Here is a 56,790-nt window from a genome sequence, read left to right as displayed (position 1 = left end):
AGTGCCCCGGCGACATCAGCGCGGTGCGGGCCAGCGCCGGTATGTCCAGCGGCTCGGCATACTCACGGTCCATCCGGTCGCGCGCCCGCCGCAGCCGGACCAGGTCCTCCAGATCCACGCCGTCAGCATCGCACGGGCCACTGACAACGGAAGCCTCCGAGGGTGGATCCGGGTGGCCCGGCCGGCCGGGGCGGGCCCGACGCCGGGGCGGGCCCGATCGTGCCGCCTCGCCGGCCGGGGCGGGCCCGACGCCGGGGCGGGCCCGATCGTGCCGCCTCGCCGGCCGGGGAAATTCACGGGTCCTCGGGCCCGGGCCGGTGCCACGATGTCCGCATGGACCCGCACCCGCCGCCCGCCCTCGCCACGGCCCTCGATCAGGCGCGCCGGCTCGTCCACAGCCGTTACCCGGGTGCCGTCTCCGCCGTGCTCGGTGGTTCCACGGCGCGGGGACGGGCGACCGCGACGAGTGATCTGGACATCGTCCTGCTCCTCCCGGACGGGGAGGTCACCCGCCGGGAGACGCTCCGTCACGAAGGGCGGGTGACGGAGGTGTTCGCGCACACCCGTGCCGACCTGGACGAGATCTTCGCCGCGGACCGGGCGAGCCGCCGCGGGACCATGCTGTTCCTCTACGCCGAGTCGGTTTCCGTCCACGACCCCCACGGGCACGCGGCGACCCTCCGCGCCGAGGCGCGCGCCCAGGTGGCGGCGGGGCCCGACCCCCTGACGCGCAAGGAGCGCGACGACACCCGCTACGGGCTCACCGATCTGCTGGACGACCTGGCCGACGTCCGCGACCGCCACGAGCAACTGGTCATCGCGGACCAGGTGCTGACGACCGCGTCCGCCCTGCTGACGGACCACCACCGCGCCTGGAGGGGCAACGGCAAGTGGCTCCCGCGCCGCCTGATGGCCGCCGACCCCGTCCTCGGTGGCGCTCTCCTGCGGGCGCACCTCACGCTCGCCGAACACGCCGACTGCGCCCCGCTGACCGCGATCGGATACGAGATCCTCGACCTCGTGGGCGGCCCTTTGAGGGAGGGCCACTCGGGCCTGTGGGCCGAGCGCGGTGAGAACGGGGGATGAGCGCCGTTCGTGCTGGACCGACGACACGCGACGGGGCCCGGCCGCTTGTTCCGGCCGGGCCCCGTCGGTCGAGGCCGGACCCGCGAGGGTGCACCGCTCGCCGGTCGGTCGTGGCAAAAGGCCGGGTCAGGCCTTCTTGGTCTCCCAGAAGATCTTGTCGATCTGGGCGATGTAGTCCAGCGCCTTCTGGCCCGTCGCCGGGTCCGTCGAGCCCTTGGCGGCCGAGAGGGCCTTCAGGGTGTCGTTGACCAGCTGGTGCAGCTCCGGGTACTTCTCGAAGTGCGGGGCCTTGAAGTAGTCGCTCCACAGCACCGACACGTGGTGCTTGGCGAGCTCGGCGCGCTGCTCCTTGATGGTGGTGGCGCGCGCCTGGAAGTGCGGGTCGTCGTTGGCGGCCATCTTCTCCTGGATGGCCTTCACCGACTCCGCCTCGATGCGGGCCTGGGCCGGGTCGTAGACACCACAGGGGAGGTCGCAGTGGGCGCTGACCTTGACCTTCGGGGCAAACAGGCGGGAGAGCATGAAGCTGTCCTTCCTCGTGATCGTCATCTCAGGTGGGACATTACTCCGTGGGGGACCGGTTTTGGCGAGTGCCCCCATGGGCTTACGCCAAAAGTCCAGGGTGAGACTGGGACTGGTGGAGGAACGGACCGGGGAGGTGCCGGATGATGCCGGAGCTGTCACAGGAGACCGAGCGCACGAGGGCCCTGCTGCCGCTGGGGGTGGCGGAGGTGACGGGGCCGTCCATGGTGCCCACGCTCCAGCACGGGGACCGGCTGCTCCTGCAGTACGGGGCCCGGGTGCGGCCCGGTGACGTCATCGTCCTGCGCCACCCCTTCCAGCAGGACCTGTTGGTCGTCAAGCGTGCCGTGGAGCTGCGCGAGGGCGGCTGGTGGGTGCTCGGCGACAATCCGTACGCGGGTGGGGACAGCACCGACTATGGCACCGTCCCCGAGGAACTCGTCCTCGGGAAGGTGTGGTTCCGTTACCGTCCGCCCCGGGACGATCAGCGCTCGGCGTTCGCGCGGCTGCGTTGGGCGCTCTCCGCCGCCCGGCCCGTGCTGTCCGACCGGTCCGCCCCCAGGCGCTTGCGGGCCCGGTAGGCGGCCACGTTCGCGCGGGTCGCGCAGCGGTCCGAGCAGTAGCGCCGGGAGCGGTTCGTGGAGGTGTCGAGGTAGGCGTTGCGGCAGGGGGCGGCCTCGCACACGCCCAGGCGGTCCACGCCGTACTCGGTGAGGTGGAAGGCGAGCCCCATCGCGGCGATGGCCGCGTAGCCCGCGGTCGCGTTCGACGGGTGGTCGGCGAGGTGCATGTGCCACAGGGGGCGGCCGTCGTCGTCCCGGTGGTCGTGCCCGGAGATCTGCGGGCTCACCGGGAATTCGAGGAGCAGGGAGTTCAGCAGGTCCACGGCGAGCGTCTCGTCGCCCCGGTCCGCCGCTTCGAAGACCGCGCGCAGCCGGGCCCGGACCGAGCGGAAGCGGGTCACATCGGCGTCGGTGGCACGGCGGGCCGCCGACTGGTTGCCCCCGAAGAGGTCGCGAACGGCCGCCACCGAGGTGAGCGAGTCCTTGCCCCGGGCCGGTTCCTCGCTGTTCACGAGACGTACGGCATAGTCCGAGTAATAGGCCAGTTCCACTTGTAGTCCTTACGGAGGCGCTCTATCGTCGTGGGTGCGTTGCGTAACAGATGAACCTGCGTCCAGGGTATTACGCGGTTCTGCGAAGAAGGGGGCTTCCGATGGACACGACGACCGGATCCACGACGGGCACCGACTGGCGGGCATGGCAGCAGAGCTGGGACCGCCAGCAGGAGTGGTACATGCCCGACCGCGAGGAACGCTTCCGGATCATGCTCGACATGGTCGAGGCGTTCGTGGGCACCGAACCCCGTGTGCTCGACCTCGCGTGCGGCACCGGCAGCATCACCGCCCGGCTCCTCGCCCGCTTCCCGAAGGCCACCAGCACCGGCGTCGACCTCGACCCGGCCCTGCTCACCATCGCCCGCGGCACGTTCCAGGGCGACGACCGCGTCACGTTCGTCGAGGCCGACCTCAAGGACCCCGACTGGCCGGCGCGTCTGCCGTACGACGCGTACGACGCCGTCCTCACCGCCACGGCCCTCCACTGGCTGCGCAACGAGCCCCTGGAGGCCCTCTACGGCCGGATCGCGGAACTCGTCCGCTACGACGGCGTCTTCATGAACGCCGATCACATGATCGACGACACCACACCCCGGATCAACGCCGCCGAAAGCGCCCAGCGGCACGCCCGTATGGATCAGGCCATGCGCGAGGGAGCCCTCGACTGGGCCGAGTGGTGGGCGCTGGCCGCCAAGGACCCCGTCCTCGCCGCGCCCACCGCCCGCCGCTTCGAGATCTACGGCGCCCACGCAGACGGCGACATGCCCTCCGCCGCCTGGCACGCGCGCGTACTGCGCGAGAAGGGCTTCGCCGAGGCTCGCCCGGTGTGGTGCTCACCGTCGGACACGCTGCTGCTGGCCCTCAAGTAGGGCCCGGGAGAGAAGAGTCGAGGGCGGTACGGGGAGCCCGTACCGCCCTGTGTGCGTTGACCCGTCAGAGGACCTTCGACAGGAAGGACTTCGTCCGCTCGTGCTGGGGGTTCGTCAGGACCTCACGCGGGTGGCCGGACTCGACCACCACACCGTCGTCCATGAAGACCAGGCTGTCGCCGACCTCACGGGCGAACCCCATCTCGTGCGTCACCACGACCATCGTCATACCGGACTCGGCCAGATCCCGCATGACGTCCAGGACGTCGCCGACCAGCTCCGGGTCCAGTGCCGAGGTCGGCTCGTCGAACAGCATCAGCTTCGGATCCATCGCGAGCGCGCGGGCGATCGCCACGCGCTGCTGCTGGCCGCCGGAGAGCTGGGAGGGGTAGTGCCCGGCCCGGTCGGCCAGCCCCACCCGGTCCAGCAGCTGCATGGCGCGCTCCTTGGCCTCCGCCTTGTTCACGCCCTTGACCTGGACCGGCGCCTCGATGACGTTCTCCAGGGCGGTCATGTGGGGGAACAGGTTGAAGCGCTGGAAGACCATGCCGATGTCCCGGCGCTTCATCGCCACCTCGCGGTCGCGCAGCTCGTACAGCTTGTCGCCCTGCTGCCGGTAGCCGACCAGCTCGCCGTCCACGTACAGCCGCCCGGCGTTGATCTTCTCCAGGTGGTTGATGCACCGCAGGAAGGTCGACTTGCCGGAACCGGAGGGACCGATGAGGCAGAACACCTCGCCGGCCTTCACCTCGAGGTCGATGCCCCTGAGGACCTCCACCTGGCCGAACGACTTGTGGACGCCCTCGGCCTTGACCATCGGCACGGACGGGTTCCCGTCGGCGGGGACCGCGTCGGTCCCGGTGAGCTTCTCGGTCATGCCATGCCTCCCTTCGGGCGGCCGATGGACAGCATGTTGGCCTTCACCTTCTGCCACGGCGTCGGCGGCAGCTGGCGGCTGGAGCCGCGCGCGTAGTACCGCTCGATGTAGTACTGCCCGACGCTCAGGACCGAGGTCATGATCAGGTACCAGGCGGCGGCGAGGAAGTACATCTCCACCGGGGCGCCGGACGTCTGGCCGATGTCCTGGGCGTAGCGGAACAGTTCGGGGAACTGGACGGCCGCCACCAGCGAGGTCGTCTTCAGCATGTTGATCACTTCGTTGCCCGTCGGCGGCACGATCACACGCATCGCCTGCGGGATGATGATCCGGCGCAGCGTCTTGCCGTGGCTCATGCCCAGCGCGTGCGCCGCCTCGGTCTGCCCCTCGTCGACGGCGAGCAGGCCGGCCCGGCAGATCTCCGCCATGTACGCCGCCTCGTTCAGACCGAGGCCGAGCAGCGCCGTCAGCAGCGGCGTCATGAAGTTCGACCAGTAGTCCTTGTAGAAGGGCATGAGGTTGATGTACTCGAAGACCAGGCCCAGGTTGAACCAGAGGAACAGCTGGACCAGGACCGGGGTGCCGCGGAAGAACCAGATGTAGAACCAGGCGACGGACGAGGTCACCGGGTTCTTCGACAGGCGCATCACCGCGAGGATGATTCCGCCCACGATGCCGATGAGCATGGACAGGACGGTCAGCAAGAGGGTCTTGCCGACGCCCGTCATGATGCGGTGGTCGAAGAAGTAGTCCGGTACCGCGTGCCAGTTGATCCTGCCCTGGCCGAACGCGTAGATGATCGCGACGAGGAGCGCGATCGCGATGAGGGCGGAGAGGTACCGCCCGTAGTGCCGGACCGGGATGGCCTTGATGGCCTCCGCTCCGGCCGGGGGCGTGTCCTGGGGGTCCGCCGTCTTGTCGATGTCAACAGTCACGGGTGATGCCTTTCAGTGGCCGCTGCGGTGCGGTCACTTTCCGCCGTTGATGACGGACTCCTTCACGGCACCGTCCTGGGCGCCCCACTTCTCCAGGATCTTCTCGTACTCGCCGCTCTTGATGACCGCGTTCATCGCGGCCTGCAGTGCGTCGCGCAGCTGCGTGTTCTCCTTGGAGACCGCGATGCCGTACGGGGCCGCCTCGACCTGGTCGCCGACGAGCTGGAAGTCCTTGCCGCCACCCGAGGTCTTCACCGCGTACGCCGCCACCGGGAAGTCGGAGGACGCCGCGTCCGCGCCGCCCGAGCGCAGCCGGGTCTGGGACTGCTGGTCGTCGTCGAAGGCCTCGATGGTGATCTTCTTGCCGCTCGGACACTTCTTGGTCTCGCTCTTGGCGAGGTCTTCCGAGACGGTGCCGCGCTCGACCGCGAGCTTCTTGCCACACAGGTCCGACCACGTCGAGATGCCCCCGGTGTCACCCTTGCGGGTGTAGATGGAGACACCCGCGGTCAGGTAGTCGACGAAGTCGACGCCCTCGCCGACCTTCTTGCCGGTGTCGGGGTCGACACCCTGCTGGCGGCTCTTGTTGTCGGTCATCGCGGACATGGCGATGTCGTAGCGCTTCGAGCGGATGCCCGTGAGCAGGGCGTCGAACGTGCCGTTCTGGAACTCGAACTTCACACCGAGCTGCTTGCCCATCGCGTCCGCGAGATCGGGGTCCAGGCCGACCGTCTTTCCGGAGCCGTCCTTGAACTCCACCGGCGCGTACGCGATGTCCGAGCCGACCTTGATGACACCGGCCTGGCGGATCTGCGCGGGGAGCTTGCCGGCCAGCGGAGCCGAGGCCGAGGCGCTGCTCGAGCCGCTGCCGTTCTGGCTCTTCGTCTGGTCGCCGCAACCGGCCAGCACCAGGGTGCCCGCGACCGCGATGGCGCCGACCGCGGCTGTCCGGGAGCGCGTGGCGGTCGTACGACGGGTGGAGCGTGCGGTCATGGTGGGTTCCTCCGGCGGAGTGGGTTGGTGCCGACGGGGCCGACGAGTACACACACCTTCGGGTGTCGCGACCTCGTGTGATTGAGGCATCTTGCCAGTCGGACAGCGGCAATCAGGTGACCCGCTATGTCAAAATCGGATAACGGGTGACCCCCGAACCGCCTCGGACGGCCGATTCCGGCCGCACCTTGTGCTGGAATCATTCCTTCCGGCCGGAAGATCTTCGGTGCATCTCACCATGCGGTCGGTCTCACGCCCGCGCGCGTGATCGTGTGAGGACCTGCCGTGGACTTGTCCACATTTTTGGCCATGAGTCATCTCACCGGCGTGTGACCTTCGCTTTATGGACTCGTCCCGGACACCATCCGTCCGGTAAGAAGGTGCGTTACACCCCTCATCCGGGGCTCAGGGCGCGTGTGCGGCGCGCCCGTCGCGTATGTGCCCTTACGCACCAGTCACGTGGGTCGTACGCGGTGCCCGCCCACCCCTCAACCAGGAGTGGTCACCCTCAAACCATGCAGATCTAAGGGGTACGAGACAGTGGCAGCGGAGATCGTCAACTCGCGCAGCGCCAGCAATGCGGATCAGGACGGCGGGGCCGAGCCCCACGATGCCTTCGATCCGGTGTTCGCGCTGCACCGCGGCGGCAAGATGGCCGTGCAGGCCACCGTGCCGGTCCGCGACAAGGACGACCTGTCCCTGGCGTACACGCCCGGCGTCGCCCGGGTGTGCACGGCCATCGCGGAGCAGCCGGAGCTGGTCCACGACTACACATGGAAGTCGTCGGTCGTCGCCGTGGTGACCGACGGCACGGCGGTGCTGGGGCTCGGTGACATCGGCCCCGAGGCCTCCCTCCCGGTGATGGAGGGCAAGGCGATCCTGTTCAAGCAGTTCGGCGGTGTGGACGCGGTGCCGATCGCGCTGGACTGCACGGACGTGGACGAGATCGTCGACACCGTGGCCCGGCTCGCGCCCTCCTTCGGGGGCGTCAACCTGGAGGACATCTCGGCGCCGCGGTGCTTCGAGATCGAGCGCCGGCTCCAGGAGCGGCTGGACATCCCGGTCTTCCACGACGACCAGCACGGTACGGCCGTGGTGACCCTGGCCGCCCTGCGCAACGCGGCGCGGCTGACCGGGAAGGGGCTCGGCGATCTGCGGGCCGTCATCTCGGGTGCCGGCGCGGCAGGCTTCGCCATCGCGAAGATGCTGGTCGAGGCCGGGATCGGCGATGTCGCGGTCGCCGACCGCAAGGGGGTCGTCTCGCGGGAGCGGGACGATCTGACGCCGGTGAAGCGGGAGCTCGCCGAGTTCACCAACAAGGCGGGGCTTTCGGGGTCTCTGGAGCACGCCCTGGAGGGCGCGGACGTCTTCATCGGGGTCTCCGGCGGCACCGTGTCGGAGGACGCCGTGGCGTCGATGGCGGAGGGGGCCTTCGTCTTCGCGATGGCCAACCCGAACCCGGAGGTGCACCCGGACGTCGCACACAAGTACGCGTCCGTGGTGGCGACGGGCCGCTCCGACTTCCCGAACCAGATCAACAACGTGCTGGCGTTCCCCGGCATCTTCGCCGGAGCGCTCCAGGTGCGGGCGTCCCGTATCACGGAGGGGATGAAGATCGCGGCGGCGGAGGCGCTGGCGGGGGTCGTCGGGGACGATCTCGCTGCGGACTATGTCATTCCGTCGCCGTTCGATGAGCGGGTGGCGCCGGCGGTGACGGCGGCGGTGGCGGCGGCAGCTCGGGCCGAAGGGGTTGCGCGGCGCTAGTGCCGGGCCGGGCGGGCGGGAACGTGCACCGTCCGCCCGGTCTTGTTGTGTGCCCCAGCGGAACGACTGCCCGCAGCTGCGGGCAAGGTTGCCGCAGCTGCGTACGCCCGCGCCCGACGGGACACGCGTCACAGTCGACCCTGGTTCCGTGACACCCCGGCGGAGCCTAACCTCAAGGTCATGTTCGCTGCCTACGCCGCCCGCATCGACCGTGACAACCCCCTCTCCGGCCTCGAGTTGGGAGAGCGTCCCGCCCCCGAGTCGCGACCTGGCTGGACGACCGTGAACGTCAAGGCCGCCTCCCTCAACCACCATGACCTCTGGTCCCTCAGGGGCGTCGGGCTCTCCGAGGACAAGCTCCCCATGATCCTCGGCTGCGACGCGGCCGGTGTCGACGAGGACGGCAACGAGGTGGTCCTCCACTCCGTCATCGGCCAGACCGGCCACGGCGTCGGCCCCGACGAGCCCCGCTCCATCCTCACCGAGCGCTACCAGGGCACCTTCGCCGAACAGGTCTCCGTCCCGACCTGGAACCTCCTGCCCAAGCCGAAGGAGCTCTCCTTCGAGGAGGCCGCCTGCCTCCCCACCGCGTGGCTGACGGCCTACCGGATGCTGTTCACCAACGCCGGTGTGCGCCCGGGTGACTCCGTTCTCGTCCAGGGCGCGGGCGGAGGCGTCGCGACCGCCGCGATCGTGCTCGGCAAGGCGGCCGGCCTCAGGGTCTTCGCCACCAGCCGGGACGAGGCCAAGCGCAAGCGGGCCGTGGAACTGGGCGCCGTGGAGGCGCTGGAGTCCGGGGCCCGGCTGCCGCAGCGCGTGGACGCCGTCATCGAGACCGTCGGTGCCGCCACCTGGTCCCACTCCGTCAAGTCCCTGCGTCCCGGCGGCACCCTCGTCATCTCGGGTGCCACCAGCGGTGACCGCCCTTCCCACGCCGAACTCACCCGCATCTTCTTCCTCGAACTGAAGGTCGTCGGCTCCACCATGGGTTCCAAGGACGAACTGGAGGACCTGCTCTCCTTCTGCGCCGCCACCGGCGTACGCCCCGTCATCGACGAGGTGCTTCCCCTCGACCGGGCCCGTGAGGGCTTCCAACGCCTCGAATCCGGAGACCAGTTCGGGAAGATCGTGCTGACCTCCGACTGACGGCGCCTTGCTCCACCGCCCCATGGCGGGTCCGGAATTCGCTCCGGGCCCGCCACGGGTATCTTTGCGGCCGAGCTGTCAACTAGAGTTGACAAGCCTCGGCGTGTCAACCTATGTTGACAGCATGACCGAAGCAACGGATCTCGCCGAACGCGCAGGCGACCGTGATCCACGAGTCGGGCTGCGAGCCGTCGCCGCGCTGCGCAGGCTGCTGGAGCAGTTGGAGGCGGTGCAGGTGCGCAGCGCGCGCAACCAGGGCTGGTCGTGGCAGGAGATCGCCGCGGAACTCGGAGTCAGCAGGCAGGCCGTGCACAAGAAGTACGGGAGGCAGTGATGTTCGAGTGGTTCACCCAGGACGCCCGCGCGGTGGTCACCGGCGCCGTCGCGCACTGCGAGCGCTTCGGTGAGCATCGGGTCGACGATGCCCACCTGTTGCTCGCCCTTCTCCAGAGGGAGAGCGGCCGCGCCGCGTTCGCCCTGGCGGCGCTCGGGCTCGCCGGCCGGCGTGACGCGGTCGAACAGGACCTCGCCGAGGCCCGCCGCCGCGGCGGGCTCACCCGCGCCGACGCGGACGCTCTCGCCGGGCTCGGCATCGACCTCACCGAGATCGTCTCCCGGGTCGAGGAGACCCACGGACAGGGCGCGCTGGCCGCGAGCCGTGCAGGGACAGTGCGGCGGTCCGGGCGCCGCCCGTTCACCCGGGGCGCCAAGGACGTACTCACCCGGTCCCTGCGGGCCGCCGTCGCGCATGGCGACCGGCACATCGGCGACGAGCACCTGCTTCTCGCCCTGACCGCCCGCCCCGGCGTCCCGTCCGAGGTGCTCGCCGACCATGGAGCGACCTACGCGGCCGTGGAACACCTGCTGTGGGGCGGCAGTGGCCGGGCGAAGGCCGGGTGAGCCTGCCGCCGCCGACGCTCGGCCGGTCGTGGGGAGTCCTACCCCTTCCGTGACCGCAGCGTCGCCCCGATGTGCGCCGCCGCTGTCGACAGGTGCCGGCGGGCGTCGCGCAACTGCTCCTCCGTCACCCCGTGGTCCCGGGCCGCGTCGCGGATGTCGTCACGGAAGCGGTCCAGAAGCCGGTCAAGGGCGCGGGCCGGGTCGCCCGGGAAGTCCTCGTGCGCCCAGGCCGGCTCGTACGCACCCGGGAAGTCCTCGGGGGTCGTCGAGTACTCGGGCTGCTCCGCCGTCCTGGACGTACTCGCGGCCCCTGGGTGCCCGAAACCGAAGTCCTTGCCGAAGTCCTTGCCGAACTCGCCGAACTCCTTGGCCAGTTCGGCCAGACCCTCCCGTACGCCCGTCGGCCAGTCACCCCGCGCGAAGTGGTCCTGGACCTGCTCCTGCACCCGTCGCGCCATGCGCTGCAGCTCCTCCTGCGCCTGGGCGCGCGCCCGCTCCTGAGCCTCCTTGGCCTGGCGGCGCGCCCGCTGGGCCTCCTCACGGGCCCGCCGGCTCTCGTCCTTGGCGCGCCGGGCCTGCTCCTTCCACTCCTGCTTGACGCGGCGCATCTCCTCCCGGGCGGCGCGCCACGCCTCCTTCTCGGCCTGGTCGCCGTACGCCCCGTAAGCACCCTCGTGTTCCTTGGTGCCCCGGTGCGCCTCGGAGACCGCGGCCCGCATCTCCCGGCGCAGGTCGCCCGCCGCCCCCCGCACATCGGCCTGGATCTCGGCGGCCAGCTCGGCGACCGACTCGCGGATCTCCAGCTCCAGGTCGGCCAGTTCACCGCTGCGGTCGGCCAGTTCGGCACGGCCCGCGTCCGTGATCGCGTACACCTTGCGGCCGCCCTCGGTGGTGTGCGTGACCAGGCCCTCGGCCTCCAGCTTGGCCAGCCGGGGGTAGACGGTGCCGGCGGACGGTGCGTACAGCCCCTGGAAGCGCTCCTCCAGCAGCCGGATCACCTCGTATCCGTGGCGCGGTGCCTCGTCGAGGAGCTTCAGCAGGTACAGCCGCAGGCGTCCATGGGCGAAGACGGGAGGCATGTCAGAGCCCCTTCCTGGGGGACGCGTCGGCGGGTGGCGCGTCCCATGGCTCGTCCTCGGCGGGTGGGCGACGCAGCAGGGCGATGGAGCCGGAGACGGTGGTCGCCTTCAGTCGACCGCTGCCCCCGCCCAGGCGGCCCGTGATCTTCTTGGCGCCCCACTGCCCGGTGACGCGCAGGTCGTCGAAGGCGTTGGACACGGTGCCGCTCGCCGTGTTCGCCTCCACCTCGGCGTCCGCCGGGTGGGGGAGGCGGATGGCGATCTCGCCCGAGACGTTCGTCAGGTGGGCCTGGGTGGGGCCGCTCGTGGGGTCGAGGTCAAGGATGATCGAGCCGCTCACGGAGTCGGCCTTCACGGACGGGCAGGCGCCCTCGATGACGGTCAGGTCGCCCGAGACGGAGTTGAGCCGCAGCTCGCCGGTGACGCCCTGGGCCTCCACGCTGCCCGACACGGTGGTGGCGCGGACCGGGCCGGAGAGGGCGACCAGGGTCGTCGCTCCCGTGACGCTCTTGACGTCGGCGCCGCCGCCGATCCCGGAGACCAGGGCGTCGGCCCCGATCACACCCACCTCCACGCGGGTGGCGGCCGGGACGGCGAGGGAGACCACCGCGCTGCGACGCCAGCCCTTCGGGTCGAGCCACTTGAGGAAGCCCTTCCACGGCAGGTCGTCGTAGGCCACGGTGAGGGTGCCGTCCTTCTGCGTCACCGTCAGGGCGGGGCCCTCGACCTGCGAGACCTCCAGCCGTGCGGAACCCTCGTCGGTGCCCACCACGTTCACCGTCCCGTTGACGGTGCGCACATGGAGTGCCGTCACGGGGGCGTCGAAGGTGAGCTTCCTCGGCTCTGCGACGGACCATTCGGGCATGGTGCTGACCTCCTCGGCCGGTGCGGGCGGGGCCGCACGACGGGGGCGGTCGCCCCGACACTCCCGGCACGCCCCACGCTCGACTGACACGGCATATCGCGTCTTACCGTCATCACGATATATCGCGGTCGCGGGAAGTCAAGACACCCGTTCCGGTGATCAGGCACGCAGAACGGTGGGACGCCCCCCGTCCACCGGGCGCCCCACCTGCCGCTGATGCCTACTCGTCGTCCTCGTCGTCCAGCCGTGCCAGCCACGTCGCCAGCCGCTCCACCGGTACCTCGAAGTCCGGGTTCAGGTCGACGAACGTGCGGAGCTGCTCGGCGAGCCACGCGAAGGTGATCTCCTCCTCGCCGCGCCTCTTCTCCAGTTCCTCGATGCCACGGTCGGTGAAGTACACGGGTGCTCTCCTGAAGGCGCTGGGCCGGACGTACACCTCCAGGTTAAGCCGCATGGGAGGGCGCCCGATCACTTCATGCACTGCTCCGTTTCCGCACCTCGCGCCCGCCGGGAGGGGCACAATGGGGGCTCGGCGGCGGGGTGTACCGACGGGGATGCGGGGACGGGATGGAACGGAAGATCCAGGAGATCGAGCTTCCCGGCGGCGAGAAGGTGCTCGCCCGGGTCAGCGTCCTGGAGTCGCAGGAGATGCCCGGCTCGGACGAGTTCGCGTACGAGGACGTCGGCGCCCTCGACCACATGGCCGCGCGGATCGACCAGCTGAACGAACTCGTCCGCGGCGTCGGCGGTGCGGTCCTGGAGGCGGCACGCTCGGTCCGCCCCAGCGAGGTCAGCGCCACGTTCGGCGTGGAACTCGCGCTGAAGCCCGGGAAGGCCGTCGCGCTCCTCGCGGACGGTGAGGCGAAGGCGTCGCTGTCGATCACCCTCACCTGGCACGGGGACACCGCCGGCCGGCCCGCCGGCACCGCCCTGCCCGCCGCCCGGAACGCCGACGACCCGGGAGAGGCTCCCGACGGGGACCCCGCCACCGTATGACCGCGCGGAAACTCGATCTGCTCACTGCCCGGGCCACCGTGCGGATCGCCCCCGCCGCGGCGCCGGAGACCCTGTGGGGCAGCGGGTTCTTCGTGGCGCCCGGCTGGGTGCTGACCTGCGCCCACGTCCTGCCGCTGGGCCGGGGGCCGGAACACGTGGGAGACCTGTGGGTGCACGGCCACGGACCGGGCGCCCCGGCCCGGCTCGCCTACTGCCTGGGCGGCGGAACCGACCCGGAGCAGGACCTGGCCCTCATACGGTTGCGCGAGGAGATCGACCACGTCTGCGTACGGCTCACCGACCACTACGACCCCCCGCTGGCCGTCACCGCGTTCGGCTGGCGCGCACCGGGCCACGGCACCCCCCAGCGTTGGCAGGGACACAGCGAGTGCAACGGCAGGGACGGCGCCTACGGACTGACCATCGCACCCGCGACGGAGATTCCTCACGGTGCGTCCGGTGGCCCGCTCCTCGACCGTGAGCGTGGCGTCGTCGCGGGGATCGTCAAGGCCCGCCGAAAGGACAAGGACGGAGGGCTCGCCGTCGCCGCGGGCGCCCTGCGCGGACTGCGCGACGCACGGCCCGTCGGCGGGGCGGGCGAACTGGGCGACGACCCGTACGCGGCCCTGATCCGCGCCCACGACCGCTGGCACCACGACACGACGGGCCCGCGCGGTTGGGTCCGCGCCCAGGAGGAGATGCACGCGCAGGCCGACCGGCAGCCGTGGCGACCCGCGGACGGCGCCGCGGCTGCCGCGCTGCTCGCCGACCTGCCGCCGCCCGCATCACCGGCCGCCCTCCAGCGGCTCATCACCCATGTGCTGGGGGAGGAGCCGCTGTGGGAGGACGAACTGGCCCCGCGTGACTGGCGCGACGGCCACGGCTGGCTCCACGACCGTGCCGAGGGCACCGACATCCTCTCGCTCCACTATCTGCGTGCCGTGGCCCATGTCTGCCGGCGGCCCGCCGAGCGGGCGGCCACGGCGCTGGAGGCCTGGGTGGAGAAACGGGCCGGACGGCTGCCGCCGCACATAGGACGGCTGGTCACGGGGATGGACATGTCCGCCTACTCCCCGGACGCGTTCTTCGGCGGCGAGCCGTCCCCCGCCTCGCACCCGTCCTCCGCCGGACATCTGTCCTCCGCCGGGCACGTATCCCCTGCCGGGCACGGGTCCCCTGCCGGGCACGTGTCCTCCGCCGGGCACGGGTCCCCTGCCGGGCACGTGTCCGCGGCCGGGCACGTGTCCGCGGCCGGGCACGGGTCCCCTGCCGGGCACGGGTCCCCTGCCGGGCACGTGTCCCCTGCCGGGCACGTGTCCCCTGCCGGGCACGTGTCCGCGGCCGGACATCCGGGCCCCGGCACGGCAGCGGCCCACGCGTCCGTTCGGCCCGCCGCCGACGAGGAAGGCCCCGTGGTGGCCGTCGAGCTGGAGCCGGACGCCTACGCCCCACGCGACGCGTTCCACTGGCGCATCTGGTCCTGGTACGGCGACGCCGGCACCGTACGGGCACTGGACGAGAGCCCTCCGGACGGGCCCACACCGCTCGCCGGGCTGCCGTACGCGCTGGACGGGCCGCTGCGTCGGGCGTTCGGGCAGTTCGACGCGGGCGAGCGTCGAGCCCGCCTCGAACTGGCGCTGCCTGTCGAGTACTTCGACCTGGACGTCCACCTGTGGCGGCCCCCGGTCGCCAGCGGCCTGCTGCCACACCCCGCGGAACGTCCCTTCGGGGTGCACCGGCAGGTCGTGCTGCGCTGCCTCAAACGACGGGGCGAGCCCGTCGACGTGTGGCGCGAGCGCTGGCGGGGCGTCACGGAGGGCGGCCTGAAGGCCCTGCCGGTGCCCTCGCCCGCGTACGCCAGGGACGTCCTCCACACGGGGCCGCAGGGCGCGGTGCCCGTGCTGTGCCGCCCGCCGGACGAGAGCCGGGACACGCTCACCGAGGCGATCGGCGCCGGATACGGTGTCGTCCTGTGGAGTCTGCGCGCCGAGCACACGCACGGCTGCGGTCCGCGCTGCGAGGAACTGCACGAGGGGGCCGCATGGTTGCTCGGCAGGACCGAGCGCGCCGCCGCGCTGCCCGAGCAGCTTCGCGTACTGCGCGAACGCGTCAGCCAGGCCGATCGGACGGCGGCATGGGCGGAACACCTCGCGCTCCTCTACGACGATCCCGGTCGCCCCATCCCCGACCTCGACGATCTGCCGGTCGAGTCGCCCTCGTGAACGCCGACGCAAGGAGTAAGTCGTGACCACCCCCGACTGGTTCGTCTTCCGGGGCACCGGCGAGCCGCACGACGGCATCGGCCGGCTGCCCGCTCCGCCCCCCTGGCGCGACTTCGACGGTGAGCCCCTCAACGACCCGGCTCCGGCGCTCGGTTCGGAGTCCACCCGTCGCCTCGGCACCCGGAGCCTTTCCGGCCCCCTCTGGCGCCCCGAGGAGCTGGAGCTGATCAACGCCGCGCTCTACCTGCGGCGCCCCCTGCTGGTGACCGGAGACCCGGGAGCGGGCAAGTCAACCCTCGCTCACGCCATCGCTCACGAACTCGGCCTCGGCCGCGTGTTGCACTGGCCCGTCGTGAGCCGTACGACCCTGCGCGACGGCCTCTACACCTACGACGCCATCGCCCGCCTCCAGGACGCGCAGATGGCCCGGGTACAAGGGCGGGACCAGGGCGAGGACATCGGCGAGTACCTGCGGCTCGGACCGCTCGGGACGGCCCTGCTGCCGTACGCGCGCCCGCGCGTGCTGCTCGTCGACGAACTCGACAAGAGCGACATCGACCTCCCCAACGACCTGCTGAACGCGCTGGAGGAAGGCGAGTTCCACATCGCCGAGCTGCAACGGATCGCCCGTCGGCAGCCCGAGGTGCACGTGCTGACCGACGACGGCGGGCGCGCCCCCGTCACCGGGGGCCGGATCCGCTGCCGCGCCTTCCCGGTGGTCGTCATGACCAGCAACGGCGAACGCGACTTCCCCGCACCGCTGCTGCGCCGCTGCCTCCACCTGGACCTTCCCTCTCCCCGCAACGACGAGTGGGGCACGGCCCGGCTCGACGCCATGGTCCAGGCCCACTTCGGCGACACCGACGGCACCGACCGCGACGCCCTGATCCGGGACTTCCTCCGGTCCAGCCCGGGCGCCCTGCGCGCCGCCGACCAGCTGCTGAACGCGATCTACCTCACTCAGGAGGCGGCGCGCGACAGCGAGCCGGACCGCAGGCGGCTGGCGGAGCTGCTGATGCGCCCGCTCGACCAGGGCGACCGCGGGCCACGCTGATGACGAGCCCGCCCGCACAGGACCCGTCCGCCGCCCCGGAGGCCCCGCTGACCGCGCTCGTGGAACGGCTGCGTGCCATGCTCGGGGCCGACCCCACGGCGCGGGAGCTCGCGGAGGCACTGTGGCTGGCCGGGCACCTGGACCCGGCCGCGTTGCGCCCGGACGGGACGGTCGAGCCCGTCCCGGTGCCGCAGGAGCCCGACGAGCCCCTCGACCCGGGACCGGCGTCCACGCCCCCGATCCCCGACAACGGTGACCGCCGGCCCCCCGGCCCCACCCGCCTGTACGCCGACCGGCCCGGCCCGGGCCGCCCCGCACCGCAGGCCGAGGACGGCATCCTCCGCGTCCGGGTGCCGGCCGCCACCGTCCTGCCGCAGCCGCTGCCCCTGCAGCGCGCCCTGCGACCCCTCCAGAACCACCGCCCGCCGGTGCGCACCCGTACTCACCGGCTGGACGAGCAGGCCACCGCCGAACGGGCCGCGGAGACCGGCCTGTTGCTGCCCGTCCTGCGGCCCGTCACGCGCCGGGAGGCACGGCTGCGGCTGCTGATGGACGTCTCCACCTCGACGGCGGTGTGGGACGGCATGCTCGACGAACTCCGGCAGATCTGCGCCGGCCTCGGCGCCTTCCGCGAGGTGTCCGTGCATTACGTCCACGAGGACGCCGACGGCCGGCCCGTCATCGGCAGGACGCGCGCCGCGGACGGGACGCGGCGACCGGTGGAGCAGTTGCGCGACCCCACGGGGCGGCAAGTGACCCTGGTGCTCAGCGACTGCGCGGGCCCGCTGTGGCGTTCCGGTCGCATGCAGCGCCTGCTCCACCACTGGGCGCGGGCCGCGCCCGTCGCGGTGCTTCAGCCCCTGCCCCAGCGTATGTGGCGCCGCACCCACCTGCCCGCCCTGCCCGGTCGGCTACGGCGGCGAGAAGGGCTGGGAGCCCGGCTGGACTTCCGGCCCACCGAGGGCCCGTGGCCACTCGACGCGCTCCCCGTGCCCGTGCTGTCCCCGACCAGGGCCGCGCTCGGCACCTGGGCCCGGCTGCTGTCCGGCGGTACCGGGCTGTCCCTGCTGGCGGCGGCAGCATGGGTACGGGCCGACCATCCGGCGGCTCCACCGCGCGCGCAGCGCTCCACGACGGAGCCGCCCGACCTCGTCCGCACGTTCCGCCGCACCGCCTCCGCCCAGGCCGTGCGGCTGGCCGTGACCTTCTCGGCCATCCCGCTCACCCTGCCCGTGATGCAGCTCGTGCAACGGGCGATGCAGCCGCGGACCGGGCCCACGGTGCTGGCGGAGGTCCTGCTCAGCGGGCTGCTGAAACGTGGGGAGGCCGAGGGCTGGTACGACTTCGCACCCGGCGTCCGCGAGGAACTCCTGCGGCTGCTGCCCCGCGGCGAAGCGCTGCTCGTCCTGAAGCACTGCGGGGAGTACGTGGAACGCCACTTCGGCCGCCGGGCCCGGAACTTTCCGGCGCTGGCACTGGCCCGGCTGACCGAGGGGCCGGTGCCGCGGTCGGGGGCGGCGGAGGAGGTTCCGGGGGCGTTCGCCGAGGTGTCGGAGCTGGTGGTGGGGCGGTATGCGGCGGCTGTCCCGGCCCGGGAGGGGGTCACCGTGGTGCACGCCTCGGTGGACGTGGGGTGGGCCCTGTGGGCGGCGGACGTGCTGCGCGCGTGCGGGCACGAGGTGTCGGTGTGGGCCTGGGACTCCGACTCGCCGGACCCGGAAACGGCTCTCAACTCAGGGATGCGCGAGCGGCTCGGCCGTGGCGACAGGGTCGTCTTCCTCCTCGGCGACTGGTACGGACTGCACCGGGTGTCTCCGACAGACGAGGGTCTCCTGCAACTGGCACTCTCCATCGAGCACCACGTCGAGCAGCTTGCGGCCGTGTGCGTGTCCCCCGGGGAACTGCCGCGCTGGGCGGAACCCTTGTCCCCGGTCACACATCTGTGGAGCGTGAGCGAGCCTGAGGCCCGCCGACGCCTGATGGACCGGCTGTCGCTCGACGCGGACCAGTACGCTCCGCGGACGCCGAACGCCCCCTTCCCCGGCCGCGTGCGGCGCGTGTGGGGCGGGGTCCCCGACCGCGACCCCGCCTTCACCGGCGCCGAGGACGTCTTGTCCGAGCTGGACCAGCAGTTGGCGCACAGCCGGGCGCCCTCGCCGGTGTGCGCCCTGGTCGGACCTTCAGGCGTGGGAAAGACCCGGGTGGCCGTCGAGTACGCCCATCGGCACGCCGCGGACCACGACGTCGTCTGGTGGGTGAGCGCCGAAGCACCCTCGGCTCGACGTGAGCGCCTGGCCCAGCTCGCAGTCGAACTCGGACTGGACGTCGGTACGGGTACGGACGAGCGGATCGCCGCCCTGCGGGACGCGGCGCGCCACCGGTACGCCGACCGCCGCTGGCTGCTCGTCTTCGACGGCTGGAACGATCTCCACGGTGCCGACGACCTCTTGATCAGTGGCTGCCAAGTGCTCGTCACGACACGCGACACCGCGTGGGCCGAGGCGGTGCCCGCGGTGCGGATGGAGGGCGCGGGCGGGGACACGCGGGCCCGGCCCGACGCGGAGGCCGACATCCTCGCCAGGCGCGCACTGGTCCGCGTCGACGCCCCGCACGGCGAGCGGGGCGTCACCTCGGGCAGCGGGTTCTTCCTGGCACCGGGCTGGGTCGTCACCGCGGCCCTCGTCGTCACGGACGTTCACGGCCGCGGTCCCGAGGCGCGTGTTCAGGCCGGTGTCACCACGACCGACGGCCGTCGGCACCAGGTGGCAGAGGTCCACGTGGTCGGTGACGTGGCACTCCTGCGGGTGCCCGAGGCCGTCGACCCGGACTGCCTGTGGCTCAGCGACGAGCCGGACGTCTCCCCGGGCGAGGTGGCCCTGTACGGAGTGGTCGGCTCCGTGGACCGGCCGCGCGTGACCACCCGACGAGCCGCGGCCACGGCAGGGGACAACCGGCACAGGCTGCTGGTGCGTGACGTTTCCATGCCTCCCGGCAGCGCGGGCGGTCCCGTGCTCGACGAGGACGCCGGCGCCGTCATCGGCGTCATCGAAGGCCAGACGGTGGCAATCGGCAGCCGCAGTGTCGGAGCGGTGCGCATCGGGGTGCTGCGCACCCTGTGGGAGGGCCCTGGCCCCCGGGCCGAGCTGTGGCACGAGATCGTCCGCGCCCACGACCGGCACCACGCCGAACGATTCCGCAGCCGCGGCACGGACCTGACGTGGACCGGGGTGCAGTCCCGGCTGGCCGTCCGCTCCGCGGCGCTCCGCGAACTGGAGCCGGCGGAACGGACCGTGCTGTACGAACTGTTGGCCGAGATACCGCCGCCCAAGAGCCCTCGGGTGGTGGCGGAGCTGCTCGGGAAGCAGCAGCTGTATGACGGATATCCACTGTGCAGTTGGCGCGACGGCGTGGGAGGTCTGGACCGGGGGAACTCCGCGGACCTCGCGCTGGTGTACGCGGCTCGGGTGTGGGCGCGGCTCGCGCAACCACCGGCGGGGCGGCGCCTGCGCGCGCTCGCCGACCTGCGCAGCTGGGTGACCGAGACCGCCCGGCTCAGGGACCCGGATCTGCGCCGGGCCGTCGACGACGTGTTCCTGCGTGTGGACGCGGCCTTCGCAACTCCTGAGGCGGCATCGGTCCTGGTCGACATCGAGAGCATCTCGGCGCAGGCGTACGGCTGGCGTGTGCTGCTGGTCATGGACGGAGAGGCGGGTGTCATGGCCGAGGACACGTCTCCCACGCCCCTGCGGGAGCTGGAAGCGCGTGTGCGCGCCGCCCTGGCGGACGTGTTGGTGGAGGCCGACGCCTACGACGTTCCGGCTCCCGTCCATTTCGCCTTGCCGACCGAGCTGTTGTGGGTGCTCCCGGTTGAGCGCTGGCTGGTGCGGGAGAGTTCCACCGTCCTGGCCGCCCAGCGCCCCGTCTTCGTCCGCAGCCGGGACGGCGGGGGCCGTACCCGGCTGCGGGACCGGAGCAACCGTTGGGCGGCCCTGGTCCGCGGCCCGTTGGTGGGCGTCACGGCGGGACTGGACTCGGCACCCTCCACCGCCGTGCCGGTCGCCTGTGTGCACAGCCCCCGGCCACTGGAGGAGGGGTTGGCCCTCGGTTACCCGCTGATGCTCTGGAGCCGGGCCACGCGTCACGACGACTGTGACCGCTTTCGTGAGCGGGTAAACGAGCTCCTCGGGGGAGCCGTGGACGTCCGTGGACTCCTCGCCCGCGTAGGGAGTCTGAGGGCGGGCAACGCAGCCCGTGACCCGGACGCCGCCTGGGCCGGACACCTCGCCGTCTACTACGACCCACCGGACGGTCCGTGACAAAGCCGAAGGGCCCGGTCCGAGTCACACGAACTCGGGCCGGGCCCCTCGTACGTACCACCGTGAGGCCTTACGCCTCGAACACCTCACGCACCAGCTGCTCCTGCTCCGCCTGGTGCCGCTTCGCGGAGCCCACCGCCGGGGACGAGCTGTGCGGGCGGGAGATGCGGCGCAGGCGCTCGCCGGCCGGGATGTCCGCGCCGACCGCCAGGTCCAGGTGGTCGATCAGGTTCAGGGCGATGAACGGCCAGGCGCCCTGGTTCGCCGGCTCCTCCTGGGCCCACAGGTACTTCTCGGCGTTCGGGTACTTCTTGATCTCCTCCTGGAGCTCCGCACCCGGCAGCGGGTACAGCCGCTCGAGGCGGATGATCGCGGTGTCCGTGACGCCCCGCTTCTGCCGCTCGGCGTCGAGGTCGTAGTAGACCTTGCCGGAGCAGAAGACCACCTTGCGGACGGCGGCCGGGTCCACCGAGCTGTCGCCGATGACCGGGCGGAACCGGCCCGTGGTGAACTCCTCCGCCTTCGAGGCGGCGGCCTTCAGGCGCAGCATCGACTTCGGGGTGAAGACCACCAGCGGCTTGTGGTGCGGGTTGTGCACCTGCCACCGCAGGAGGTGGAAGTAGTTCGACGGGAGCGTCGGCATCGCGACCGTCATGTTGTTCTGCGCGCAGAGCTGCAGGAACCGCTCCGGGCGGGCCGAGGAGTGGTCCGGGCCCTGGCCCTCGTAGCCGTGGGGGAGCAGCAGGGTGACGCCGGACGTCTGGCCCCACTTCTGCTCGGCCGACGAGATGAACTCGTCCACCACCGTCTGGGCGCCGTTGACGAAGTCGCCGAACTGGGCCTCCCACATCACGAGCGCGTTCGGGCGGGCCAGCGAGTAGCCGTACTCGAAGCCCATCGCCGCGTACTCGGACAGCAGCGAGTCGTAGACGTTGTAGCGCGCCTGGTCCTCGGAGAGGTACTGCAGCGGCGTGTAGTCCTCGCCGGTCCGGCGGTCGATGATCACCGCGTGGCGCTGGCCGAACGTGCCGCGGCGGGAGTCCTGGCCGGACAGACGGACCGGGACGCCCTCCAGGAGCAGCGAGCCGATCGCGATGGTCTCGCCCATGCCCCAGTCGATCGTGCCGTCCTCGACCATCGCCGCGCGGCGCTGCAGCTGCGGCAGCAGGCGCGGGTGGACGGTGATGTGGTCGGGGATGTTGACCTGGGACTCGGCGATCCGCTTGACGACCTCGGCCGAGACGGCCGTGTCGACCGCGACCGGGAAGCCGTCCTCCGGGGCCTGCGCGGCGGCCGAGACGGGCTGCGAGGTGGCCTCGCGGACCTCGGTGAAGACCTTCTCCAGCTGGCCCTGGTAGTCCTGCAGGGCCTGCTCGGCCTCCTCCAGGGTGATGTCGCCGCGACCGATCAGGGACTCGGTGTACAGCTTGCGCACCGAGCGCTTCTTGTCGATCAGGTCGTACATCAGCGGCTGGGTGAAGGCCGGGTTGTCCGACTCGTTGTGACCGCGGCGGCGATAGCAGATGAGGTCGATCACCACGTCCTTGTTGAACGCCTGGCGGAACTCGAAGGCGAGCCGCGCCACGCGCACGACCGCCTCCGGGTCGTCGCCGTTCACGTGGAAGATGGGGGCCTCGATCATGCGGGCCACGTCCGTCGCGTACATGGAGGAGCGCGAGGACTCGGGGGCCGCGGTGAAGCCGACCTGGTTGTTGATGACGATGTGGACCGTGCCGCCGGTGCGGTAGCCGCGCAGCTGCGACATGTTCAGGGTCTCGGCCACCACGCCCTGGCCCGCGAAGGCCGCGTCGCCGTGGATCGCCACCGGCAGGACCGTGAAGTCCGTACCGCCCTTGTTGATGATGTCCTGCTTGGCCCTCGCCACACCCTCGAGGACGGGGTCGACCGCCTCCAGGTGGGACGGGTTCGCGACCAGGCTGACCTTGATCTGCTCGCCGTCCAGGCCGGTGAAGGTGCCCTCGGCGCCCAGGTGGTACTTCACGTCGCCGGAGCCGTGCATCGACTTCGGGTCGAGGTTGCCCTCGAACTCGCGGAAGATCTGCGCGTACGACTTGCCGACGATGTTCGCCAGCACGTTCAGGCGGCCGCGGTGAGCCATGCCGATGACGACCTCGTCCAGGCGGGACTCGGCCGCCGAGTCGATCACCGCGTCGAGCAGCGGGATCACGGACTCGCCGCCCTCGAGGGAGAAGCGCTTCTGGCCGACGTACTTCGTCTGCAGGAAGGTCTCGAAGGCCTCCGCCGCGTTCAGGCGGCGCAGGATGCGCAGCTGCTCCTCGCGCTCCGGCTTGGAGTGCGCCCGCTCCACGCGGTCCTGGATCCACTTGCGCTGCTTGGGGTCCTGGATGTGCATGTACTCGATGCCGGTGGTGCGGCAGTACGAGTCGCGCAGCACGCCGAGGATGTCGCGCAGCTTCATCATCGACTTGCCGGCGAAGCCGCCGACGGCGAACTCGCGCTCCAGGTCCCACAGGGTGAGGCCGTGCTCGACGATGTCCAGGTCGGGGTGCTTGCGCTGGCGGTACTCCAGCGGGTCGGTGTCGGCCATGACGTGGCCGCGGACCCGGTAGGAGTGGATCAGCTCGAAGACGCGGGCGGCCTTGGTGACGTCGTCGTCGTGGCTGGCGTCGATGTCCTTGAGCCAGCGGACCGGCTCGTAGGGGATGCGCAGGGCCTCGAAGATCTCGTCGTAGAAGCGGTTCTCGCCCAGCAGCAGGTTCGCGACCTGGCGGAGGAACTCGCCGGAGGCGGCGCCCTGGATCACCCGGTGGTCGTAGGTCGACGTCAGCGTCATGACCTTGGAGATGCCGAGCTTGTTCAGGGTGTCCTGGGAGGTGCCCTGGAACTCCGCCGGGTAGTCCATGGAGCCGACGCCCATGATCACCGACTGGCCGGGCATCAGGCGCGGCACCGAGTGGACGGTGCCGAGGCCGCCGGGGTTGGTGAGGGAGACGGTGACGCCGGTGAAGTCGTCCATCGTCAGCTTGCCGTCGCGGGCGCGGCGGACGATGTCCTCGTAGGCCTGCCAGAACTCGAAGAAGTTCAGCGTCTCGGCCTTCTTGATCGCCGCGACGACGAGCTGGCGGTCGCCGTTGGGCTTGACCAGGTCGATGGCGAGGCCGAGGTTGACGTGGTCCGGCTTGACCAGGGTGGGCTTGCCGTCCTTCTCCGCGAACGACCAGTTCATCGACGGCATCGCCTTGATGGCCTGGACCATCGCGTAGCCGATGAGGTGCGTGAAGGAGATCTTCCCGCCGCGGGCGCGCTTGAGGTGGTTGTTGATGACGATGCGGTTGTCGAAGAGCAGCTTCACCGGGACCGCGCGCACGGACGTGGCCGTGGGGATCTCCAGGGAGGCGTTCATGTTCTTCGCGACGGCGGCGGCGGGGCCGCGCAGCGTCACCAGTTCGGGGCCGGCGGGGGCCTCGGACACGGGCTCGTCCTTCTTGGGCTGGGCGGGGGCCGCGGCGGGCTTCGCGGCGGCGGGTGCGGCGGGCTTGGCCGGAGCGGGAGCCGCCGCCGGGGCGGGAGCGGCCGCCGGGGCGGGCTTCGCCGGGGCCGCAGCGGCGGCCGGCTGGGGAGCGGCGACGGCCGGGGCCTGGGGTGCGGCGGGAGCCGCGGGCGCGGCCTGCGCCGCCGGGGACGCCGTGGTGGTCTCCGCGGCCCCCGCGGCCGCGGTACCCGACGGAGCCGAGGAGGCAGCTGCGGCGGCCCCCGGCTTGTAGTCGGCGAAGAAGTCCCACCAGGCGCGGTCTACCGAATTCGGGTCCTGGAGGTACTGCTGATAGATCTCGTCGACGAGCCACTCGTTGGGACCGAACGCAGCTGCGGGGTTCTTCCCGGCTTGGTCGTCGGTCGAGACGCTCGGGTTACTGGGGGACTGTGGCGACACGGCGGCAACCGCCCTCTTCCGCTTCACAAGGTGATTGGACAGCGGGAATAAAGGCTACGCCTCCAAGACCGCGAAGGTCAGGTCGGGCCGGTTCATCGTCGCGTAAGTCACACCGGAAAGCGTGTTTCAGGGGTTGAAATGGCGGGAAACAAGTGTGGTTCCTGTTGCGGACAGGTACGACGACCCGGGCCCGGCGCGGGGAGTGCGTGGGCCTCTGCCTGATCACACGTGTCCGGCTGCGCGGACACGCGTGGATCTTGTTGCTCCGCTTCGAACTTTACGTCAACTCGGCAGAGATGGCTCTCCCGGAAGGATGACCTGGATCCGGCAGCCGCGTGGGGATTCGGCCACTCCGATCCGGCCACCGTGCAGATCCACCGCCCAGCGGGCGATCGCCAGGCCGAGGCCCGTCCCGCCGTCGCTGCCGGGCCCGTGCGGGCGGTTCACGGAGCCGCGGTTGAAGCGTTCGAACACCCGGTGCCACTCCGACTGGGGGATGCCGGGGCCCTCGTCCAGCACCTCCAGCTCCAGGGAGTCCGGAGCGGGGCCGCGCCGGGCCTTCACCGTGACACGGCCGTGCGGCGGGCTGTGCTTGACGGCGTTGTCGATCAGGTTGGCGACCACCTGGTGGATGCGCTCGGGGTCCGCGTGCGCGGTCAGCTCCGGCGGGGAGACGTCGAGGTGCAGATGGACGTCCGTACGGGTGTGGCTGCCGGAGCCCGAGGCGATGCCCGCGCGCGCGGAGGACACCATCTGGGCCTCCTTGAGGACGCCCGAGAGGTACGGCCACACCTCGAAGCGACGTTTCTTCAGCGGAACGACGCCGTTGTCCAGGCGGGAGAGGTCCAGCAGGGTCTCCACCAGGCGGCCGAGGCGCTCGGTCTGTTTCAGGGCCGTGCGCATGGTCTCGGGATCCGCCTCGGTGACCCCGTCGACGATGTTCTCCAGCACCGCGCGCAGCCCCGCGATGGGGGTGCGCAGCTCGTGGGAGACGTTCGCCACCAGCTCCTTGCGCTGGCTGTCCTGGGCCTCCAGCTCGTCGGCCATCAGGTTGATCGTCTGGGCCAGGTCGCCCAGCTCGTCCCGGCGGTTGTCGCGCACACGGCGGCTGTAGTCGCCGTGCGAGATGGACCGGGCCACCGTGTTCATCTCGTCCAGCGGCGCGGTGAGCGAGTGCGCCACGAACTGCGTGATCAACAGGGTGGCGATCATCGAGAACACCGTGATGAAGCGCAGCTCGGTGGCGGTGCGCACCGCGATCATCAGCAGACCCGTGGTGATGAACACCGAGATGACGACCAGCGCGCCCAGTTTGGTCTTGATCGAGAACGGGCGTACGCCGCCCCAGGGCTCCCCAGGGCTCCTCCGCGTGGCCGACCGCCCGTCGCTCATGGCGTCGGGGTCTCCAGGGCGTAGCCCACGCCGTGCACGGTCCGGATGCGCTCCGCGCCGATCTTCCGCCGCAGCGCCTTGATGTGGCTGTCCACGGTGCGGGTGCCGGAGGCGTCCGCCCAGTCCCACACCTCGGCGAGCAACTGCTCACGGGAGAGCACGGCGCGCGGAGTGTTGGCCAGGCACACCAGCAGATCGAACTCGGTGGGCGTCAGATGGACGTCCTCGCTGCGCACCCGCACCCGGCGCTGTGCGTGGTCGATCTCGAGTTCGCCGAGGCGCAGTATGCCGGTGCGCGGGGTAGCGGCGGCCAGTGCGGCCCGCTCCACCCGGCGCAGCAGCACGTGCACGCGCGCCGCCAGCTCACGCATCGAGAACGGCTTGGTCATGTAGTCGTCGGCGCCGACGCCGAGCCCGACCAGCATGTCCGTCTCGTCGTCGCGTGCGGTCAGCATCAGCACCGGCACCGGGCGCTGGGCCTGCACGCGCCGGCAGACCTCCAGGCCGTCGAAGCCCGGCAGCATGATGTCGAGGATCAGCAGGTCGGGCTGCCAGGCCTCCGCCGTGTCGACCGCCGCCGGCCCGTCACCTGCCGTTTGCACGAGGAATCCCTCCGCGCGCAGACGGGTGGCGATGGCCTCGACGATCGTCTGGTCGTCCTCGACCACCAGGACGCGCCGCTGAGCGCCCGGGGTCGCCGTCGTGCCGTTGTGGGAGGTGTGTGTCTGCTCCATCGCCCGCCCCTGGGGTTGCTTTCCGGAATCCGTGGGGTGATCCCATGACTGCGCTTGACGCTTGAATGATCGGCGTCAGTGAAGCAGGGTACGGGGAGTTACCGCCGGTCGGCTATCCAGGTCCGATCGCGAGGTGCACGACGTCGGGAACGCCCCGGGCAACGGGCACCTCTTCGGTACGCACCTGCCGGAACCCGGCATTCCTGAGGGTTCCTTCGAAATCCGGTGACGGTGCGGCCGACCACACCGCGAGCACCCCGCCGGGTCTCAACACCCTTGCGCAGCTTGCGAGTCCGGCCGTCGAGTAGAGGCTGCCGTTGTCGTCCGTGACCGTCCACGCGGGCCCGTTGTCGATGTCCAGGCACAGGGCGTCGTACGTGTCCGATGTCTCATTGACGTGGGTGACGAGGTCGGCCTCCACGACGCGGGTGCGCGGATCGGCGAGCGCGTCGGCGGACAGTGCGCACAGGGGGCCGTCGAGGTGCCAGTCGATGACGGCGCGTTCGCGTTCGACGACGGTGATGCGACCCCAGCGGGGATCGGCCGCCGCGTGCGCGAGCGAGAAGCCCACACCGAGTCCGCCGATCAGCAGGCTCGGGTCCGGGCGGCCGTCCAGGGCATCTGACGCGGCGTCCACCAGCAACCGCTCCGAGCGCCCGTCGGAGGTGTCCATCAGGAAACAGCCGTTGGCGATGATCTGCAGCAACTCACCGTGCCGCCGCAGCACCACCTCGCCGTGCGGGCCCTCACGACGGTCCAGGACCACCGGGGTGTCGTCGGTGTCGTACGGATGAGGCATAGGCCACATTCTGGTGACCGGCGGGGGCGGGGGCGACTCATTTCCCCGGCGGCCGTCCCCAACGGGCGACCGCGGGCGACCTGCGGGCGACCTGCGGGCCGTCCCCGGCGGGCGTCGCCGGCGGCCGGGCGGGCCGCCGCGCCCGCCGCAGCCGTGCGCGGCCGGCCCGGACGCGGAAACCGCCTGAGAAGTTGCTTTGAATCCCGTCTCGGGTGGCGTCGGTCATAGACAGCGACCGGCGCGGCGCGAAGGGTGGAGTGTGACGGAAGGAGCGCCGCACCTTGGAACGTACGGTCCCGGCGGCCGATGCCACGCTCATGCCCCCCGGGAGGGGCGCGTCGCTTCTGGACGGCATGCCGCGCCAGCGCACGGCGCCGCCGCCCGTCACGCACACGGTTCCGCTCCCGGTGCGGTGGACCGCCCCGCGCCTGGTCCTGCTGCTGCCGAGCCCGAAGCGGGCGCCGTTCACCTTCGGGTACGCCGCCGTGCTGCTGGTGACCTCCCTGTTCGCCCAGTACGCCGATCCGACGCTGGTGAACGCGCTGTGCCAGGAATCCAGCACGGACGTCGCGCATCTGATGCGCAGTCCGGTGGTGGTGCTGCTGACCAGCGCGCTGTGGATCGCGGGCGGGATGCTGTCGTACTACACCCTCGTCTTCCTGGTCGTGCTGACGGCGCTGGAGCGGCGGATAGGCGGCGCGCGCACGGCGGTCGTCTTTCTGCTCGGCCATGTGCTCGCGACGCTGGGCACCGAGGTCCCGGTCGGCCTCGCCGTGCTGGCGGGCCATCTGCCGGACAGTTCGCTGCACCGCCTCGACTACGGCATCAGCTTCGGTGTGGCGGGGAGCCTGGGCGCGCTGACGGGGTTGCTGCGGCCCTGGTTGCGCTGGACGGTGCTGATCGCGTTCGCCGCGGTGCTCCTCCAGGACCTGGTCGAGTTCACGGACCCGCTGAGCAACTGGGGTCATCTGCTGGCCCTGACGATCGGCGTCGGGACCTGGCCGCTGGTACGGCGCTGGGCCCGGACCGGAGCCGCGGCCGTGCCTCTGAGCTGACCCTGCGCCGTTGCGCGCCTGGTCACAGCGGTCGCCCCAACTGATCGCCCAGAGCGAACAAGCCTTGGGGAACAATCGAATCCTCTCGTGCATTGAGTCAGCACAACTCAACTTGACTGCCGAAGGGGAGATCATGGCTTCGACGTCCACACCGCTCACCCTGCCTGTGCTGCCGCTCGACGGCGAGGTTGTGCTGCCCGGCATGGTGGTCCCGCTGGACCTGAGCGACTCCGAGGTGCGCGCGGCGGTGGAGGCCGCCCAGGCGGCCGCCCGTTCCGAGCCCGGAAAGCCCAGGGTCCTGCTCGTTCCACGCATCGACGGCACCTACGCCGCCACCGGTGTCCTCGGCACCGTCGAGCAGGTCGGCCGGCTCGCGGACGGCGACCCGGGCGCCCTCATCCGCGGCCGGGGGCGGGTGAAGATCGGTGCGGGCACCACCGGGCCCGGCGCGGCGCTGTGGGTCGAGGGAACACGCATCGACGAGACGGTTCCGGACCCGTTGCCCGGCCACGTCGCCGAGCTCGTCAAGGAGTACAAGGCCCTCGCCGCCAGCTGGCTGAAGAAGCGCGGCGCCTGGCAGGTCGTCGACCGTGTGCAGGCCATCGACGACGTCTCCGCGCTCGCCGACAACTCCGGCTACTCGCCCTTCCTCACCACCGAACAGAAGGTCGAACTCCTGGAGACCACCGATCCGGTGGCCCGGCTGAAGCTCGCCACCCAGCAGCTCCGCGACCACCTCGCCGAGCAGGAGGTCGCCGAGTCCATCGCCAAGGACGTCCAGGAAGGCGTCGACAAGCAGCAGCGCGAGTTCCTGCTGCGCCGCCAGCTGGAAGCCGTCCGCAAGGAGCTGCGCGAGCTCAACGGCGACACCCAGGAGGGCGAGGAGTCCGACGACTACCGCGCCCGCGTGGAGGCCGCCGACCTCCCCGAGAAGGTGCGCGAGGCCGCCCTCAAGGAGGTCGACAAGCTCGAGCGCACCAGCGACCAGTCGCCCGAGGGCTCCTGGATCCGCACCTGGCTGGACACCGTGCTCGAAATGCCGTGGAACGAGCGCACCGAGGACGCGTACGACATCCGCGGCGCCAAGGCCGTCCTCGACGCCGAGCACGCGGGCCTGGAGGACGTGAAGGAGCGGATCACCGAGTACCTGGCGGTGCGCAAGCGGCGCGCCGACCGGGGCCTGGGCGTCGTGGGCGGCCGCCGCGGCGGCGCCGTGCTGGCGCTCGTCGGCCCGCCCGGCGTCGGCAAGACCAGCCTCGGCGAGTCCGTCGCGCACGCCATGGGCCGCAAGTTCGTCCGCGTCGCCCTCGGCGGCGTCCGCGACGAGGCCGAGATCCGCGGCCACCGCCGTACGTACGTCGGCGCCCTGCCCGGCCGGATCGTCCGCGCCATCAAGGAAGCCGGGTCCATGAACCCGGTGGTCCTGCTCGACGAGATCGACAAGGTGGGCTCCGACTTCCGCGGCGACCCGGCCGCGGCCCTGCTGGAGGTCCTGGACCCGGCGCAGAACCACACCTTCCGCGACCACTACCTGGAGGTCGAACTCGACCTGTCCGACGTGGTGTTCCTGGCCACGGCGAACGTCCTGGAGGCCATCCCGGAGGCGCTGGCCGACCGCATGGACATCGTCCGCCTGGACGGCTACACCGAGGACGAGAAGGTCGTCATCGCCCGTGACCACCTGCTCCCGCGCCAGCTGGAGCGGGCCGGCATCGCCCGGGACGAGGTCACGATCGAGGAGGCCGCGCTGCGCAAGCTCGCCGGCGAGTACACCCGCGAGGCGGGCGTGCGGACCCTGGAGCGGTCCATCGCGCGGCTGCTGCGCAAGGTCGCGGCCCAGCACGAACTGGGCGAGCGGGAGCTGCCGTTCACCGTCCGGGCCGAGGACCTGCGCGGGCTGCTCGGACGCCCGCACCACGTGCCCGAGTCCGCCCAGGACCCGGCCGAGCGGCGCACCGCGGTCCCCGGCGTGGCGACCGGCCTCGCGGTCACCGGCGCGGGCGGCGACGTGCTGTACGTCGAGGCCTCGCTGGCCGACCCGGAGACGGGCGCGGCGGGTCTGACCCTGACCGGTCAGCTCGGTGACGTGATGAAGGAGTCCGCGCAGATCGCACTCAGCTTCCTGCGCTCCCACGGCGCCGAGCTGGAGCTGCCCGTCGGCGACCTGAAGGACCGGGGCGTGCACATCCACTTCCCGGCGGGCGCGGTCCCCAAGGACGGCCCGAGCGCGGGCATCACGATGACGACCGCGCTGGCCTCGCTGCTGTCGGGGCGGCTGGTCCGCACGGACGTCGCGATGACCGGTGAGGTCTCACTGACCGGCCGGGTGCTGCCGATCGGCGGGGTGAAGCAGAAGCTGCTCGCCGCGCACCGGGCGGGGGTCACCACAGTGATCATCCCCAAGCGCAACGAGCCCGACCTGGACGACGTCCCGGCGGAGGTGCTGGACAAGCTCGACGTCCACGCCGTCACGGACGTCCGCCAGGTCCTGGAGCTGGCGCTCGCGCCGGCCACGAGCGACGCGCGGCCGGAGGTTCCGGCGGCGGCGTGACGGACGCTGCCGGATGAGGGAAGGCCCGGGTTTCGTGAGGGAGGCCCGGGCCTTCGCCATGGACCGGTGCTGCCGTTGGTCCATGCCTGCGAAATACTGACGCAAGCTGCGACAACGGCGACTTCGGCGGAGACTTCGAGGAACGGGATCCGGATCAGGTGACTGACGTGCACGAGGACGGAAACAGCGAGCGGCGTCCGGTGGAACCCGACGGGCCGGCGGAGGGTGCGGACCACTCCGGCGGCACGAACCAGGAGTTCCTGGCGCTGGAGCGCGAGCTGACCGTGTTCCTGCGGCGCGCCCGCGCCAACGCGGGCCAGATGGCCCGGGAGGTCCACCCGGACCTGGAGTCCGCCGCGTACGGGCTGCTCGCACGGCTGGACGAGTGCGGCCGCCAGCGTGCCACGGAACTCGCCGCCTACATCGGTGTCGGCAAGGCCACGATGTCCCGTCAGCTGCGCGCCCTGGAGGAGCTCGGCCTGGTCGCCCGGGAGCCCGATCCGGCCGACGGCCGGGCCTGGCTCGTGCACCTCACGGAGGAGGGACACCGGCGCGTCGGCCGCGTCCGCGAGGCCCGCCGCGCCCGCTATGTGCGCGAGCTCGCCCACTGGGACCCGCGCGAGGTCGCGGAACTGGCGCGGCTGCTCAACCAGCTCAACCGGGGCATGGAGCGCTGAGCCGCTCCGGGCTCCGACCTGAGGCGAAGCGCGGCAGGAGTTCCTCGTCCGGCCAGGAGTTCCAGGGCGGTCATCCGCACGTCCTGGTCAAGGTCGTCGGCGGCACGGTCGGCGAGGATGTCGTGGGTCCGCGGATCGTCGGGCCGGCGCTCGGTCAGCAGGCGCAGGGCCTCGAACCGCAACTGCGGTGCCCAGGCGTGTGGGGCCAGGACGGACGGTAGTTCGGGCTCGTGGTACAGCGTGCGGGCGACGGCCGACGCCGATGAAATTGTTCCCTGGAACCGTCCCCTGACGTGGAACCGGCGCAGGAAACGGTTACGGCCGCTCCAGTGCGGTGGGAAGGTCGCGAGGGCCGGCAGGGCGGCGCACGCTCGCCGCCCGGTCGGCCGTGTCGAGATCCACCAGGACGGCCACCAGGACAAGCGCGGCGGCGGCCGCCGCGCAGGCGATCGCCGCCCCCGGACCGCCGTTCGCGCAGCCCCGGACATCCCCGCCGTGCTCCCGCCCCCTCGGTCGGCCGACCCTTCCGCTGATGACCGTCATACCCGAATTCGCTGGCGAACGTGACCGGTTGGGTCATCGCACGGCCGTCACAGCTCCACGTACACCACCGTCGCGTCGTCGTGCGTCTTGCTGCGGCCGAGGTACGCCCGTTCCTCGCGGTCGGCGCTCTCCAACGCCCGTACGCGCTCCACGAGCGCCGTCGCGCCCTCCTTTCGGACGACCGTGAACAGATCCGACCAGTCGCCCTGGCGGAACTTCTCCGTCCAGCGCGTCGCCCCGTCCGTCAGGGCCGTGAGGGTGCGCACCCGCTCGCGCGGCAGTTCGCCGGTGACGGCGCGGGCCGCGACCGAGGGGTCCGCGGCCGCCGTGAAGAAGCCGCCCTCCCTGTTGCGGACCGTCGCGTCCACCAGGGCGTCCGTCGCCAGGGCCGCGCGCGGGAGGCGGGCGAGACGGTCGTCCAGGAGGGCGGTCACCGTGCCGCCCGGGGCCTCGACGAGGAGCGCCGAGTCCGAGAGGACCAGGTACTCCACCGCGGCCTCGCTCCAGCGGGCGAGGACCACGGTCGCCTGGGGTGTGCGCGGGTGAGAAAGGTCACAGGTGGAGACATGGGCGTCGGCGGTACGGAGAACTGCCTCCGCGAGGACCTCCGGCAGTGTCAGATCCCGGTAGGAAACGGATAGTTCGGTCAGTAAGCCGCCCAGGCGTGCACAGAACCAGGGGACGGAATGAAGACAGCCGTCGTCGCCGTCGGGCGGGGTCACCCCGTCCAGGACGACCAGCGCCCCGCCCTGCCCCGAAGCCGGAACCGCGAGCGCGGCGAAGTCCTCGTTGGGGCGAGTCGCGTCGCCGGGTTCGGACGTCAGCTCAATACGCATCCAGCCAGTCTGCACGAGGCCTTCACAAGGTCCACGAAAGGCTGGCAACGGTCGCCGAATCGCTGCGAGGGCGCAGGTCAGCCGCCTGGTTTGGTACGGAATAATCGCTTCCGGTGAAGCGTGGCGGCGAATACTGCCAAAGTGTGCCGCCGACGTCCAACCGGCCCACCGCACAAGGCCTCCGCACGCGCCAGAGGAACTTGCCCGCCAACTCCCCGCCGATGTTCACTCCTTCGGGTGGCGGGTCAGGCGAAGCGAGACCTCTGCCCACCGGCACTGGGAGGGTCGGAAGCCGTCGTACCGGGTCGGCATTCCCGTTGACGGGACGTCACCCCGGGCCCATGGGTACACGAGTGAGGAAGTGCGAGCACCGGTGCAGAAGACGCGGCCTCGGAGCACAGGCAAGCAGACGGTCCCCGAACAGCGGGCCTCGTCGGACTCCGCGAGCCAGGGTCGCGCCGCCCATGTGCGCAACCGGCTGATCATCGCGGTCGCCGTGGTGGCCGCCGCCATCGCCGGAGCCGGGGCGCCGAGCGTCGTCGCCGCCTCCGGGCAGCTGCACGACTCCCAGAGTCTGGTGACCCTCGCCGAGCAGACCCAGGACGCGCTCGTCCTCGCCCACTCGCTGGCCGACGAACGCGACGAGGTCACCTCGTACGTGGCCGCCGGACGCCCCGGGTCCAAGGCGCCCGCCGAGCAGCAGAGCGCGCGCGTCGACCGGGAGATCGAGGACCTGCGCGCCAACCCGGACCTCTCGGCCGCAGTGCGCAAGGACCTCGACGACGTGGCCGCCGTGCGGCGATCGGCGCTCACCGGCAAGAGCAGCGCTCTCCAGGCGCACCAGTCGTACTCCGCCGTCATCGCCGAGCTGCACGACCTCGCCGAGCAGCTGGCCGACAAGATGCCGCCGCGCGCGGGCTCCGGCGCCCACTCCCTCGCCGAACTCGACACCGCCGTGCAGCAGGCCGCCGCCGCCCGCGGACTGCTCCTCGCGGCCCTGAACATCCCGCGCACCACCCGCACCGTCATCAGCCCGGTCACCGGCCTGCCGACCACCACCAGCACCTCCTCGGACGCCGACACCAAGCAGCGCGACGCGCTCACCGCCGCCGCCCAGCAGGCCGCCGTCCGCTCCGACGCGGCGATCGCCGGCTTCGGCGACACCGCGCCCGCCGCGGCCAAGTCCTCCTACGACTCCACGGTCACCGGCCCCGAGGTCTCCTCCGCCGAGAAGTACCTCGCCGACCTCACCGACCAGCCCACCCTCTCCGACAGCGATCTCGGCCTGAGCACCAAGAAGGTCGACGCCGCGCTCTCCGCCCGCGTCGACCTGATGCGCGGCGTCGAGTCCTCGCTCTACCAGGCCCGCAGCAAGGACCTCGCCCAGCTGCGCGACGACGACGTCACCGCGCTGGAGATCCGTGTCGCGGTCCTCGGCGTCCTGCTGCTCGTCGCCGTCGGCATCGCCATGGCCATGGCCCGCAGCCTCACCCGCCCGCTCGCCGTGCTCCGCCTCGGCACCGCGCGCGTGGCCGCCGACCCGGCCGCCGAGGAACCGGTGAAGTTCACCGGTCGCAACGACGAGTTCGCCCAGGTCGTCCGCTCCGTCAACGCCCTGCACGCGCATGCCGTCGCGCTCCAGGAGCGCCTGTCCACCCTGGAGGCCGACCGCAAGCACCTCGTCGGCCAGCGGCAGATCATGGCCGACGAACGCGAGAAGCTGCGCGCCGACCTCGCCCGGGCCGCCGGCCACCTGGAGCAGGTCCGGCACAGCATCCACTCCACCTTCGTCAACCTCGCCCTGCGCACCCTCGGCCTGGTCGAGCGCCAGCTGACCGTCATCGAGGGCCTGGAGGAGCGGGAGCAGGACCCGGAGCGGCTGTCCACGCTGTTCAAGCTCGACCACTTCGCCACGGTCATGCGCCGCCACAGCGAGAACCTCCTCGTCCTGGCCGGCGCCGAGCACGTCCAGCAGCACGCCGGACCGGTGCCGCTGGTCGACGTGGTGCGCGCCGCGGTCAGCGAGATCGAGCGCTACGAGCGCGTCCGGATCGCCGCCCTGCCACCGCACGCGCACGTGGTCGGGTTCGCCGCCGACGACCTGTCGCACCTGCTGGCCGAACTCATGGAGAACGCCACCGCGTTCTCCCCGCCGGACGTCCCCGTCGAGGTCTCGGGCTGGCTCCTGGAGAGCGGCGAGGTGATGCTCTCCGTCCAGGACGAGGGCATCGGCATGACCGCCGAGCGGATGAGGACGCTCAACGCCCGGCTCGCCGACTTCGACCCGGAGGGCCCCTACGACCAGGAGGGCGGCGAGGGCATCGGGCTCGGCCTGTACGTGGTGGCCCGCCTCGCCCACCGGCACGGGGTGCGGGTGCAGCTGCGGGAGCAGAAGCAGGGCGGCGTCGCGGCCGTCGTGGTCCTGCCGAAGCCGCTGCTCGCCGGGGCGCCGGCCGCGGCCGCACCCGCCGGGGCGCCGGTGGCCGGGGGCGCGCCCTCCTTCTCGCTGCCCGGCGCGGACGCGGAGGCCAACTCCAACGTCCTCAACGGCCGTCAGCGGCTCACGGTGCAGGAGCCCAGGGGCGACGAGGACCCCCTGATCGCGGCGGCGGAGGAGGCCGTACGGGAGCGGGAGGAGAGCGAGCAGCGGCAGGAGCCCGTCCGCGGCGAGGGATCCGTACGGGAGGACTGGGGCACACCGGTCGCCGAACCCGTACGGGACGACTGGTCCGCGGCGGAGGCCGAACCCGTACGGGACGACTGGGCCGCACCGGACGTCGAACCCGTACGCGAGCCCGCCGCCCCGGCGCCCGCGGACGAGCCCGAGTTCGGCCCCGAGACCACGATGGAACTTTTCCTTCCGTCGCCCCGGACGGAGCCGTCGCCCCCGGCGCAGGAACCGGCCCCGGCCGCCGACGTCCCCGCCCAGGCCGCCGCCGACCCCTACGCCATCGGGCCCGAGACCCACGAACGCGCCGTGGACGAGGGCGAGCCGCGGCCCGCCGCGCAGGCGCCCCGCACCACCGCCCCGGAGCCGCCCGCGCCCGAGGCGCCCGAGGAGCCCGAAGCGCCTCAGGAGCCCGAGCCCCCCCGGCTCACCGCCAAGGGGCTCCCCAAGCGCACCCCCAAGATCTCCGCGCCCGCTCCGGCTCCGCGGCCCCGCGCCGGCGGCGTGGACGCCGAGGCGCTGCGCCGCAGGCTCGGCGGGTTCCACCGGGGAGCCAGGGAGGGCTACCGCCATGTCGAGGCGGAGATCGCCGAACGGACGGGACAGAACAGGACACCCGGGGACCGGTCCACGGCACCACCTCAGCACGCGACACCCGGCACCGCACAGGACGTTGAAGCAACGGGGGGCACAGTCGAGGAGGCAAGCAGTTGACCGCGTCCAGTACCTTCGGACTGAGCAGTGAGGCCCGCAACCTGCACTGGCTGCTGACGAACCTGGTGGAGGAGGTGCCCGGCATCCTGTCGGTCGCGGTGGTCTCCTCCGACGGCCTGCTCCTGCTCTCGTCCGACCCCGGCCGGATCGCGGAAGCCCGCGCCGGCCACGACGGAAGGCCCGGCGGTCCCAAGGGGTCCGCCGCCGACCTCGCCACCATCGTCTCCGGCATCGGCAGCCTCACCATCGGCGCCGCCAAGCTGATGGACGCGGGCAAGGTCAAGCACACGATGGTCGCGATGGACGAGGGCAGCCTGTTCGTCATGTCCATCAGCGACGGCTCGCTGCTCGGCGTGCACGGCTCCGCGGACTGCGACATGAGCGTGGTGGCATACCACATGGCGCTCTTCGTCGGCCGCGCCGGACACGTCCTGACACCCGAGCTCCGCAGTGAGCTGCGCAGGTCCCTGGAGGCCGAGTCGGCAGGGAGCGTCCGATGAGCGGCACACAGAAACTGCCCGTCCGCGGCGGCGACCGCAAACCCGCCCGCGTCCGTCCTTACTCGCTCACCGGTGGGCGCACCCGGTTCGGCCACGTCCTGCTCGTCGAGACCTTCGTCGCCGCCCTGGAGGCCCCCGAGGAGCGACGCGAACTCACGAATGGTTCACTGTCCACCCGCGTGATGCCGGAGATGCGGGCCATCGTCGAACTGTGCCGCCGTATGCGCACGGTGGCGGAGATCGCGGCACTGCTGAAGATGCCGCTCGGGGTGGTCCGCGTGCTCCTGAGCGACCTCGCGGACCAGGGAAAGATCCGTGTGTACGGAACCGGTCACGGCACGGGACAGCCGGACCGCGCTCTGCTGGAAAGGGTGCTGAGTGGACTCCGTCGTCTCTGACGCCGCCCCGGGCGTCGATCGACTCGTCGAACCCGACGAGGAACTGAAGGCCTGGCAGACGGACCGTACGCGCGCCCCGATCGCCACGAAGATCGTGGTGGCGGGCGGCTTCGGCGTCGGCAAGACCACCCTGGTGAGCGCCGTCTCGGAGATCACGCCCCTGCAGACGGAGGCGCTGATGACCGAGGCCAGTGAGGAGACCGACGACCTCACCGGCACCCCGGACAAGCTCACCACCACCGTGGCCATGGACTTCGGCCGCATCACGCTCGACGACGACCTGGTGCTCTACCTCTTCGGCACGCCGGGCCAGCAGCGGTTCTGGTTCATGTGGGACGACCTGGTGCGCGGCGCGATCGGGGCGGTCGTCATGGCCGACACCCGGCGGCTCGCGGACTGCTTCCCCGCGCTCGACTACTTCGAGAGCAGCGGGCTGCCCTATATGGTCGCGGTCAACCACTTCGACGGCAGCGAGCGGTTCGAACCCGAGGATGTACGCGAGGCCCTCACCATTCCGGCACACATACCTGTCATGATCATGGACGCGCGCCGCCGGATCTCGGTGATCGAGACCCTCCTGGCCCTGGTGGGCCACGCGCTGGACGTCACCCCCGAGTAGTCCTGAGTAGGAGCACCACCCGCATGCGGAAGATACTCGTCGTCGGAGCCGGCCAGTCCGGACTCCAGCTCGCCCTCGGCCTCCAGTCGCACGGGTACGAGGTCACCCTGATGTCCAACCGGACCGCGGACGAGATCCGCACCGGCCGGGTCATGTCGACGCAGTGCATGTTCGACACGGCGCTGCAGCACGAGCGGGACCTGAAGCTGAACTTCTGGGAGTCCCAGGCCCCGAAGATCGAGGGCCTCGGCGTGTCCGTCGCCGCTCCCGGCTCGTTCGACCCGGGCCCGTCGCAGCGCGCGATCGACTGGGTGGCGAAGCTCGACGGATACGCGCAGTCGGTCGACCAGCGGCTGAAGATGGCCGGCTGGATGGAGACGTTCGCACAGCGCGGCGGCCAGCTCGTCATCCACGGCGCGGCGGTCTCCGACCTCGATTACTTCTCCCGTACGTACGACCTGGTGCTGGTGTCGGCCGGCAAGGGCGAGCTGGTGTCGATGTTCGCCCGCGACCCGGAGCGGTCCCCGTACAGCGAGCCGCAGCGCGCGCTCGCCGTGTCGTACGTCCACGGCCTCGGCCCCCGCCCCGAGCACCCGGACTTCTACGCGGTCCGCTGCAACCTGGTCCCGGGCGTCGGCGAGCTGTTCGTCATGCCGACGCTCACGACCTCGGGCCGCGCGGACATCCTGTTCTGGGAAGGCATACCCGGCGGCCCGCTCGACGTCTTCAACGGCGTCAAGGACCCCGGTGAGCACCTCTCCCTGACCCTGGAACTCATGGAGAAGTTCACTCCCTGGGAGTACGCGCGGGCCACCAAGGTGGAGCTGACCGACGCGGGCGGCACGCTGGCCGGGCGCTACGCGCCCACGGTCCGCAAGCCGATCGGGCGGCTGCCCGGAGGCGGTCTGGTGCTCGGTGTCGCCGACGTGGTCGTGGCGAACGACCCGATCACCGGGCAGGGCTCCAACTCGGCGTCCAAGTGCGCCGCCGCGTATCTCGCCTCCATCCTCGAACACGAGGACAAGGAGTTCGACGAGGCGTGGATGCAGCAGACGTTCGACCGCTACTGGGAGACGGCGCGCCACGTCACCAAGTGGACCAACGCGATGCTGGGCGTGCCGCCGGAGCATGTGCTGAACCTGATCGGTGCGGCCGGGGCGATGCCGCCGGTGGCGCACCGGATCGCCAACGGGTTCAACGACCCCTCGGACTTCGAGAACTTCTTCTACGAGCCGGAGAAGGCCGAGGCCTACCTGGCGTCGGTGGCCGGCGCCTGACCTGACGCCCCCGGGCGCACGGCTCCTCCTGTCGGGGACGCGGCGGCCGGTGACTGCCGGGCCGCCGCGGCCGTGTCCTGCTCGTACCGGGCCAGGGCGGCCAGCTGTTCGGGGGTGAGGGAGGCGAGCAGCTTCTCGATGTCACCGAGTCGCTGTTCGACGTCGTCCCGCGCCCGCTTCTGCCGGTCCGTGAGGGTGAGCTGGTCGTCCAGCGCCTTGCGGGCCGCGCGGGCCAGGGCGTCGGCGCTCCGCTCGGCGCCGGTGAGCTGGTTCACGGCCGCGGCCCGTTCCCGCGTCAACTGGCCGATCAGATGGCCCATGTCGAGCGCGTGCTGGGGGTCGCGGGCGAACAGCAGGCGCACGTACGGGGAGAGGGACGTGCTGCCCTGGTACTGCTGCCGGGCCAGCCGACCGGCCTCGACGCGGCTGCTCTGCAGCTCGAGCCGGGTCCTGGCGAGCTGCTCGTCGAGCCGGTCCACCTCCGCCTGACGCTGCTTCAGCTGCTCGGTGGTGGCGTGGTAAACCTCGGTGGCCTGCGCCGCGGCACGGTAGAGCTGCTGAAAGACCGTCAACAGCTGGGAGACGGGGCGGGTCTCAGGGGGGACGGTGCTGGGGGCCGGGTTCGGCTGGGTCGTGGCGCTGGGGTCCGGGTCTGGTTGGGCAGTGGTGCTCGGCTCGGGGGCCGGTTGAGTTGTGGTGCTCGGCTCGGGGGCCGGTTGGGCCGTGGTGCTGGGGGGCGGGTCCGGGACGGCGGTCGCGGGTGCGCCGGCGAGCAGGGCCCACGTGGTCACCGCCGCCGTGCACGCCGTACCGGCCAGGCGCAGCCAGCTTTCTGACACGTCGTCACCTCCGAGCCGGGTGGTCCCTCCACCTCGCACCGGCAGGATGAGACGGGCGCGGCCTCTGCGCGCGGCGAGTGGCCGGTTCGGCGCAGCGGGGTCACTCGTGGGCGGTGTCCGTGCCCTCGCCCGGCGTGGCGCCTGGCGTCCGGCGCGGCTTCGACCACGGCAGGCGCAGACGGCCGCCGGTGTCCCCCTCCGGGTCGTACTCGTACTTCCAGCCCGGGTGGAGACCGAACCTGCCGCTCGGGCCCGCCGGGACGCGACGGTAGACGAGGACGGTGGGCGGACCGCCGGCCGCGTCCGGGACGGGCACGCGGTACGTCTTCGGAGGGTGGCCGGTGAGGCCGAGCAGGACGGGCAGGACGCGACCGTCCAGGGGGCCGCCGACGAACGGGGTGTCTTGGCTCTTCACGGCACCAGTGTCACAGCAGGTGACCGGCGTCGCCGAGGACGGGCAGGACGCGGCGCGCCAGGGCGCCCACCGGCCCCTCGGCGCTCTCCAGGGCCAGCGCGGAGCGGACCACGGAGGCGGTCTGCGCATCGCGTCCCGCGGTGGCCACCAGGCAGGCCACGAACTGCTCCACCAGCCAGTCCCGCAACTCCTCGACGGGGGGCTGCTTGTCCTGGTCGAGCCAGATGAGGGACGCCGCCTCGACGGAGGTGATCCACATCCGTACGGTCATCCGCAGCCCGGGGCCGGGTGCCTCGACGCCGAGATGGGTGAGGATGTGCTCGGCCGCGGCCCGGCGTACGCCGTCGACGATGGCGGTGGTCCGGGACGTCTCGGCCACGCTGCCGCCCTGGAGCAGGGCACTGAAACCGGCGTCGTGCCGGGCGACGAAGGCGAGGTAGCGGTCGAGGGCGCGGCCGAGGCGGTGGCTGAGCGGGCCTTCGGGGGGTTCGGCGAAGCACTGCCGGAGGTCGTCGGCGGCGGAGCGCAGGGCGGCCTCGTACAGCTGCTGCTTGCCGCCGGGGAAGTAGCGGTAGACGAGGGGGCGGGAGACGCCGGCCGCCTCCGCCACGTCGTCGAGGGAGACCTCCTCGGGGGCGCGGTGCGCGAAGAGGGTGAGCGCGGCGTCGAGGAGCTGGCGACGCCGTTCTTCGACGCTCAGTCGGCGGTATGCGCGCGTGGGGGCCTCGGAGGTCATGTTCGCAGCGTAACCGTGTTACCAGGAGGGCGAGGCACCCGAAGCCGCAGTGGCCGTGCCGGGGGCTGCGCCTCCGGACGCCCATCGGCCTGAACGGCCTCGTCCTCAAGCGCCGGACGGGCTGGAAATGCCGGCCCGAAGCCGAGACGTACTCATGCCAGCAACCCCGACGACCTCCACAACCGTCGCCCGACCCCCCTCAGCACCCCGATGTCGTCCAGGAAGTCCGTCAGCCTCTTCGCTCCCGTCTGCATGATCTCCCGGCGGTGCCCGCTCGCCCTCACCTGGGCCACCGCCTCCCGCTTGTCCAGGCCCACGTTCGTGTACACCTCCGGGTTCACGAAGGCCACCGAGAACACCCGCGCGAACTCACCGGAGGTGATCCGCGTGAACTCCTGCGACCACCGCGGAGCGGTCACCATCTGACGGCGCAGTTCCTCGCGGGCGTAGCGGACGTGGCGGGCCTCCTCGACCACGTGGATGCGTGTGACCCCACGGATCAGCGGCTGCACCCGCTCGTCGGGGAACGTCAGCCGCTGCATCCAGTCCAGGACCTCCTCGCCGAGCAGCGTGGCGGTGAAGGAGCCCGGTGTGGTGGAGATCGTCTTGAAGACGCGGCCCAGGTTCTGGTGCGCACGGCTCACCGGGTACCAGGGCGTGTCGCCGTGTGCGATCAGCCGGGCGAACATCTTCGAGTGCCGGCACTCGTCCTCGATCTCGGTCAGCGCGTACCGCACGTGCGCGCTGGTCGCGGCCTTGTCGTAGATGTGCCGGACCAGCAGCTGCATCAGGATGATCTCGAACCAGATGCCGAGGGAGGCGAGTGCCGCGGCCTCGTGCTGGGAGAGCAGGATCCGCTGTTCCTCGCTCATCCGCCGCCACAGTGGTGTGTCGTACAGCGACACCAGCTCCGGGGGCCAGAACCACTTTCCTTCCTCGTAGGGCGCGTCCCAGTCCAGTTCCTGGTCCGGGTCGAAGGAGTGTTTGGCGGAGGAGGAGAGGAGCCGCTCCGCCACCTGCTCCCGGTCCTTGAGCAGTCCCAGCGCGTCGCGCAGCACGTCTGCTTCCGTCACGGTCGTCATCGCTGTGCCCACCCACCTCGTCGTACGGGCCGCCTGTTACCCGTGGTCGCAGTCTTATGCGACTGCTTGTCAGCAAGGACGTCAATCCCTTGCGTTCCACTTGTTGACGCGACGTCTACCTCGTGTGAGCGTGTGCTTATGTCGACGTTCGAGCTCTACGCCAAGGACCCGGGGGACCCCCTCTGGCAGGTGCCCGCGAGTGGCGCCGCCCGTTTCAGCTGGGAGTACGACGACGGGCGCGGCCGGCTGCTGGCCCTGTACCAGAAGGGCAAGGACAAGCAGTGGGACGGGCAGAAGCGGATCGACTGGGACCTGGAGGTGGACCCGTACGACCCGCTCGGCACGCCGGACGAGGCGATGACCCTGTACGGGACGCCGTACTGGGCGAAGATGACCGACCGCGACAAGGGTGAGCTGCGCCGGCACTACGCCTCCTGGCAGTTCAGCCAGTTCCTGCACGGCGAGCAGGGCGCGATGATCTGTGCGGCGCGGATCGTGGAGTCCGTCCCCGACCTGGACGCGAAGTTCTACTCGGCGACCCAGACCATGGACGAGGCCCGGCACGCCGAGATCTACGGGCGCTTCCTGCACGAGAAGATCGGAATGCTCTACCCGATCAACGACAACCTCCAGGCGCTGCTCGGGGACACCCTGCGGGACAGCCGGTGGGACATGCCGTACCTCGGCATGCAGGTCCTCATCGAGGGCCTGGCGCTCGCCGCCTTCGGCATGATCCGCGACACCACCGACAAGCCACTGCCCAAGCAGATCCTCGCGTACGTCATGCAGGACGAGGCCCGGCACGTGGCCTTCGGCCGGATGGCGCTGCGCGACTACTACAAGCAGCTCACGGACGCCGAACTGCGTGAGCGCGAGGAGTTCGTCATCGAGGGCTGCTACCTGATGCGGGACCGCCTGCGCGGGGTGGAGGTGTTGGAGAACTTCGGCATCCCCAAGGCCGAGGCGGAGGAGTTCAGCGAGAGGTCCGAATTCCTCCAGCTGTTCCGGCAGCTGCTGTTCAGCCGCATCGTGCCGTGCGTCAAGGACATCGGCCTGTGGGGCAAGCGCCTCCAGCAGGCCTATGTGGACATGGGCGTCTTCGAGATGGGCGACTCGAACCTGGACCTGCTGATGGCGCAGGACGAGGAGATCGCGGAGAAGCTGGACGCGGAGCGCTTCGCGGCGGAGGAGAGGGAAAGGGTGGCCGAGGTGCGGGAGGCGATCGACGAGGGTCAACGCCTCGGTGGTTGATCACTCGATCGACGCTGGTTTTCCGTGCGGACGCCGATGCCGGTCCACGGCAGACCCGGTACCGGCCGGAAGACGTCGTCATCGCTGTCGAGGTCGTCTCGGAGGCTCGACCCCGTCGACCTCGTCAATGAGACGGCCTCTGCCGGGAGTTCAGCACAGCCTCCATCACCGCCCTGGCGACCGGCGCCGCGTCCCCGCCCCCACTGATCTCCCCCTGCCGGCCCGCGGCGTCCTCCACGACCACCGCGACCGCCACCGCAGGCTCCAGCGCGTCCTCCGCCTGCGCCCAGGAGATGAACCAGGCGTACGGCTTCCCGGAGTTGTCGACGCCGTGCTGGGCCGTGCCGGTCTTGCCGCCCACTCGGGCGCCGGGGATCGCCGCGTTACGACCCGTGCCCTCCCGCACCACGTCCGCCATCATCTCCCGCAACTGTTCCGCGGTGGTGGCGCTCATCGCCCGGTGCAGGGTGCGGGGCGTGGCCGTGGAGACCGTCTCGCCGTCCTTCGTCGTCGTGCGTTCCACCAGGTACGGCGCCCTCACATCGCCCCCGTTGGCCACCGCCGCCGCGACCATCGCCATCTGCAGCGGTGTCGCCCGGGTCTCGTACTGCCCGATCGAGGACAGCGCCAGCTGGGAGGGGTCCAGCTTGCCCGCGAACGTGCTCGGCGCCACCGCGAACGGCACCCTCAGCTTGCGCTCGTCGAAGCCGAAGTTCGCCGCCGTGGCCGTCATGTTCCGCAGCCCCACCTCCGCACCCAGCTTGGCGAACACCGTGTTGCACGACCACGTGAAGGCGTACCGCAGCGACGCGTCCGCGCAGCCGTCGGTCTCGTTGGTCAGCTGTGCCGTGGAGCCGGGCAGCCGGTAGGGGTCGGGGGAGTCCGTCGGCGCGTCGAGGTCCGTCACCACTCCCGCCTCGAGGGCCGCAGTGGCCGTGACCACCTTGAACGTCGAACCGGGCGGATACGTCTGCCGGATCGCCCGGTTGAGCATCGGCCGCGCCGCGTCCCCGTTCAGCCGCTTCCAGGCCCGGCTCACGGACGACGACGTCCCGGACAGCTCCCCGGGGTCGTACGACGGCGTCGACACCAGCGCCAGGATCCGTCCCGTCGCCGGTTCGACCGCGGCGACCGCGCCCGTGCGCCCGGCCAGCCCCTGGTACGCGGCCCGCTGCGCCGCCCCGTTGAGGGTGGTGACGACATGTCCCCCGGGGATGCGCTTCCTGAGGACGCCGTTCCACAGGGGGAGCGGATCGAGCAGCGGGTCGGTGCCGGACAGCAGCGCGTCCTCGGTGTGCTCCAGCAGCGTCGTCCCGTACACCTGGGAGGCGAACCCGGTGACCGGCGCGTACAGCGGCCCGTCGGTGTAGGCGCGGGTGTAGCGGAACATGCCGCCCGTGTCCCGGGACCCGGTCACCGGGCGGCCGTCGACCAGGATGTCGCCACGGGGGCCGCCGTACCGGGCGATCGCCTGCCGCCGGTTGGCGGGATTGCCGCCGTAGTGCTCGGACTCGAGGACCTGCACCCGGGTCGCGTTGGCGAGCAGGGCGATCAGCAGCAGCGCGCACAGGGCCGCCGCCCGGCGGATGTACCCGCTCATGACGCGGCCGTCCTGTCGTACTGACTGCGGGCCGAGTCGCTGATCCGGATCAGCAGCGCCACGATGATCCAGTTGGTGACCAGCGACGAACCGCCCTGCGCCAGGAACGGCATCGCCATGCCCGTCAGCGGGATCAGGCCCGTCACCCCGCCCGCGATCACGAACACCTGGAGCGCGACGATCGACGCGAGCCCCACGGCGAGCAGCCGCCCGAACGGGTCGCGCAGCGCCAGCCCCGCCCGGTAGCCGCGCTCCACCAGCAGGGCGTAGAGCAGGAACAGTGCGGACAGGCCGGCGAAGCCCAGCTCCTCGCCCGCCGTCGCCAGGATGAAGTCCGACTTCACCGCGAAGCCGATCAGCACCGAGTGGCCGAGGCCGAGCCCGGTGCCGAGCGCGCCGCCGGCGGCGAACGCGAACAGCGACTGGGCGAGCTGACCCGCACCCTGGCCCGCCTCGATCGAGGCGAAGGGGTGCAGCCAGTCCTGGACCCGGGCGTGCACATGCGGCTCCAGCCGGCCCACGGCGTACGCGCCCACCAGTGCCAGCAGCAGGCCGACCGCGATCCAGCCGGTGCGGCCCGTGGCGACGTACAGCAGCACCACGAACAGCCCGAAGAACAGCAGCGAGGTGCCGAGGTCGCGTTCCAGGACGAGGACGCCGACGCTCAGCAGCCAGATCGCCACCACCGGGCCGAGGACCCGCCCGGTGGGCAGCTGCAGCCGCCACACCCTGCGGCCCGTGAACGCCAGCGCCTGCCGGTTGGCGGACAGGTACCCGGCGAAGAAGACCGCGAGCAGCAGCTTCGCGAACTCACCCGGCTGGATGGAGCACCCGGCGACCCTGAGCCAGATCCGGGCGCCGTTCACCGCCGGGAAGAAGATCGGCAGGGTGAGCAGGGCCAGCGCGCCGCCCCCGCACAGATAGGTGTAGCGCTGGAGCACCCGGTGGTGGGGCAGCAGCAGTACGACGGCGGTGAACAGCGCGACGCCGAGCGTCGACCAGGACAGCTGGGTGGGGGTCGCCCGGTGGCCCGGGGTCTCCAGGTCCAGGCGGTGGATCAGCACCAGGCCCACGCCGTTGAGCAGCACCGCGATGGGCAGCAGCAGGGGATCGGCGTACGGGGCGCGCAGCCGTACCGCGCAGTGCGCGAGCAGCGCGAGCCCGCCGAGCCCGGCGCCGTAGCGGAGCGCGCCGGGCGGGAGGGTGCCGTGCCGGGCGAGGCCGACGGCGCAGTAGCCGTACACCGACAGCAGCACGGCGAGGACGATCAGGCCGAACTCGGTGCCCCGGCGCCGGGGCAGGCGCAGCGCGGGGACCGGGGAGTCCGCCGGCGTCACGGTCCGCGCTCCTGGCGTTCCGGGCTGGATCATGTGCGGAACGTAGCAAGCGGTGAGCGATATGTCCCGTTATGCCAGGGCAATCAGCCCGTTCCGGTACTCCTTGGGGCCGTCGGGAGGCACAGCGTGGCCATGGCCCCGCCGTCCGGCGCGTTGGCGAACTCCAGCCGGGCGCCCAGCACCTCCGCCTGGCCGAGCGCGATCGTCAGCCCGAGGCCGTGCCCCTTGGCGCCGCCCTCGGTGCGAAACCGCTGCGGCCCGTGCGCCAGCAGGTAGTCCGGATAGCCGTCCCCGTGGTCCCGTACCGTGACCCGCGGGCCGTCGACCGTCAGCACCACCGGACCGCGCCCGTGCCGGTGCGCGTTCGCCACCAGATTGCCGAGCACCCGCTCCAGCCGCCGCCGGTCGGTCGCCACGCACGCGTCCCGCACCACCCGCACCTCGACCGGGGTGCCGGAGGCCCGCACCACCCGCCGCACCAGCGGCGCGAGCCGTTCGTCGGCCAGCTCCAGCCGTTCGCCGCCCGCGTCCAGGCGGGAGATCTCCAGCAGGTCCTCGGTGAGCGTGCGCAGCGCCGCCACCCGGTCCCGCACCAGCTCGGTCGGCCGCCCGGGCGGCAGCAGCTCGGCCGCCGCGTGCAGTCCGGTCAGCGGGGTGCGCAGCTCGTGCGCCACGTCCGCGGTGAACCGCTGCTCGGTCAGCAGCTTGCCCTGCAGCGAGGCCGCCATGGTGTCCAGGGCGCCCGCGACCGCGGCCACCTCGTCCTGGGGGCGCGCCGGATTCCTCGCCCGCCGGTCGTTCACGCGCGCGTCCAGGTCGCCCGCGCTGATCCGCCGGGCCACCTGCGCGGTCGCCTGCAGCCGCCGGGTCACCCGGGTCACCGCGAACGTCCCCACGCACAGCGTCGCGCCGCTCGCCAGCGCCGACGACCACACGATCGCCTCGTCCAGCGCGTCGATGATGCGGGCGCCCTGCGCGTAGTCGACCTGCACGGCGAGCGCCCGGCCGCCGTCGGCCGGGCCCGCGGCCCACATCGTGGGCTCCGGATCGTCGGTCCCGACCATGGTGCCGCGGTACCCGTCCGCCGCCAGTTCCCGCAGCGGCGCCGGCAGCCCCGGCGGGTCGACGCCCGCATCGTGCGGCAGCCGGTCGCCCGCCTCGTAGGCCTGCGCCGCTTCCGACAGCCGGGCCAGCGCCCGGCCGCGGGCCTCGCCGACGGTCCGGTCGGTGACCTGGACATGGACGAGCACGCCGAGCAGCGCGGCCAGACCGCAGCACATGACGGTGATGAAGGCGGCCGCCTTCCAGGTCAGCGTGCCGGTCCAGCGCGGCAGCCGGCCGAGCGTGCGGCCGAGGGGCCTCATCGGGCGCTCTCCGGCGGGACGGGCGTGGCCGGGGCGGAGGGGGACGGGGTCGGCGCGACCGGCCGGCGCGGGGGTGCGGTGCCCACCCGCACGATCTCGTCCCGGGTCGCCAGCATGGCGTGCTGGTGCGGATCCCAGGTCCACTCCGTGCGGAACTCGTAGCCCGGCAGCGTCGACGGCGAGCGGATGATCACGGTCCGGCCCGCCAGCTCCACGCTGATCACGCTGTCCGAGGTGCCCATGACCTGCACCAGCCGATGGTGCTCGACGGTGTACACGCGCACCGCCAGCTGGTTGTCCGGGAAGCGGATGCCGAGCACCATGTCGTCCTCGCCGTCACCGGTGAGGTCGCGGTAGTACGCCCGCAGGACCGGGCACTGCCGCCCCTGCGGGCCCGCCTTGCCGCAGTCCTCCAGCCGCTTGCGCGTCTCGGCGTACACCGCGTGCGGGCCGGAGTACGCGTCCGGGTGCGCGGCGACCTCGGCGCGCACGACGTCCAGGGGATCCACCCGGTGGATGTCATCACCCGGAACGGTGATGCCCTTGACGGTCTCGGTCTCCGCCTCGCCGTAGTCGAGGGCCGGCGTGGAGGCGGGCGGCAACTGGGGCCACAGCCGCACCGGGCCGACGGCGGTGGCGGCCGGACCCGCGCCGCGCAGGGCACCGGAGTCGCCGCAGCCCGCCAGCAGCAGGGCGGCCACCGCGACACCGAGGGTCGCGCGCACGCGAGGGCTTCGGAACGCCGCGCGCACGCGACGGCTGCTGGGGCACACGGGGACATCCGTCCTTTTTGCTCACCTGATGACCGGTTGTTCACTCTACGGTCGGCCAGTGAGGTTACTCCGCGAGTTCCTCCAGCAGACGGGCGGTGTCCAGGCCCGCCCGCAGGTACTCCACGAACAGCTCGTTGTGCAGCGCCCAGGGCCCGCGCCGGGACCGGATCATCCGGATCGCCTCCTCGGCGGTGTGCCCGGCCCGGACCAGCGCATGCGCGACGACCAGACCCGAACGGTTGTACCCGTGATAACACCGGACAAGCACCCGCCGCCCGTCCTCCAGCGCGTCGTCGGCGGCCTGTGCCAGCCGCATCACGCCCGCGAGTTGCGTCCCGTCCAGCGGTCCGTCGGGGATCGGCCAGACATGGTGCTCGACCCCCTCGTCGGGCCCGTGCCCGGGCAGCCGCAACAGAGTCAGCACAAGATCGAACTCATCACGTACGACGGCGAACTCCCGCTCCCCGGAGCGCCCCCTGAACTCGTGGCCGCCCATCCACAGGCCGGGCACGATCTCGCTCCACGGGGCGTCGGGAGCCGGAACATCGGGTTGCTTTCTGCGGGTCCGCAAGGGCGCCTCCCACCGAGTCCCCAACTGCTCACAAAGGTAGCCGGGTTCTTGCCCCCGGAGCACCCCGCCTGTTCCCATGGTCGAGGGGTGATGGTGCATGGACGGACTGCGCGTCGTACCGACCTGGCGACACGGACAGGAACGCCTGTACGTGTGCGGCACCGACGGGCGGAACATCGCCTGGTACGACCGGGAGACCGGCCGGGTCAACCTGCTGAGCGAGGACCTGCGCGAGGATGTGCTCGACGCGCTCGGCCCGTTCCTCACGGGCCCGGTGACCGTGGGACCGCCCCCCGTGCCCACGCCCGCGGAACTGGCCCGGCTCACCCTCCACCCGGACGACGACCTGGCCCCGAACCGGCCCGGCGAGGCCCTGCTGATCGCCCTGGACCGCGACCCGGGCCCCGCACACCGGCTGCGCCCGGACCCGCGGCGCCGGGCCCTCGCCGCCGAGCAGTCGGTCGGCGAGGCGCTGGACGGCCTGGAGGGCGCGGGCTGGCGCACCCTGCACTCGGTGCCGCTGCCCGGCGGCGACCGCATCCACCACCTGGCGATCGGCCCCGGCGGTCTGTTCGCCGTGCGCTCCCTGTACGCCCGTAAACAGTGGGTCCTCGTCGCCGACCCGATGGTGACGGTGGGCCGCCAGGAGGCACGGCCGCTGCTGCACCAGGTGCGCGCCGACGCGGACCGGGCGTCGTACGCGCTGACGGCCGAGGTGCACCCGGTCCTGATCGTCACCGAGTCCGCCCGCCTGGAGATCACGGCCCCACTGCGGGAGATACGCGTCCTGAAGGACACGGACCTGCCCGGCCTGGCACGGCTGGGCGGGGTGCTGAAGCCGGCGGATGTGGAGGCGCTGCACGCGATGGCAAGGGACCGGCATACGTGGTCCCGGGTGTGACGTGGTGCGGCGGCACACACGGTCCCGGTGTGATGTGGCGCGGCACACACGGTCCCGGTGTGACCGTGCCGCGGCGGGGGGCTCAGGGAAGCCGAACAGCTTGCTCCGGATCGCAGACCGGGCCCATGAGGTCCCCGTACGCCTGCAGCCGGGGAGCGATGTCCGCGGCACGGAAGACGAGACTGCCGGGCGAGCCGCAGTCCGTCACCTCCTCCCATGTCACCGGCGCCGACACGGTGGGCTCCGCCCGGGCGCGCAGGGTGTAGGGCGTGGCGGTGGTCTTGCGGGCCGCGTTCTGGCTCCAGTCCACGAAGACCTTCCCGGGCCGCAGACTGCGGGTCATGCGGTGGATGACGAGGCGGGGCATCGCCTTCTCCGCCTCCACGGCGAGCTGCCGGGCGTAGTCCGTCGTCCGCTGCGACGGCGTCGGTTCCACGGCCGCGAGCAGATGCAACCCCTTGGAGCCTGACGTCTTCGCGTACGCCTCGACCCCGTCCGCCGCGAGCCGCTCCCGCAGCCACAGGGCGACCTCGCAGCACTCGACGATCGTGGCCGGTGCCCCCGGGTCGAGGTCGAAGACCAACCGGTCCGCGATGTCGGGCGTGTCGATGCGCCACTGGGGGGTGTGGAACTCGGTGACGAGGTTCGCCGCCCACATCAGGCTGGACAGGTCCTGGATCAGCACCATGCGGGCCGCTCCCTCCGAGCGCGGCACCTCCGCCGTGGTGACCCAGTCGGGCGTACCCGGAGGCACGTTCTTGGCGAAGAACAGCTGTCCGTCCGGCCCGTCCGGATAGCGCAGGAAGGACAGCGGGCGGTCGCGGAGGTGGGGCAGCAGGGCGCTCGCGGTGGTCGCGTAGTAGTGCAGCAGCTCGCCCTTGGTGAAGCCGGTCGCGGGATGGATCACCTTCTCCAGGTTGCTGAGCGCCAGCCGTCGCCCCTCCACCTCTGTGATCGGCGTCATACGATGAGAGTCCCACGAGAAACCCGTGAAATCGCCCGACCTATGAGAAAAAGGGGCGGAACGTGCGATCCATCTGGAACGGTGCCATCTCGTTCGGCCTGGTGAGCATCCCCATCAAGCTGATGAACGCCACCGAGAACCACTCGATCTCCTTCCGTCAGATCCACCTGGAGGACGGCGGCCGGATCCGGTACCGCAAGTTCTGCGAGCTGGAGGACCGCGAGGTGGCGCAGGCGGAGATCGGCAAGGGGTATGAGGACGCGGACGGCTCGGTCATACCGATCACGGACGAGGACCTGGCGCAGCTGCCCATCCCGACGACCAGGACGATCGAGATCGTGGCGTTCGTCCCGGAGGGCCTGATCGACCCGCTCCAGATGGACACGGCGTACTACCTGTGCGCCAACGGCACTCCGGCCGCCAAGCCCTACACGCTGCTGCGCGAGGCGCTGGAGCGCACAGGGAAGGTGGCGATCGCGAAGTTCGCCCTGCGGGGCCGGGAACGGCTCGGGATGCTGCGCCCGGTAGGTGACGTCCTCGCCATGCACGCACTGCTGTGGCCGGACGAGATCCGGACGCCGGAGGGCGTGGCGCCGGAGGGGAACATCACCGTCCGGGACAAGGAGCTGGACCTGGCGGACGCCCTGATGGACACGCTGGGGGAGGTGGACCTGGACGAGCTGCACGACGAGTACCGCGAGGCGGTCGAGGAACTGATCGCGGCCAAGGCGGAGGGCAGGGAACCGCCGGTGGCGCCGGTGCCCGAGGCCGGCAAGGTGCTCGACCTGATGGCGGCGCTGGAGAAGAGCGTGCGGGCGGCCAAGGAGGCGCGGGGGGCCGGTGAGAAGGCGACGGGTGAGGGGGCGTCGGGGGAGAAGGCCGAGGTCAGACGGTTGCCGGAGCGGAAGGCGGCGCGTACGCAGCCGAAGGAGACCGGCGGGAGGAAGGGGGCACCGGCGGCGAGGAAGACGGCGGCGAAGTCGGGGACCGCGGCGAAGAAGGCGACCGCGAAGTCGGGGACCACGGCGAAGAAGGCGGCGGCCGGGTCGGGGACCGCGACCAAGGGGACGGCAGCCGGGAAGGCGCCCGCCAAGAAGGCGACGGGGAAGAAGGCGACGGCCAAGGGGGCCTAGTTCCAGTAGGACTCTGCACGAGTTGCGCCACCGGGTGGGCGAGGTCGCGGTGGCCGCCCTGTCCGCCGACGATGCGGGTCCTGATCGCCGACGAAACCGACGACATCAAGAAGGGCATGAAGAGCGTCGGTGTGGCCCGGCAGCACATCGGTACTGCCGGGCGGATCGAGAACGCCCCGCAAGTCACCGCCTCGACATGCGGCAATCACTCAGCCACTGCGGAGCGCCAGTCCCAAAGAGGTTCACGACGAATAGTGCGCCAGAACCTCTTCACGGTATCGAAGTCCGTGAGCACTTTACCGTCCGCTCCGACGACGTCCACGCCCCGAGCTCGGACGAGCCCGGGGTGACGGGCGTTGATCTCGTCGACCAGCTCAGGAACCAGGGGATCGTCGCCCTTCCCGACGACGTGTCCGGGACTGCCTTCTTCCCGGGCTTCGCGGAGGGCCTGGTCGAGGTCGTCGCTGAAGCGGTGGACGCCGTCGTTGGCCAGGCCGAGGCCACCTCCGGTCGTGGCTGTACCGTCGCTGACCGCCAGAACTGCTTCTGCGCAGCCGGCACCCGGTGTCTCGGGGCACAGGAAGAGTCCGCCGCCTCCGCCGCCAGTGCCAAGCCATCGACACCCTTGGCAACGCCCTCCGCGACCCACGAGAGCCCTGACGGCCCGCCAAGCGCAGAACGTGTCCGCCGGCGTTGCGGTCAAAGTGTCCGAGGGCCACGCCGGAACGACTCGCTCCGGCGTGGCCCTCGGGTTTCTGCAGGTGCTTTTCCTATCAGGCCGGCGACTCCGAATGAACCGCGATATGACGCCTGCAAAGATCCGCACTCGTAAGGTGCGGAACATCTAGCGCCGCCGAATACAGCCGCATTTCGCGAGCTGCAGAATCGAGCAGCAACCAGAACCTGATATCCAGCTCCAGGTCATCCCCGATCGCAACTAGCTCATCGAATGCGAGCTCCAACTCGTTGCGAGCGATAAAGTCTCGAAATTCAACCAGGGCCTCGCTCGATTCGCCCGGCGCAAGAAGAGCGGCTGCGGCTTCGAGAGCGTTTCTTGCCCGATGCCACGATGCCTCCCGATTGACGGCATCAAATGTTTCGCTCATCTTGCCCAAGCTCCTTCCGCTGTAAGGCCCGAGCCGGAGCCAGGGGCCGTACGGTCAATGATTACCGCGCTTACTTTGCCATGCCTTAGGGCCAGGGATGCGCCGTGATGATCGTGTCAGTTGCAGGCTCATAGATTACACGCAGCTGCACGCCGTCCACCGTGCCGACAATCGCGACCCTGGAGGGTAGGCCCTTCTTCGTAAAAGTAGAACCCTCAGCGCCCCTCTGCCACGTCCACGTCGACTTCGGATTGGTGGCCACCTCGGAGATGTTGTTCAGGATCTGTTCGTCACTCCACCCCTGAGGGAACGGAGTCTTCCCAGGCGCCCCAGGGTATCGATGGCCGCCTCCGGTGGCGTCGCCATCAAGAATATGCGTGGCTCTCGTTGGGCCAACGAGATCGCAGTTGCTGTTGTGCACCAATACCGGCGTATTTCCTGCCAGTACATAATACGTGTGGAGGTCTTCGACGGTGAGGTTGTAGGTGCGTACTCGTTGGTCGAAGGCACGGTTGGCCTGGACACGGACGGTGCTGCCGTCGCTGCTCAGCAGGGTGGATCCGGCTCGGAGGTCATGGGCTTCGACCCAGCGCTTTTCCGTCGGGTTCCAGAAGGGGTGCTCGTAGGTGGCGGTGAGCTTGCGGAGTCCGTCGGGTGTGTTGAGGGTGAGTTCGTCGAAGTGTTTGTCGCCGTCAGTGATGATCAGTCGTGCGACCTTGCGCGGCGCGGTCTTCCCGGTGGGCGGGTCGGTAGCGACTACGGTGTCGCCTGCCTTGACGCTTTCGATGTTCTTCGCAGGGCCGCCGGCCATGAGTACTTTGGTGCCGGCCACGAAGCACTGGGTGCATGTCTCTTTCGCAGGGCGTTCTTCCCTGGCTTCGCGGAGGGCTTGGTCGAGGTCGTCGCTGAAGCGGTGGACGCCGTCGTTGGCCAGGCCGAGGCCACCTCCGGTCGTGGCTATACCACCGCTGACCGCCAGAACTGCTTCGACGCAGCCGGCACCCAGTGTCTCGGGGCACAGGAAGAGTCCGCCGCCTCCGCCTACGATGCCCTCCGTGATACCCACGTCCGCCAGGAAGGCGCCGCCAACGCTCTCGATGAGGTCAGCCGCGAGCTGCGGGCTGTTGTCCCAGAGCGCCTTCGCATAGGGGCTGACTGTGTTGACGGTGTCCTTGAGCCACCCCGGTATCCAGCTGCCGTCATCATCCTGCTGGCTGGTCTTCTTCCGCTGTTCCTCGACCAACTGCCGGAACCGCGCCGCTTCCTGCTGCTGTTTGACGACTGCGGTGTGGTAGGCCTCCGTCGCCGCCTGCGCGGCGGCCGTGGCGTCCTTGCCTGCTGCCGTGGCGGAGGCGCGGGCCTGCTGGGCATCTGTCCAGGCCGAGTCGGCGGAGCTGCGTGCGGAGTCGGCCGAGTACCGGGCGTAGGTGGCGGAGTTGAGGGCATCGGCCGCGGCGTTTTCGGCGTCCTGCTGTGCGCCGCGGGCGGTTTTGGCCGATGCGGCGGCGTCCTTGGCGGACTGTTCGGCCTGGTTGGCGTAGCCGTTGGCCTGGGTGGCGTACTTCTTGGCGTCGTTGGCCGCGGCTTCGGCCTGCCTGCGGTAGCCCTCGGCTTCGGAGTCGGCTCTGGCGGCCCTGGCTGCTGCCCTGCCCGCTTCGGCGGCGTTCTTCTGGGCGGTGGCGGCGATGCCGGCGGCCTGCGCGATCAGCTGCTGGATCTGCTGCTCGTGGGTGGCGCCCAGTTGGTCCTGGCGCTGGGCCTTGTACTGGCCGACGGTGATGAAGGCGTGGAGCAGGTCGGAGGGGCCTTCGAGGGCGATGCGGGCGGCGGCCCTGACCTGGGGGCCGTTGTTCTTGTTGTTGGTGTCGGCGAGCTGGGCGGCGCGGACGCGTTCGTCCTGGGTGCGCGCCAGGGAATCGTCGGTGGTGATGAACTGCCGCAGAGCGTCCGTTGTGTCATTGTTCAGTGCGGTACGGCCCGCCTGCTGCTCGATCGGTCCGGCGTTGGCGATGGTCCGGGCGACGACGAGGCGCATGTCCTGCTTCATCGCCTCGTACTGGCCGCTGGCCAGGAAGGTGCTCACCGCCGAGTCGTCGCCCTCCAGCGCCTTGGCGGCGGCGGCGCGCACGTCGGCCGAGCCGGCGACTAGCGCAAGGTGCCCGACGTCCTGGCGGTCGTCCTGGGCGCTGGCTTCCTGGCGGCCGGTGCGGATGTAGGCGGTTGCGTCCGCGTCGGAGCCGGCCAGGGCCACGAGAGCGGCGGACTGGCTCCAGGACCGGCCGGTCTTGGCGGTGGCCAGGGCCACCTTGCGGGCTTCGGGAGCGATCTTCGCCGGGTCGGCGCCGGGCTGGGCGGCCTGGTCGGCCAGCTTGCCTGCCTCGGCCTGCAGGTCGTTGGCCTGCTGTACGGCTGCCTGCTGGGCGGCGGTGCGCTGGTCCTCTTGTGCTTTGAGGTCCCGGGCGCGGGCGATGGCCTCGTTGGTGCGGGCGGTCAGCTGCTCGGTGTCGATACGCACGGCCAGGTCGTGGACCTTCTGGGCCTTGGCGACCGCCGCGCTGGCCACGTCGGCGTCCTTCTTGGCCTCCTTGGCGTGCGCGGCGGACTGCTTCGCAGCGGTCGCCGCCTCACCCGCGTGCTTGGCCGCGTCGTCGGCGGCCTTGGCCGCGTTCTCGGCGTGTGTAGCCGCGTCGTTCGCGGCGTCACGGGCCTCTCCGGCGGCGGAGGCGGCTTCCTGTGCCAGTGCCTGGGCGGCGTCGGCGGCGCGGGCCGCCTCGCGGGCGTGCCGGTGGGCGGCGGCTGCGGCGTTCTGCGCTTCGGCGGAGTGGGCTCCGGCCTGGTCGGCGTAGGAGTTGGCCTGGTCGGCTGCGTCCGCGGCGTCGTTGGCGTTGCTGCCGGCGCCGCCGGCCGCCTTGGCCGCATCCGCAGCCGACGCGGCGGCGGTCCGCGCCGAGTCGGCGGCCTGGGCGGCGGCGTGCGCGCCCGCGGCGGCGTCTCGTGCGTTCTGGGCTGCCTTGCGTGCGGCGCCTGCCTGGCCGGCGTCGAGGGCCGCGTTCGCGGCGGCGTCACGGGCCTGGGAGGCCGCTTCTGCGGCGCCGTCCGCGGCTGCGGCGGCGGCCGAGGCGGCGTTCGCGGCCACTCGGGCGGCATCGGTGGCAGCCGCAGCGGCGTCGATCGCGGTCTGTGCGGCGGTGGCGGCCTGCTGGGCGGCGCTCGCCGCGCGGGCGGCGGATGCCGCCGCGTGCTGGGTGTCCTTCTGGGCCGCCTGGGTCTCCGCGGCGGCCTTCTGCGCGGCTTCCTTGGC

General features: G+C 71.5%; 49 protein-coding genes (1 of these 49 only partly in view). 22 read left to right on the top strand and 27 right to left on the bottom strand.

Annotated elements, in window-relative coordinates:
* Positions 1-118 carry the beginning of a helix-turn-helix transcriptional regulator gene (locus ACFYZJ_RS15765; protein WP_388567760.1) on the bottom strand. Its footprint begins 314 nt before the window's first position, so the window shows 118 of its 432 coding nt (coding positions 1-118); the start codon lies at positions 116-118; the stop codon falls past the left edge of the window.
* 215 nt (positions 119-333) lie between these two features.
* Between ACFYZJ_RS15765 and ACFYZJ_RS15760 the strand changes: the two genes are divergently transcribed.
* Entirely contained in the window at positions 334-1,086 is a 753-nt protein-coding gene (locus tag ACFYZJ_RS15760; RefSeq protein WP_388567757.1) for a nucleotidyltransferase domain-containing protein, read from the top strand.
* A 126-nt stretch (positions 1,087-1,212) separates the two neighbouring features.
* Here the strand turns inward: ACFYZJ_RS15760 and sodN are convergent, their stop codons facing one another.
* Positions 1,213-1,608: a superoxide dismutase, Ni gene (gene sodN, locus ACFYZJ_RS15755; protein ID WP_103839348.1), complete on the bottom strand. Its 396-nt coding sequence runs from the start codon at positions 1,606-1,608 to the stop codon at positions 1,213-1,215.
* Between the two features lie 146 nt (positions 1,609-1,754).
* On the opposite strand from sodN, the gene sodX reads away from it, so the two are divergent.
* On the top strand, positions 1,755-2,189 hold the full coding sequence (gene sodX, locus ACFYZJ_RS15750) for a nickel-type superoxide dismutase maturation protease (protein WP_388568578.1): 435 nt from the start codon (positions 1,755-1,757) through the stop codon (positions 2,187-2,189).
* On the opposite strand, the gene ACFYZJ_RS15745 is transcribed toward sodX, so the two are convergent.
* Positions 2,093-2,722, bottom strand: a complete 630-nt coding sequence (locus tag ACFYZJ_RS15745; protein ID WP_388567754.1) for a CGNR zinc finger domain-containing protein — start codon at positions 2,720-2,722, stop codon at positions 2,093-2,095. The genes sodX and ACFYZJ_RS15745 overlap by 97 nt on opposite strands.
* A gap of 101 nt (positions 2,723-2,823) precedes the next feature.
* Between ACFYZJ_RS15745 and ACFYZJ_RS15740 the strand changes: the two genes are divergently transcribed.
* On the top strand, positions 2,824-3,594 hold the full coding sequence (locus ACFYZJ_RS15740; protein WP_388567752.1) for a class I SAM-dependent methyltransferase: 771 nt from the start codon (positions 2,824-2,826) through the stop codon (positions 3,592-3,594).
* A 64-nt stretch (positions 3,595-3,658) separates the two neighbouring features.
* Here ACFYZJ_RS15740 and ACFYZJ_RS15735 read toward each other — a convergent pair whose 3' ends face one another.
* The 3 genes from ACFYZJ_RS15735 to ACFYZJ_RS15725 are packed head-to-tail and all read right to left on the bottom strand — an operon-like array spanning position 3,659 to position 6,399.
* Positions 3,659-4,411: an amino acid ABC transporter ATP-binding protein gene (locus ACFYZJ_RS15735; RefSeq protein WP_388568576.1), complete on the bottom strand. Its 753-nt coding sequence runs from the start codon at positions 4,409-4,411 to the stop codon at positions 3,659-3,661.
* 56 nt (positions 4,412-4,467) lie between these two features.
* Complete coding sequence (locus ACFYZJ_RS15730; protein ID WP_366023604.1) at positions 4,468-5,406, bottom strand: amino acid ABC transporter permease; 939 nt, start codon at positions 5,404-5,406, stop codon at positions 4,468-4,470.
* Between the two features lie 33 nt (positions 5,407-5,439).
* Entirely contained in the window at positions 5,440-6,399 is a 960-nt protein-coding gene (locus tag ACFYZJ_RS15725; RefSeq protein WP_388567749.1) for an ABC transporter substrate-binding protein, read from the bottom strand.
* Between the two features lie 540 nt (positions 6,400-6,939).
* Here ACFYZJ_RS15725 and ACFYZJ_RS15720 point away from each other — a divergent pair.
* The 4 genes from ACFYZJ_RS15720 to ACFYZJ_RS15705 all read left to right on the top strand — a co-directional run bounded on the left by ACFYZJ_RS15720 (position 6,940) and on the right by ACFYZJ_RS15705 (position 10,209).
* Positions 6,940-8,163: an NADP-dependent malic enzyme gene (locus ACFYZJ_RS15720; protein ID WP_388567746.1), complete on the top strand. Its 1,224-nt coding sequence runs from the start codon at positions 6,940-6,942 to the stop codon at positions 8,161-8,163.
* 180 nt (positions 8,164-8,343) lie between these two features.
* Complete coding sequence (locus ACFYZJ_RS15715) at positions 8,344-9,309, top strand: zinc-binding dehydrogenase (RefSeq protein WP_388567744.1); 966 nt, start codon at positions 8,344-8,346, stop codon at positions 9,307-9,309.
* Positions 9,310-9,433: 124 nt separating this feature from the next.
* On the top strand, positions 9,434-9,643 hold the full coding sequence (locus ACFYZJ_RS15710) for a helix-turn-helix domain-containing protein (RefSeq protein WP_018571396.1): 210 nt from the start codon (positions 9,434-9,436) through the stop codon (positions 9,641-9,643).
* Complete coding sequence (locus tag ACFYZJ_RS15705) at positions 9,643-10,209, top strand: Clp protease N-terminal domain-containing protein (protein WP_388567740.1); 567 nt, start codon at positions 9,643-9,645, stop codon at positions 10,207-10,209. The genes ACFYZJ_RS15710 and ACFYZJ_RS15705 overlap by 1 nt, the downstream gene beginning before the upstream one ends.
* Before the next feature lie 38 nt (positions 10,210-10,247).
* Here the strand turns inward: ACFYZJ_RS15705 and ACFYZJ_RS15700 are convergent, their stop codons facing one another.
* The 3 genes from ACFYZJ_RS15700 to ACFYZJ_RS15690 all read right to left on the bottom strand — a co-directional run bounded on the left by ACFYZJ_RS15700 (position 10,248) and on the right by ACFYZJ_RS15690 (position 12,553).
* Positions 10,248-11,288: a helix-turn-helix transcriptional regulator gene (locus ACFYZJ_RS15700; RefSeq protein WP_388567737.1), complete on the bottom strand. Its 1,041-nt coding sequence runs from the start codon at positions 11,286-11,288 to the stop codon at positions 10,248-10,250.
* 1 nt (position 11,289) lies between these two features.
* Positions 11,290-12,153, bottom strand: coding sequence for a DUF4097 domain-containing protein (locus ACFYZJ_RS15695; RefSeq protein WP_388567734.1), 864 nt, complete (start codon positions 12,151-12,153; stop codon positions 11,290-11,292).
* A 220-nt stretch (positions 12,154-12,373) separates the two neighbouring features.
* On the bottom strand, positions 12,374-12,553 hold the full coding sequence (locus tag ACFYZJ_RS15690) for a DUF6104 family protein (protein WP_355893411.1): 180 nt from the start codon (positions 12,551-12,553) through the stop codon (positions 12,374-12,376).
* Between the two features lie 167 nt (positions 12,554-12,720).
* Here ACFYZJ_RS15690 and ACFYZJ_RS15685 point away from each other — a divergent pair, with 167 nt between their 5' ends.
* From ACFYZJ_RS15685 to ACFYZJ_RS15670, 4 genes are read left to right on the top strand one after another with little or no spacing between them, the layout of a single operon-like run.
* The gene (locus ACFYZJ_RS15685) at positions 12,721-13,149 is read left to right on the top strand and encodes a CU044_2847 family protein (protein ID WP_388567731.1); all 429 of its coding nucleotides are present in this window, start codon (positions 12,721-12,723) and stop codon (positions 13,147-13,149) included.
* Positions 13,146-15,371 carry a trypsin-like peptidase domain-containing protein gene (locus tag ACFYZJ_RS15680; protein WP_388567728.1) on the top strand — a complete coding sequence of 742 codons (2,226 nt, stop codon included), beginning with the start codon at positions 13,146-13,148 and terminating at the stop codon, positions 15,369-15,371. The genes ACFYZJ_RS15685 and ACFYZJ_RS15680 overlap by 4 nt, the downstream gene beginning before the upstream one ends.
* Before the next feature lie 22 nt (positions 15,372-15,393).
* On the top strand, positions 15,394-16,425 hold the full coding sequence (locus ACFYZJ_RS15675; protein ID WP_388567726.1) for an AAA family ATPase: 1,032 nt from the start codon (positions 15,394-15,396) through the stop codon (positions 16,423-16,425).
* Entirely contained in the window at positions 16,425-20,741 is a 4,317-nt protein-coding gene (locus ACFYZJ_RS15670) for an SAV_2336 N-terminal domain-related protein (RefSeq protein WP_388567724.1), read from the top strand. Before ACFYZJ_RS15675 ends, ACFYZJ_RS15670 begins: the two co-directional genes overlap by 1 nt.
* Before the next feature lie 70 nt (positions 20,742-20,811).
* On the opposite strand, the gene ACFYZJ_RS15665 is transcribed toward ACFYZJ_RS15670, so the two are convergent.
* From ACFYZJ_RS15665 to ACFYZJ_RS15650, 4 genes are all read right to left on the bottom strand, one after another.
* Positions 20,812-24,654 carry a multifunctional oxoglutarate decarboxylase/oxoglutarate dehydrogenase thiamine pyrophosphate-binding subunit/dihydrolipoyllysine-residue succinyltransferase subunit gene (locus ACFYZJ_RS15665; RefSeq protein ID WP_388568574.1) on the bottom strand — a complete coding sequence of 1,281 codons (3,843 nt, stop codon included), beginning with the start codon at positions 24,652-24,654 and terminating at the stop codon, positions 20,812-20,814.
* Between the two features lie 282 nt (positions 24,655-24,936).
* Positions 24,937-26,046, bottom strand: a complete 1,110-nt coding sequence (locus ACFYZJ_RS15660) for an ATP-binding protein (RefSeq protein WP_388567722.1) — start codon at positions 26,044-26,046, stop codon at positions 24,937-24,939.
* Entirely contained in the window at positions 26,043-26,780 is a 738-nt protein-coding gene (locus ACFYZJ_RS15655) for a response regulator transcription factor (protein ID WP_388567720.1), read from the bottom strand. The genes ACFYZJ_RS15660 and ACFYZJ_RS15655 overlap by 4 nt, the downstream gene beginning before the upstream one ends.
* A gap of 112 nt (positions 26,781-26,892) precedes the next feature.
* The gene (locus ACFYZJ_RS15650; RefSeq protein WP_388567718.1) at positions 26,893-27,579 is read right to left on the bottom strand and encodes a spermidine synthase; all 687 of its coding nucleotides are present in this window, start codon (positions 27,577-27,579) and stop codon (positions 26,893-26,895) included.
* A 281-nt stretch (positions 27,580-27,860) separates the two neighbouring features.
* Between ACFYZJ_RS15650 and ACFYZJ_RS15645 the strand changes: the two genes are divergently transcribed.
* The 3 genes from ACFYZJ_RS15645 to ACFYZJ_RS15635 all read left to right on the top strand — a co-directional run bounded on the left by ACFYZJ_RS15645 (position 27,861) and on the right by ACFYZJ_RS15635 (position 31,862).
* Positions 27,861-28,634 carry a rhomboid-like protein gene (locus ACFYZJ_RS15645; RefSeq protein ID WP_388567715.1) on the top strand — a complete coding sequence of 258 codons (774 nt, stop codon included), beginning with the start codon at positions 27,861-27,863 and terminating at the stop codon, positions 28,632-28,634.
* A 133-nt stretch (positions 28,635-28,767) separates the two neighbouring features.
* On the top strand, positions 28,768-31,185 hold the full coding sequence (gene lon / locus ACFYZJ_RS15640; RefSeq protein ID WP_388567712.1) for an endopeptidase La: 2,418 nt from the start codon (positions 28,768-28,770) through the stop codon (positions 31,183-31,185).
* Between the two features lie 167 nt (positions 31,186-31,352).
* A complete protein-coding gene (locus ACFYZJ_RS15635) occupies positions 31,353-31,862 on the top strand; it encodes a MarR family winged helix-turn-helix transcriptional regulator (protein WP_388567710.1) in 510 nt (169 codons plus the stop codon).
* Positions 31,863-32,177: 315 nt separating this feature from the next.
* Here the strand turns inward: ACFYZJ_RS15635 and ACFYZJ_RS15630 are convergent, their stop codons facing one another.
* Entirely contained in the window at positions 32,178-32,405 is a 228-nt protein-coding gene (locus ACFYZJ_RS15630; RefSeq protein ID WP_388567708.1) for a hypothetical protein, read from the bottom strand.
* Between the two features lie 47 nt (positions 32,406-32,452).
* Positions 32,453-33,241: a protein phosphatase 2C domain-containing protein gene (locus tag ACFYZJ_RS15625; RefSeq protein ID WP_388567706.1), complete on the bottom strand. Its 789-nt coding sequence runs from the start codon at positions 33,239-33,241 to the stop codon at positions 32,453-32,455.
* A gap of 373 nt (positions 33,242-33,614) precedes the next feature.
* Between ACFYZJ_RS15625 and ACFYZJ_RS15620 the strand changes: the two genes are divergently transcribed.
* Genes ACFYZJ_RS15620 through ACFYZJ_RS15600 form a run of 5 tightly spaced genes read left to right on the top strand, consistent with a single transcriptional unit; the run spans position 33,615 to position 39,417 of the window.
* The gene (locus tag ACFYZJ_RS15620; RefSeq protein ID WP_388567704.1) at positions 33,615-36,623 is read left to right on the top strand and encodes a nitrate- and nitrite sensing domain-containing protein; all 3,009 of its coding nucleotides are present in this window, start codon (positions 33,615-33,617) and stop codon (positions 36,621-36,623) included.
* Complete coding sequence (locus ACFYZJ_RS15615) at positions 36,620-37,123, top strand: roadblock/LC7 domain-containing protein (protein ID WP_388567702.1); 504 nt, start codon at positions 36,620-36,622, stop codon at positions 37,121-37,123. Before ACFYZJ_RS15620 ends, ACFYZJ_RS15615 begins: the two co-directional genes overlap by 4 nt.
* The gene (locus ACFYZJ_RS15610; RefSeq protein ID WP_388567698.1) at positions 37,120-37,521 is read left to right on the top strand and encodes a DUF742 domain-containing protein; all 402 of its coding nucleotides are present in this window, start codon (positions 37,120-37,122) and stop codon (positions 37,519-37,521) included. Before ACFYZJ_RS15615 ends, ACFYZJ_RS15610 begins: the two co-directional genes overlap by 4 nt.
* Complete coding sequence (locus ACFYZJ_RS15605; protein WP_103839268.1) at positions 37,502-38,140, top strand: ATP/GTP-binding protein; 639 nt, start codon at positions 37,502-37,504, stop codon at positions 38,138-38,140. Before ACFYZJ_RS15610 ends, ACFYZJ_RS15605 begins: the two co-directional genes overlap by 20 nt.
* Positions 38,141-38,163: 23 nt before the next feature.
* On the top strand, positions 38,164-39,417 hold the full coding sequence (locus tag ACFYZJ_RS15600; RefSeq protein WP_388567695.1) for a styrene monooxygenase/indole monooxygenase family protein: 1,254 nt from the start codon (positions 38,164-38,166) through the stop codon (positions 39,415-39,417).
* On the opposite strand, the gene ACFYZJ_RS15595 is transcribed toward ACFYZJ_RS15600, so the two are convergent.
* The 4 genes from ACFYZJ_RS15595 to ACFYZJ_RS15580 form a co-directional block, all read right to left on the bottom strand.
* The gene (locus tag ACFYZJ_RS15595; RefSeq protein WP_388567693.1) at positions 39,390-40,256 is read right to left on the bottom strand and encodes a hypothetical protein; all 867 of its coding nucleotides are present in this window, start codon (positions 40,254-40,256) and stop codon (positions 39,390-39,392) included. The genes ACFYZJ_RS15600 and ACFYZJ_RS15595 overlap by 28 nt on opposite strands.
* 100 nt (positions 40,257-40,356) lie before the next feature.
* The gene (locus ACFYZJ_RS15590; protein WP_388567690.1) at positions 40,357-40,671 is read right to left on the bottom strand and encodes a hypothetical protein; all 315 of its coding nucleotides are present in this window, start codon (positions 40,669-40,671) and stop codon (positions 40,357-40,359) included.
* 10 nt (positions 40,672-40,681) lie between these two features.
* Positions 40,682-41,407: a TetR/AcrR family transcriptional regulator gene (locus ACFYZJ_RS15585; RefSeq protein WP_388567688.1), complete on the bottom strand. Its 726-nt coding sequence runs from the start codon at positions 41,405-41,407 to the stop codon at positions 40,682-40,684.
* Positions 41,408-41,559: 152 nt separating this feature from the next.
* A complete protein-coding gene (locus tag ACFYZJ_RS15580; RefSeq protein ID WP_388567685.1) occupies positions 41,560-42,489 on the bottom strand; it encodes a diiron oxygenase in 930 nt (309 codons plus the stop codon).
* 138 nt (positions 42,490-42,627) lie between these two features.
* Between ACFYZJ_RS15580 and ACFYZJ_RS15575 the strand changes: the two genes are divergently transcribed.
* Entirely contained in the window at positions 42,628-43,740 is a 1,113-nt protein-coding gene (locus ACFYZJ_RS15575; RefSeq protein WP_388567683.1) for a ferritin-like domain-containing protein, read from the top strand.
* A gap of 124 nt (positions 43,741-43,864) precedes the next feature.
* Here the strand turns inward: ACFYZJ_RS15575 and ACFYZJ_RS15570 are convergent, their stop codons facing one another.
* From ACFYZJ_RS15570 to ACFYZJ_RS15550, 5 genes are all read right to left on the bottom strand, one after another.
* Positions 43,865-45,340 (bottom strand): penicillin-binding transpeptidase domain-containing protein, encoded by a 1,476-nt coding sequence (locus ACFYZJ_RS15570; protein WP_388567681.1) that lies wholly within the window; start codon positions 45,338-45,340, stop codon positions 43,865-43,867.
* Positions 45,337-46,710, bottom strand: a complete 1,374-nt coding sequence (locus ACFYZJ_RS15565) for an FtsW/RodA/SpoVE family cell cycle protein (RefSeq protein ID WP_388567678.1) — start codon at positions 46,708-46,710, stop codon at positions 45,337-45,339. The genes ACFYZJ_RS15570 and ACFYZJ_RS15565 overlap by 4 nt, the downstream gene beginning before the upstream one ends.
* 50 nt (positions 46,711-46,760) lie before the next feature.
* On the bottom strand, positions 46,761-48,041 hold the full coding sequence (locus ACFYZJ_RS15560) for an ATP-binding protein (RefSeq protein WP_388567675.1): 1,281 nt from the start codon (positions 48,039-48,041) through the stop codon (positions 46,761-46,763).
* Entirely contained in the window at positions 48,038-48,766 is a 729-nt protein-coding gene (locus ACFYZJ_RS15555) for a hypothetical protein (RefSeq protein ID WP_388567673.1), read from the bottom strand. Before ACFYZJ_RS15555 ends, ACFYZJ_RS15560 begins: the two co-directional genes overlap by 4 nt.
* Before the next feature lie 112 nt (positions 48,767-48,878).
* The gene (locus ACFYZJ_RS15550; protein WP_388567670.1) at positions 48,879-49,385 is read right to left on the bottom strand and encodes a dual specificity protein phosphatase family protein; all 507 of its coding nucleotides are present in this window, start codon (positions 49,383-49,385) and stop codon (positions 48,879-48,881) included.
* A 97-nt stretch (positions 49,386-49,482) separates the two neighbouring features.
* On the opposite strand from ACFYZJ_RS15550, the gene ACFYZJ_RS15545 reads away from it, so the two are divergent.
* A complete protein-coding gene (locus tag ACFYZJ_RS15545; protein WP_388567667.1) occupies positions 49,483-50,286 on the top strand; it encodes a nuclease-related domain-containing protein in 804 nt (267 codons plus the stop codon).
* Between the two features lie 82 nt (positions 50,287-50,368).
* Here the strand turns inward: ACFYZJ_RS15545 and ligD are convergent, their stop codons facing one another.
* Positions 50,369-51,250 (bottom strand): non-homologous end-joining DNA ligase, encoded by an 882-nt coding sequence (gene ligD, locus ACFYZJ_RS15540; RefSeq protein WP_388567664.1) that lies wholly within the window; start codon positions 51,248-51,250, stop codon positions 50,369-50,371.
* Positions 51,251-51,312: 62 nt separating this feature from the next.
* Here ligD and ACFYZJ_RS15535 point away from each other — a divergent pair, with 62 nt between their 5' ends.
* Entirely contained in the window at positions 51,313-52,383 is a 1,071-nt protein-coding gene (locus ACFYZJ_RS15535) for a Ku protein (protein WP_388567661.1), read from the top strand.
* A gap of 773 nt (positions 52,384-53,156) precedes the next feature.
* Here ACFYZJ_RS15535 and ACFYZJ_RS15530 read toward each other — a convergent pair.
* Entirely contained in the window at positions 53,157-53,489 is a 333-nt protein-coding gene (locus tag ACFYZJ_RS15530) for a hypothetical protein (RefSeq protein ID WP_388567658.1), read from the bottom strand.
* 85 nt (positions 53,490-53,574) lie between these two features.
* Positions 53,575-56,790: polymorphic toxin-type HINT domain-containing protein (locus ACFYZJ_RS15525; protein WP_388567656.1), on the bottom strand; the 3,216-nt coding region annotated here is incomplete at its 5' end.

It is taken from the genome of Streptomyces sp. NPDC001848 (genome assembly GCF_042891915.1).
GTDB lineage: Bacteria > Actinomycetota > Actinomycetes > Streptomycetales > Streptomycetaceae > Streptomyces.
This window is presented reverse-complemented; position numbering and strand designations above follow the sequence as displayed.

Coding starts and splice junctions, on each gene's coding strand:
- ACFYZJ_RS15725 (WP_388567749.1), bottom strand. CDS start 6,399: ATGACCGCACGCTCCACCCGTCGTACGACCGCCACGCGCTCCCGGACA.
- ligD (WP_388567664.1), bottom strand. CDS start 51,250: ATGACGCCGATCACAGAGGTGGAGGGGCGACGGCTGGCGCTCAGCAAC.
- ACFYZJ_RS15695 (WP_388567734.1), bottom strand. CDS start 12,153: ATGCCCGAATGGTCCGTCGCAGAGCCGAGGAAGCTCACCTTCGACGCC.
- ACFYZJ_RS15625 (WP_388567706.1), bottom strand. CDS start 33,241: ATGCGTATTGAGCTGACGTCCGAACCCGGCGACGCGACTCGCCCCAAC.
- ACFYZJ_RS15670 (WP_388567724.1), top strand. CDS start 16,425: ATGACGAGCCCGCCCGCACAGGACCCGTCCGCCGCCCCGGAGGCCCCG.
- ACFYZJ_RS15740 (WP_388567752.1), top strand. CDS start 2,824: ATGGACACGACGACCGGATCCACGACGGGCACCGACTGGCGGGCATGG.
- ACFYZJ_RS15660 (WP_388567722.1), bottom strand. CDS start 26,046: ATGAGCGACGGGCGGTCGGCCACGCGGAGGAGCCCTGGGGAGCCCTGG.
- ACFYZJ_RS15610 (WP_388567698.1), top strand. CDS start 37,120: ATGAGCGGCACACAGAAACTGCCCGTCCGCGGCGGCGACCGCAAACCC.
- ACFYZJ_RS15680 (WP_388567728.1), top strand. CDS start 13,146: ATGACCGCGCGGAAACTCGATCTGCTCACTGCCCGGGCCACCGTGCGG.
- ACFYZJ_RS15685 (WP_388567731.1), top strand. CDS start 12,721: ATGGAACGGAAGATCCAGGAGATCGAGCTTCCCGGCGGCGAGAAGGTG.
- sodX (WP_388568578.1), top strand. CDS start 1,755: ATGCCGGAGCTGTCACAGGAGACCGAGCGCACGAGGGCCCTGCTGCCG.
- ACFYZJ_RS15560 (WP_388567675.1), bottom strand. CDS start 48,041: ATGAGGCCCCTCGGCCGCACGCTCGGCCGGCTGCCGCGCTGGACCGGC.
- ACFYZJ_RS15735 (WP_388568576.1), bottom strand. CDS start 4,411: ATGGTCAAGGCCGAGGGCGTCCACAAGTCGTTCGGCCAGGTGGAGGTC.
- ACFYZJ_RS15650 (WP_388567718.1), bottom strand. CDS start 27,579: ATGCCTCATCCGTACGACACCGACGACACCCCGGTGGTCCTGGACCGT.
- ACFYZJ_RS15575 (WP_388567683.1), top strand. CDS start 42,628: ATGTCGACGTTCGAGCTCTACGCCAAGGACCCGGGGGACCCCCTCTGG.
- ACFYZJ_RS15710 (WP_018571396.1), top strand. CDS start 9,434: ATGACCGAAGCAACGGATCTCGCCGAACGCGCAGGCGACCGTGATCCA.
- ACFYZJ_RS15600 (WP_388567695.1), top strand. CDS start 38,164: ATGCGGAAGATACTCGTCGTCGGAGCCGGCCAGTCCGGACTCCAGCTC.
- ACFYZJ_RS15760 (WP_388567757.1), top strand. CDS start 334: ATGGACCCGCACCCGCCGCCCGCCCTCGCCACGGCCCTCGATCAGGCG.
- ACFYZJ_RS15700 (WP_388567737.1), bottom strand. CDS start 11,288: ATGCCTCCCGTCTTCGCCCATGGACGCCTGCGGCTGTACCTGCTGAAG.
- lon (WP_388567712.1), top strand. CDS start 28,768: ATGGCTTCGACGTCCACACCGCTCACCCTGCCTGTGCTGCCGCTCGAC.
- ACFYZJ_RS15630 (WP_388567708.1), bottom strand. CDS start 32,405: ATGACGGTCATCAGCGGAAGGGTCGGCCGACCGAGGGGGCGGGAGCAC.
- ACFYZJ_RS15570 (WP_388567681.1), bottom strand. CDS start 45,340: ATGAGCGGGTACATCCGCCGGGCGGCGGCCCTGTGCGCGCTGCTGCTG.
- ACFYZJ_RS15545 (WP_388567667.1), top strand. CDS start 49,483: ATGGACGGACTGCGCGTCGTACCGACCTGGCGACACGGACAGGAACGC.
- ACFYZJ_RS15715 (WP_388567744.1), top strand. CDS start 8,344: ATGTTCGCTGCCTACGCCGCCCGCATCGACCGTGACAACCCCCTCTCC.
- sodN (WP_103839348.1), bottom strand. CDS start 1,608: ATGCTCTCCCGCCTGTTTGCCCCGAAGGTCAAGGTCAGCGCCCACTGC.
- ACFYZJ_RS15655 (WP_388567720.1), bottom strand. CDS start 26,780: ATGGAGCAGACACACACCTCCCACAACGGCACGACGGCGACCCCGGGC.
- ACFYZJ_RS15530 (WP_388567658.1), bottom strand. CDS start 53,489: ATGAGCGAAACATTTGATGCCGTCAATCGGGAGGCATCGTGGCATCGG.
- ACFYZJ_RS15565 (WP_388567678.1), bottom strand. CDS start 46,710: ATGATCCAGCCCGGAACGCCAGGAGCGCGGACCGTGACGCCGGCGGAC.
- ACFYZJ_RS15580 (WP_388567685.1), bottom strand. CDS start 42,489: ATGACGACCGTGACGGAAGCAGACGTGCTGCGCGACGCGCTGGGACTG.
- ACFYZJ_RS15585 (WP_388567688.1), bottom strand. CDS start 41,407: ATGACCTCCGAGGCCCCCACGCGCGCATACCGCCGACTGAGCGTCGAA.
- ACFYZJ_RS15705 (WP_388567740.1), top strand. CDS start 9,643: ATGTTCGAGTGGTTCACCCAGGACGCCCGCGCGGTGGTCACCGGCGCC.